Consider the following 57,671-nt stretch of genomic DNA (forward strand, 5'->3'; position numbering starts at 1 on the left):
TCCCCTGGGTCCGTGGGAGTTTCTTCCCCTGGGTCCGTGGGAGTTTCTTCCCCTGGGTCCGTGGGAGTTTCTTCCCCTGGGTCCGTGGGAGTTTCTTCCCCCGGGTCCGTGGGAGTTTCATTGGGACTGGGAGTGACAATCGTAATATTGCCTTGGGTGTAGCGAGATGGGGGGACGGGGACAGAGAAGTTGGGCGAAATGGTTGTAGAACCTGTGGTAATCGCACCAGCGGTCCCATTGACGGTGGCATCCCCGATAACAAACGGGGTGGTAGTGCCTCCGTTGTGTTGGATGCGAATATCTCCGCCGCGATCGCCACTTTCTACTGATGAAATACTGGTATTGACACCGTTCGGATTATTAAAAGTATCCAAGACTCGTAGGAAATTCCCGGCGGTGATGTTGATGTCACCCCCTTGAGAATTGAGGGTTCCAGTAGCTGTGATATTAGTGTTAGCGGTGAGGCGAATTTCTCCCCCAGCAGTGGCGATCGCATCCACAAACAATTCTCCTGCTGAGTTTAAAATCACGGGTCCTCCGGCAGTGGAGACCCTTCCTACCGTAATATTAGCGGGCGAACTCTGGGGTCTGGTAACCACAAAGGTGTTGCCGAGGGTTGCCGGGATATCCGTGGGATTCACTAGCGACGCGACTCCCGATCGCAAAATTAAGGTTGCCTCATTCAGGAGGAGTTCCGCATCGGGGTCGTTCAGGTTTCCCAAAGTGATATCGGGACCGGTGATGGTAATATCTCCAGCGGCGATCGCGCCACCTGCTTCAACTTTGAGAGATACCCCCCTATAAGACCCCAAAATTACATCCCCAATAGCGCTAATAATGGGGTCATATTCACTCACGAAGTAACCCCCACCCCCGACTCCATTCTCCAGGGAGAAATTTCCCCCAGCGGAAAAGTTAGAATCCCCGGAAATATTACCGGGACTCACTAATCTGAGATTTCCCCCCGCTTGAAATGCCGGTTGAATTCCGGTTAAGGCAAGGATATCAATGCGCTGATCGCCGAGAATGGCTAAATTGCCTCCGGCGATCGCCTGAAACCCCGTTTCCCCTTCGCGAACCCGCACTGTATCACCACCTCGCAGGGTTAAATCTCCCGTCGTCCGCAGTTGACCCCCCACAATCGTCAGGGTTTCATGGGCCGAAAAAATGGCATTTGCGCCGTTAATCGTCGTTCGGTTCTCCGGGACTGTCGCAGACAGGGGGCGATCGCTCATCATCAGATCCCCTGGTTCCACCGGCAGACCCGAACCCGTCAAAATCACCGTTCCCCCCTCGGTGACTGTAATCCCCGTCGCATGACCCACCCCAGTTTGAGTCAGTAATTCCGGTAAAGAAAGGGGATTCACCGATAAGGGAAGACTGCTGGAATTCCCCAGAGTCAAATCCTGGGGATTCACCTCAATACTCAGTAAATATCCCTCTTGAGCAATCCGCACCAAACTTTCTCCCGGGACGGCAGCAAGGGTAATCGTTCCTCCGGGCGCGCTGAGGGTTCCGGTATTGATTACGGTTCCCCCAATCAAGCTTAAATTCTGCTGGGAATTCACCGTCAGAGGGGCCGCATTAATAATGCTTCCCAGTTCTTGAGTGCTAAAAGAAAAAGCCAGCGGCTTGCCAATCAACTGGCTATAATTATTGAATCCTTCCCCATCAAACCACCCCGAAGCAAACTCAATGCGGGTCGCCGTAGTCGCAGTAAAAGCACCGGGAACATTCAAGGCAGCATCGGGCCCAAAAACCAGTCCAGCGGGGTTGATCAAGAATAAATTAGACTGCCCCCCAGTGACTTGAATTAAGCCATTAATATAAGAGGCATCCCCTCCGGTTACTCGCCCCAGAATATTGCGAATTTCCGGATTAGAGAGAAAGTTAGCGGTTTGACCAGCATTTAACCCAAATTTTTCAAACCGATGAAAAAGATTAGCGCCATCGGAGGAGAGAGTTCCCCCCTGAATGTGAAACACTTCTCCCTCGGGATGGACCACTGTCCCCGTTCCATTCTCAGCGGGAAGAATCGGTTGGGGGGGCTGAGAAAAGGCGACAATTGGAGTAACCAGGGGGAGGAATATCCCCCAGGATAGGGATAAGAAAAAGCTGGTTTTATAAACCTGGAATTTCATAATAAATTGGATATAAATAAATGGGTTACAGTGGAATAATGGCGTGTAATCCAGCGGTGATTCTCTGACCGGGGGATTAGGAATGTTGATTATATAGGAAGTTCAAGTGTTCGAGTAGAGGTGGCTGACCTATGGGTTCCGATGTGGCGATCGCCCCGGACTGAAAACACTCAAGTCTGGACTCCCCGGACTGAAAATACTGGTTAACCCAGTTACCGGACCTCGGTCCTTTTTAAAGCTGTAGGTTTAGCGCCCTATAGTCAGCAGCATCGCGATCGCTGTCCCTAGTCTCAAAAAAATCGACCCCTTCCCGGAAAAAATCCCCTCGCCCGTTGGCGATCGCCCCTTCCCCTCAAATTAGGATGACCACCCCTGGACCTCAATCCCTTGAGTCCCGATTGAACTCTATGACTTAGCGTTTTCTAGTATAGTCCATGCCTCGGAAAATGACCTCACCTAAAGGATAGAGTTTAACCCGGGGAAATTTTGATGATTTTCGGGTTCGGATGAATCCATAGGAATAGGCAAATTTAACCGATTTGGAGTATGAGTCGGGAAGGGTAGAGAAGACCTCACTAAGGATCCTGGCGATCGCCCCACCCAGAACCCTTCACCCCAGATTGAGGCCCCTCAACTCGGGCTGCGACGTTTTAACTTTCCTTTAGGGTTGAGAATCCCGAATTTTTATATTCAAACTCACCCCCATTGAAGCAGGGATTTTCCATCACCTTTACCCCCCGCCTACCGCATCCTTAATAAAATTAGCGAAACCAACTATTTTCAGTATTGTTATTCCTTCAAATACCTGTAAGTTTATTAAATTAAAAATAGTAAGTTTAAACAAATTACTAAACCAATGAAAAATGTAAAAACATTGTTTTATGGCCACAAATACAAAAAAGTAATATCCTCAAATTACGGGTTTTTATAGATACAATACAGGCAAGTTATACATAGTTATAAAAAGACCGTAGGTCTATTTTTTTAACATCAACTCCAATAAATTAGTGAAAAATTTCCCATTAAAAATAAAAAATGAACCCTGGCTCAGACAGAATCCCGGGAAGCGAAATTATTGGGTGGGCTATGATAAGTTACATTAAACCCTTCTACCGCAACGCGATAAGTTGATTGCGCTCGCACGCTGATGGAACAAATAACAAACTTAATTCCCGAAGGTCCAATTGTAGAATTTACCCTTCTGCTCTTGGTTATCTTGACTGTCCCTCCGATCTTTGAGAAGCTGCGACTGCCCGGATTAATCGGGTTGTTAGTCGCCGGAGTGGTTTTAGGTCCCGATGGGGCTAAACTGCTCAATCCCAGTACGGACACCATCAAACTGCTTTCGGACATTGGCAAAATCTACCTCATGTTCGTCGCAGGTTTAGAAATTGATATCCAACAGTTCCGCCGGACTAAAAATCGCTCCCTCGGATTTGGGTTGGCAACCTTCCTTGTCCCGATGATTGTAGGTACAATTATCGGACGAAGTTTCGGATTTGATTGGAATCCTTCCATTTTAATTGGTTCCCTCCTCGCCTCTCATACGCTCCTAGGCTATCCCATCGTCAACCGATTGGGAGTTGTCGGAAATGAGGCCATTATAGTGACCATTGGGGCCACAATCTTTACTGATATTGGCGCGTTGTTAGTGTTGGCAATTTGTGTGTCCTTCAATGCTGGAGAATTCACTGCATTTTCGTTAATCCTCCAGTTAGTATTACTGGGACTGTACTCCGCTGGCGTATTATTTGGAGTTGAGTGGGCAGGGAAAGAATATTTTCGCCGCACGGGAGATGAGGAAGGAAATCAGTTTTTATTCGTCCTGCTTGCCCTGTTTCTGGCCGCTGTCGGCGCTCAATTGATTAATGTGGAGCAAATTGTGGGAGCTTTTCTCGCCGGACTTGCGGTCAATGATGTGGTGGGAAACGGTCCGGTTAAGGAAAAAGTAGAATTTGTGGGCAGTGTTTTATTTATCCCATTCTTCTTTGTGGGAATGGGTTTATTGCTGGATATCAATGGATTTATCGAAACCCTAACCACCTCCCTTGGACTCACCTTGGCGATCGTTTTTGGCTTAATCGGAAGCAAATTTCTAGCCGCCTGGGTTGCCAAATTGTTGTATGGCTATCAGTGGATTGAAACCTTAACTATGTGGTCACTTTCTGTGCCACAAGTGGCGGCAACCTTGGCGGCAGCCCTTGTGGGGGTTCAACAGGGAGTGATTACGGCAGAAGTCTTCAACACCGTGATTGTGTTGATGGTGGTGACGTCAATTATCGGACCTTTGATGACGGCACGATTTGCCAGCAAACTGCCGGTACCCCAGGAGCAACTAGACCTAGATAATATGTCGATCTGGTGGGAACCCAAGGAAGTGGAGAACCCGATAAATCCTCCCTTAGCGAAATCGGATGATTTGTTTACCATAGTGGTGCCAATTTCTAATCCCCTGACCCAACGATATTTAATTCAAATGGCGGCGCTTTTAGCCCGTCATGAGTCTGGGCAAATTATCCCCTTATCCGTGGCGAGGGCTCATGTTCACATGGATGAACCCCAACTCGATCTCGCCCTCAAAGAGAGTCGGCAATCGCTCGATCGCTCGGTCCAAATGTTAGAGGAATTTCACGTTAAAGCAAAACCAGAACTGCGCATTGATGATGATATCTCCCATGCCATCAGCCGAACCGCCAGGGAATGGGAATCTAACTTAATCGTAATGGGATGGAGTCCAAAGATGGGCTTGCGATCGCGATTATTTGGTAACCTAATTAATGACGTCTTTTGGGCCTCCCACTGTCCGGTTGCCGTCATGCGCCTCATCGATGAACCCCTTAATATTCATCGTTTATTAGTGCCGGTCAAAAATTTATCCCCCCAGACCTTGCGGACTGTCCGATTTGCTCAGCTATTTGCCGATGCGAATTCAGGGGAAATCACCTTATTGCACGTTTGTGCTCGCCGGACTCCGGTCGAACAAATTCATCAATTTGAAGCCGATTTAGCCAGACTGGTCAAGCGGGATAACTCCCCCATAAAAATTGCTATTACCACCATTCCCGATGATGATGTGGTCAAGGTAATTATGAAGGCAGCGCAGTCCGTGGATCTGGTGATCCTGCGATCAATTCGGCGTCGGACTGCCGGGGGTTTAGCCATTAGCAATGTCACGACTAAAGTCATTGAAGAGTTGAAATGTTCCCTAATTTTGTTTGGTGAACCGCACTCTTAATAGCCGTTTTAAGCGTTAATCCTGAATAGGAGGAGAGTTGAAACCTCTCCTTTGTGGGGATTGCCCTAAACTACCTGCTGACTGTGCAATTGGTGCAAATGGGACGGTGCCACTGCCCCATGTTCGGTAATAATGGCGGTAATTAATTCGGCGGGAGTGACATCAAAGGCGGGATTGTAAAATTCCACGCCGAGGGGATAAATTCGGGTTGAGCCGATCTGATAAAGTTCTTCGGCATCCCGAATTTCGATGGGAATGGCGCTGCCTTCAATTAAGGTAAAATCAATCGTAGATAAGGGTGCGGCCACGAAAAAAGGAATCAGATGAGCTTTAGCAACAATTGCTAAATTATAAGTGCCGATTTTGTTGGCCGTATCCCCATTTGCCGCAATGCGATCGGCACCTACCACTACTGCATCAATTAATCCTTGTTTCATGCAGTGTGCTGCCATATTATCGGCGATCGCCGTGACGGGAATTCCTTCTTGGACACATTCCCAAGTTGTCAGTTTCGCCCCTTGCAAACGCGGACGGGTTTCATCGGCATAGACTCGTTCTAAGCGATCGCATTTCCACGCCGATCGCACCACCCCCAATGCAGTGCCATATCCTGCGGTTGCTAACGCTCCCGCATTACAATGGGTGAGAATTCGCAGCTTTTGCGGTGTACTCGGCAGGACCTCCAAACCGCGATCGCCGATCGCCTGACAGGTTTTTAAATCTTCTGCTTGAATCCCCTGCGCTGTTTCTAGCAAGACTTTCTTGAGATAACTCACCGGTCCTAACGTCTGCCTTGCCACGGTTTGCATTCGGGCGATTGCCCAAAACAAATTAACCGCCGTGGGACGAGTCTGCCGTAACGTTTCTGCCACGGTTTCTAACTGAGTCAAAAACTCCCCCCGTTCCTCCGTTTGGATTTCCCGGGCCCCTAAATACATTCCATAAGCTGCCGCCACTCCAATTGCGGGAGCACCGCGCACAATCATGGTTTGAATGGCCCTTGCCATATCGTCATAGCGCCGAATTTCTACCACGGCATACTCCATCGGTAGACGAGTTTGGTCAATGAGCGCTACATGGTCTTCTTTCCACACAACGGGATAAACAGGAGGATTTCCAGACATAATCAATCCGGTAAAAACTAGGTGAATCTGCTCTAACTTATTCTACTAGATAGGCCCAATTTTTGCCGAATTTCTTGCCAAAATCCAGTCAGTTTGCGCAGGAGGATGCGCCGGAGTCCTTTCGTAATCTTTTCAAAGCGATAGTAGAATAAAAGGTCTATCACCTCCGAAAGTTCCAGGGTTCCTAAATAGGCCAACCCTTTATCAATCCTGCGATCGCTGTATTGCAGATAAACTCTTTTCGCCACTGCCTCGGAAAAATCCCAGGACCGTTTAAATTTCTGGTGGAGGTGGCGTTGATACCCTGAAAAATCTCCCTGGCGATCGGCCAGATAGTCCTGGATATAGTCGCTCGCAATCTGTGCCGACTCCATTCCATGCCGAATCCCTTCTCCCCCCAAAAAATTCACCGCTGAAACTGCATCCCCAATGGCGATTAAATTTTCCCGGTAGTAAATATCCCGCAGTTCGCTACTGTAGTGCAGAATTGAACCGTGGGTTTCTAATCGCTGGTACTCATCAATCTGAAGATACTCTTTAATCAGTAACTCCATAGACTGTTTAATCGCCGGATATCGGTCCTCCAAAATTTGATGTTGACCCTGATAACGAGCTGCCCCTACTTTGAGAATATTGGGTTCCATTGGAAAAATCCAGGAATACCCTTGAGGCATCCAGTGATGGCCCAGGAAAAAAATCAGAGACTCGGCACAAGATTTATAAGTAGAGTCCTCCACTTTAATTAAATACTCGATGCCCGCCCCGGTAAAAAAAGTAGGACGATTTTGAGGGTGAGGATACATCAGCGATCGCGCCGCACCTGTGGCATCAACTAAGACCCGGGTCCGAACAGAGACTGCATCTTGTTTCCCCTTGGGTTTAAGCATCACCACCGTTTCACCCTTCTGGGAAGAGTGACTTAGGTATCGATGACCCAACCAAACCTCACCCCCATTTCTTGTCACTTCCTCCGCTAAAAATTCTCGAAGTTTAGCAAAATTCAACACCGCACCTAAAGGAGTAGAAGACTCCCAGCGTTTGTGAACATGGGTGCTGACAATCCGCAGATTCTGCCAAAAACTCCCCACAATGGATTCGGGTAACTCAAATTTAGCCAAGGTTTCCATCGGAGTTGCCGCGCTTGAAAAATTATTTGCTGCAAAGGTTTCATGTTGTTCCACCAATAAAACTTGAATGCCAGAACGGGCCAATTGCCTCGCACAATGACCTCCCGCTGGACCTGCACCCACAATAACGACATCAAAACTTTTCATTGAACCATCCAATTTAGTCCCGCAATACAACAATTATCATTCAAACAAAGAGAACGCAGAGAAATTATGTTTTCTCTGCGTTCTCTATTCCTGAGTTCTCTGGATAATTTTCAAGGGAGAATTGCTCAGGCTGTTAATTAATGAGCAACAGAAACAGGCGATTTAAACGTTTGTAAAACGCGATCGGCCATTTGAGAGGGAGTTAAACCCAACTCGGCGAAAGATTGCTCCGGTGTGGCATGATCCACCAACTGATCGGGCACACCCAAACGCAACATCGACACCGGGATATTATGATCTATGCAGGCTTCCGCCACAGCAGAACCAAAACCACCCATCAGGCATCCTTCTTCCATCGTCACTACTTTACCAATGCGTTGCGCCAGAGGCAAAATTAACTCGGTATCCAAGGGTTTGACAAATCGAGCATTCACCACCGTTGCAGCAATGCCATGTTCGTTGAGAATTTCCGCCGTTTGTAAGGCGGGATAGACCATTGAACCATAGCCGAGGATTAACAAATCATCACCGCTGCGGAGGATTTCCCCTTTGCCAATTTCCAGGGGTTCCCATCCTTCTTCCATCAAGGGGACACCGTACCCATTCCCTCGGGGATAGCGCATGGCGATCGCCCCATCGGTGTAGTCAATTCCGGTGACTAACATCCGTTGCAGTTCCGCCTCATCCTTCGGCGCCATCAGCACCAAATTGGGAACGCAACGCAGATAGGAGATATCATATAACCCTTGGTGAGTCGGCCCATCTGCCCCTACAATTCCTGCCCGATCCAGACAGAAAAACACGGGTAATTTTTGAATGCAGATATCGTGAATAATTTGGTCATAAGCCCGTTGCAGGAAGGTCGAATAAATCGCGCAAACCGGGCGAATTCCCTCACAAGCTAAACCTGCTGCCAGAGTGGCGGCGTGTTGTTCAGCAATTCCCACATCAATGTACTGATTAGGAAGTTTAGCTTGGAGTTTATCTAAACCCGTTCCTGTTGCCATTGCTGCGGTAATTCCCACAATATTGGGGTTTTCTTCCGCCAGTTTAATCAGAGTGTCGGCAAAAACTTTGGAATAGCTGGGGGGTTTGGGTTTATTGGAGGGGATGGCTTTTCCAGTTGCCAGATTAAAGGGATTTTGGGCATGGTAACCCACTTGGTCTTTTTCGGCGATCGCATAGCCTTTCCCTTTCACCGTGGCTACATGAACCAACACCGGACCCTGCATTTGATGCGCTTGATTAAACGTGGTGATCAGTTCTTCCAGATTATGCCCATCGATGGGGCCGATATAGGTAAAGCCCAACTCCTCAAAGACTGCCCCGACTTTAGGAACCGCCAACCGCTTCATCCCTTCCTTGATGCGTTGCATTTCTGGGGTGAAGGTTTCCCCGACAAAGGGGAGATGTTTGAACTGTTCCTCTAAATTGTCTTTGAGGAACTGAACTGGGGGACTCAGGCGCATTTTATTGAGATAACGAGGAATTGCCCCCACATTGGGAGAAATGGACATTTCGTTATCATTGAGGACCACCATCAAATTAGTGTGAGGCAAATGACCGGCATGGTTAATCGCTTCCAATGCCATGCCGCCGGTGAGTGCACCATCGCCAATCACCGCAACTACTTTGAATTTTTCGCCTTTCATGTCCCGGGCTAAGGCCATGCCTAAGCCCGCCGAAATGCTCGTCGAGGCGTGACCCGCGCCAAAATGGTCAAATTTGCTTTCACTGCGCTTGAGGTATCCGGCAACGCCATCTTTTTGGCGCAGGGTGTGGAAATTGTTGTACCGTCCGGTAATCAGTTTATGGGGGTAGGCTTGGTGACCCACATCCCAGATGACTTTATCGTGATCGAGGTCGAGGGTTTGGTAGAGGGCCAGGGTCAGTTCGACCACGCCCAAACCAGGGCCGAGGTGACCGCCAGATGCGGCGATCGTTTCCAGATGCTTTTCCCGAATTTGGCGAGCAATTTGCTCAAGTTGATGGATGGATAAACCGTGCAACTGGTTTGGGTGAGACAGTTCACTCAGATGCATATTTTTTATTGAATTCTGCGATCGTGCTTACAAAGGAAGTTACATAGGCTCAACTGGGGAGTAGAGGGTGGGTTTGCCGTCCCCCTCACCAGTGACGACCTATGGCGTATGCCCCATCGCTGCTTGGACTGCAAAGGGGATTAGCTTCAATAACTGCTACTTAAGGGATTAATAAGTCCCACTTAATTTACCATGAGAGGATAGGATTCGGATATTCCCCTCTTACTCTAGTCCAGGTGCCCCCCTTCGGACCAACGGGTTTTTAGAAAATCATTGGCGGCGGGCTCGGGATTGGGGGGAAAACCCTGGTCCCACCCCTTCAAGGGTACGGCTATCCGGACTTGGAGTGGCAGTTAGAGGTCTGGGTATTTTTTCAGCGATCGCATCTCACCAGGAGTCGGCTGTTTTGGGAATCAAGGTTAAATATCAAGCCGCCTTTGTGACGTTGGCGGCTGCTAATTTTGAAGAAATTGTGGAATTTTATGCTCAACTGTTGGCGATCGCCCCAAATCCCTATCGTCCAGGGGTCTATGCTGAGTTTGCTGCGCCAGGGTTGAGATTAGGGATTTTTAAGCCAAAATCCAGTCATGAATCGGAGTTTTTGCCCCAGGGTTCGGGGAGTTTGAGTTTATGTTTTGAAGTGACAAATTTGGAGGAGGCGATCGCCCATCTGGGTCAGTTAGGGTATCCACCCCCTGCAGCAATTACCACTGCCTCTCACGGGCGAGAAATTTACGCTTATGACCCATTAGGCAATCGCTTGATTTTTCATCAATCGCTTGAGCAGGTCCCTAAAAATTAGACCTCAGCCGGGGTAAATTATAAATACCCTAATAAATCAGCAAAACTAAAAAAGCTGACTGCTAATAACAAAATTGCCGTCAATTGGGGCAGCCTAAAGGTCGGAGAAGGGGCGATCGCACCGCGTACTAAACAGGAACAGGACGATCCGACCGCATAACTCAAACTCAGGACCAAATAAGGCCAGTCCAGAGTCACCCCCCAAAAGCCCAGTAAAACAATGGCTGCCGAAAGCATCACCAGTTCGAGAAACAGGGGAGGATTGTGGTGAATATAATTAATCAGGGTATCCCCCCAAAATTGCCAACGTCCCATTGAGATTAAAAATTTAAGACCTTGTTTTTTATCTTAATCTAAGATTAACCGGCAATTAACCCAGGGACCCGCCCCCTGGGGATAGAGGATGTCAGCCCCATGTCTATTCCCAAAGGAATACTCCCCCCTGAACCCGTGACTTTGGTGAGGAAGCGGGCAATTATTGGCCGGATAAGTAGGCGATCGCCTCAGACATTTCCACCTGGGGAAACGCCTCGTAAAACCGGCTGACACTCATAAAGGGATCGGGAGTTGCCAACACCACCAGGCGATCGCACCACCGATTCATCTCTTCCACCAACTCCGCAGGGGCCACAGGCACACAGATCCAAATTTGGGCTAGATTTCGCTGTCGTAACGCCTGTACCGCCACCGCCATTGTCATCCCCGTAGCAATCCCATCATCCACAACCAGGGCCAAAGCTCCCGTCGGATCCACTTGGGGACAAGCTGATGCCATCTGACTCAAGTGCCCTTGAGCTTTCGCTTGAGCCTCCTGTTGAGCGATTTGTCGCACGCGATGCCGTAACAAACGTTGTCTCCCCCAAAGAACCTCTCCATCCGCCGTTACCGCACCCAGAGCCAATTCTGGGTTCTCTGGACGCGTAATCTTTTTAGCCACAATAATATCCAAAGGACAACCCAACCGCTGCGCCAGAGGGGCGGCGATCGGCAATCCCCCACGCGGCAAGGCATACACAATCGGTTTAATCCGCCTCAAGTCTGGATCGATTTCAGCCAGTTGTCGAATCACCGCATCAGCCAGTTGTTCTCCCGCATCAGCGCGATCGCGAAATAATGGGGCAGGTATCATCGTACCCTCCAGCCACATAGCACTTCAGTTGCCTCTATGATGGCTGATTTTTTCTTAACCTGATGCGTAATGGGCCACTTTATTCCCTTTTCTGTTAGCCTAAAATTAGCCCAAACCGGCTTAAACTTGGGTTTAAATCATTTCAACCCCTGATATAATTTACCTCTCTACCTTCAATCTCTAAACCTCTAATACCCCGGAAGAATTTTCAAATTAACCAAGGATTTTAAGCCTTTTGGAACCCGTAGACCCTTTAAAAATAACCAAAATAAGGATACAAAATGACCGACAAAAACCAGCTTAATCTATTTGATATCACCCCTTTTGATGAACCCCCCAACCCCCCATCCTTTAATCCCAAACTGATTCCAACCCGGGCCGATATTCCCATTCCTCCAGGTACTTATACCAGCGTTGATGAACTGTCCATTCCCTGTAACCAATGCCACCGCTGCGGATTAGGCGCGAACCGTACCCATGCTGTTATTGGCCGAGGAAATCCCCAGGCACCGATTATGATTATTGGAGAAGCCCCGGGTCAAACCGAAGATGAAACTGGATTACCCTTTGTCGGCAAAAGCGGAGAGTTATTAGAAAAAATCCTCGCCTCCGTCAAACTGTCCACGGAAAAAGACGTTTACATCTGCAATGTCAATAAATGCCGTCCCCCCGGAAATCGCACCCCCACTCCCGACGAAATGGAAGCCTGTAAACCGTATCTTTTAGAACAAATTCGGCTAGTCAATCCCTCCATTATTTTATTAACCGGAGCAACAGCAGTGAAAGGCTTACTCAAGGAAAAACGAGGAATTACTAAAATTCGGGGTCAATGGTTTGAATGGGAAGGAAAACTCTGTATGCCCATCTTTCATCCCGCCTATCTCCTGCGCAATCCGTCCCGAGAAAAAGGTTCACCTAAATGGTTGATGTGGCAGGATATCCAAACGGTGAGTGCCAAATTAGAAGAACTTGGACTGAAATAGTCCGGGGACTAAAAAACCTAACCCCTGTACCGGCAATCTCGTAACCATAAACGGACCGCTTGAGCCATTTCGCTATCACTACTATCTCGCGGAGGAGTGGGGATTGCCCCTTCTGGATAGGCGGTGCGAGAAAACATTTGATTCACGCGCCACCCTTCATCAGTTTGGGATAAAAATAACCAATGATATTGCTGATATTCGACAGATTGAGTGGCGGTATAATGACGTTCTAAAGTGGTAAAAAAGACTTGGGCGATCGCCGGGTCAGATCCTGAGATTTCTAAATCTCCAGGCAACCGAGAAACTGGAGGATGATTCACCCCTGGTCCTTGAGGCAACGGTTGAAATTCTGGACGACCCGCGAGAATCACGAACCGAGGCACATAATCTTGGCTACTTCGTTGAATCGTGCGATTGACATAACCGGGTAAATCAGGCAGCAATTGACTCATTAATAAGTCTAAATCTGCCGGACAAACCCCTCGAACCCTAGGTGTAGAGGGAGAAACTTGGGCGATCGCCTCCGGTATCCCTGCCCTAACCCCCACTGGGAAGAGAGATCCCACCCAAAAGCACAGCAGAATCCTGGCAATTCTCTGAAGAGACCCCCCCAACCCCCCCTTGGTAAGGGGGGGCTTCTTAGAAATCCAAGTTTCCGGTCCCCTCCCCTTGGCAAGGGGAGGGTTAGGGTGGGGTCCCTCTTGGTCCTGGAGAAGAACCCCCCCCAACCCCCCCTTGGTAAGGGGGGGCTTCTTAGAAATCCGGGTTTCCGGTCCCCTCCCCTTAGCAAGGTCCGGGTTAGGGTGGGGTCCCTCTTGGTCCTGGAGAAGAGACCCCCCCAACCCCCCCTTGGTAAGGGGGGGCTTTTGAGAAATCCGGGTTTCCGGTCCCCTCCCCTTAGCAAGGTCCGGGTTAGGGTGGGGTCCCTCTTGGGCGATCGGAAGAACCCCCCCCAACCCCCCCTTGGTAAGGGGGGGCTTTTGAGAAATCCGGGTTTCCGGTCCCCTCCCCTTAGCAAGGGGAGGGTTAGGGTGGGGTCCCTCTTGGTCCCAATCCTGCATCATCCCTCTATCTCTTCACAAATCCGCTGAAATGCTGCCCCCGGGTCCTCCGAGGCGGTGATGGGTCGCCCGATGACCAAATAATCAGCCCCAGCTTTAATCGCCTCCCCAGGAGTCATAGCGCGGCGTTGATCTCCCGCTTCTGACCAAGCTGGACGAACTCCGGGACAGACTAACAGAAACTCCGAACCACAAACCGATCGCAATTGGGCCGCTTCATGAGGAGAACAAACCGCCCCAGGCAAGCCACTTTCTTTGGCGAGTAAAGCCATCTGTAAGGCATATTCGGGCAACTCGACGGGAATTTTGAGGTCAAAGGCTAAATCCCGGGAATTGAGACTGGTTAAGAGGGTAATGGCGATGAGTTTAGGCGCTTGCTCTCCAGCGGTTTCTACTAATGCGGTTTGAGCATCTTTGAGCGCCCTACGCCCACAGGTGGCGTGAATAGTCAGCAAATCGACCTGATACTGGGCAGCAGACCGACAGGCCCCGGCCACGGTGTTGGGGATATCGTGAAATTTCAGGTCAAGAAAAATCCGTTTTTGACGAGTTTTAAGTTCAGAGAGAATGCTGGGACCGGAACTGACAAAGAGTTCTAGTCCCACTTTCCAGAACGAGACCTCGGGTAGGGCATCAATTAGGGTGAGGGCCTCGGCCTGAGTAGGGACATCCAGAGGAACGATAATGCGATCGCAAACAGACATAATTACAGGGAAGAGGGGGATAAAGGTTAGGACTGGACTAGGCGCACAAATTTCTTTTTACCGACTTGTAAAACCTTATGATTCAGGTCGGCAATGGATTCAAAGGAGAGATTTTCATCAGCAATGCGATCGCCATCCAAACGCACTGCCCCCCCTTTAATCTGGCGACGTGCATCCGAACTACTGGCGCATAACCCAGTCAGATTGAGGATATAAAACAGTTTGGCAGGAAATTCCACCCCTGCTAAGGAGAATTCTGGGACCGCTTCCGCTTGGGTCGCATCCCCTTGCACCAGGGTTTCTGCTGCACGTCGTGCCTCCCTTGCCGCCTCTTCCCCATGTTGATGCGCCACTACGGTGGTTGCTAGTAATTTTTGGCGATCGCGCGGGTTTTCCGGTAACTCCTCCAATGCTAAGGGCGTTAACAGTTCAAAATATTCCTCAATCAGGGAGTCGGGAATCTTCTCCAACTTGGAATACATGGATAAAGGGTCTTCCGCTAAACCCACATAATTATTCAGGGATTTAGACATCTTCTGGGTGCCATCGGTCCCCAGCAAAATCGGCATGAGGAGGCCAAACTGAGGCACTTGTCCGAAATAGCGCTGTAAATCCCTTCCTACGGCGATATTAAACTTTTGGTCGGTACCGCCGAGTTCCACATCGGACTGAACCGCTACCGAATCATACCCTTGCATCAGGGGATAGAGAAACTCATGGAGGTAGATGGGGTTGCCTTTCTCATAGCGATCGGCAAATCCCTCTTTCGCCAACATTTGTCCCACCGTCATCGTGGTTAAGAGTTCCTGAATTTGGGCTAAATTCAGCTTGGACAACCACTCGGAGTTGTAGCGAATCTCTAGACGTCCGGGGGTATCAAAATCTAAAATAGAACGAACTTGGTCGAGATAGGTTTGGGCATTGCGTTCGACATCTTCGGGCGTGAGTTGGCGACGGACTTCTGATTTGCCCGTGGGGTCACCTATCTGGGCAGTAAAGTCCCCAATAATCAAAACTGCCGTATGACCCGCATCTTGAAACGCGCGCATTTTTCGCACGGGAATGCTGTGACCCAGATGGATATCGGCACCTGTAGGGTCGATGCCTAACTTAACCCGTAAGGGGCCCTCTGCACGGTGCAGACGGGCAACCAAGGACTCATTGGGGTCCTGGGATTCGGGTTGATTTGGAAAAATTTCGCTGACACCACGGTGCAGCCAAGCTAAACTTTGATTCAAGGGTTTTAATCGAATTGTGCCAGGTTGTACAAATGCGTCAGTGGGTTGGAGACTTACAAGTTTACCTAAAAAAGCAGGTAAGCCTTGTGCTGCGAGATCTTCAACCGAACTGGGCCAGGGGTTAGCGGGTAAACCATAACCCTGCACCCATCATAAATAACTTTGGTCCCTTATCCTGGGGTGCTTGACGTAATTATGGGTTTACGCTTTGAAGACTACTATGAATTGCCAAACTTAGTGAGTTAGGGTGGGTTAGACTGGGGAGAAAAAACAGTCCAGTCCCACCCAGCGAGCCGAGATTGCGATCGCGCCGTCCGGATTATTGGATGAGGAACTTGTCGATCTGACTTAGGGAAGCAAGCGGTGGGCGTTGCGGCAGGATTGGACTAGGGATGATAAACTGCATCGATGAGATAGCTGACACCATTTGTTCTGCGATCGCGCTAAAATTGCTCCCAAATGACTTGACCTCACCTGTATCCCCAGTTGCCCGGTCCGCCTTTCATCCTATAGAGCTTTGATTAGAGAGGAAGTAAAATCGCCGTGTCTACTAACACGATTAGACAAAATCCCCCTGGAGACTCCGCACCAATTTTCAGTTTTTTTCAGGGCGTCAGCAAAGTCACCGCAGGAACTCTGCTCGGAATGACCATGTTGCTCAGTTCAGTCGTGGCTGGTGGACTGGTCGGCTTGGCCTTGAGCTTCCGCAACCTTCCGGACGTCCGAGTTTTACGCACTTATGTTCCCACAGAAACGACTTACATTTACGATATTAAGGGGACACTTTTAACCCGGATTCATGATGAAGCCAACCGGGAAGTCGTTCCTTTAGATAATATTTCCCCCAACTTAAAACGAGCAGTTCTAGCCATTGAAGACAGCCACTTTTACTTCCACCACGGAATTAACCCCGGTGGGGTGATGCGGGCCTTGGTCGCCAACCTAGAGCAGGGGGAGACCGTCGAAGGTGGCTCGACCCTGACGATGCAGTTGGTTAAAAACCTCTTTTTGTCCCCAAATCGCTCCTTTAGCCGCAAATCGGCTGAGGCGGTTCTGGCGATTCGCATGGAGCAAATTCTCGAAAAAAACGAGATTTTAGAACTTTATCTGAATCAGGTGTATTGGGGACATAACTTATACGGGATTGAAACCGCTGCCCAAAGCTATTTTAATAAGCCCTCCTCGGAGTTGACCCTAGCCGAGTCGGCGATGCTGGCAGGGATCATCCAGGCCCCGGAAGAATACAGCCCCTTTGTGAACTATCCCCTGGCTAAAGAACGGCAGGCGTTGGTACTGGGCCGAATGCGGGACCTGAAGTGGATTACGGCAGAAGAGGAAGCAGAAGCGCGTAAGCAACCGCTATTGATCGGACGAGTGACCTCGTTCGGTCAAAGTAATCTGCCCTATGTCACGGATGCGGTGATTCAAGAGTTGACTCGCCGTTTCGGTCGGGATGCAGTCCTCAAGGGGGGGATGCGGGTTCAAACCACGATTGATATGAATTTCCAACGGATGGCCGAACAAACGGTCCGGCGTTGGCATGAGCAGCTATATTATCAAGGACTTTTCTATAGTCGCACCAATGGTCAAGTCGCTCTAGTGGCTGTGGATCCGCGCACGCACTTCGTTAAAGCAATGGTGGGGGGTGTGGATTTTCAAAACAGTCAATATAACCGAGCGATTCAGGCACGACGGCAAACGGGTTCGGCGTTTAAGCCGTTTGTTTATTATGCGGCCTTTGCTTCGGGTATGTATGGCCCGGACTCGATTGTTCAGGATAGCCCGGTGAGCTATCGGGACGGGGATGGGTATTACTCACCCCAAAACTATGGCGGCGGTTTTTCTGGGGCGGTGTCGATTCGCAAGGCATTGGAAGTCTCCTTGAACATTCCGGCGATTAAACTGGGCCAAGCGGTGGGTTTAAATAAAGTGATTGAAATTTGTCGATCGCTGGGTATTACGAGTCCGATGGAACCTGTGATTTCTATGCCGTTAGGGGCGATCGATATGACGCCGATGGAAATGGCTGGTGCTTTTGCTACTTTTGCCAGCAACGGTTGGCATTCGGATCCGACTTTTATTGTCCAAGTGACGGACAGTACAGGAAATATCTTGCTGGACAATACCCCGAAACCCAAATTGGTTCTCGATCCTTGGTCAGTTGCTTCCCTAACGAATGTCCTGCAAGGGGTGATTAGCCAGGGAACGGCAACAAGTGCCCGCATAGGCCGTCCAGCGGCTGGGAAGACGGGAACGACTTCTTCTCAACGGGATATCTGGTTTGTGGGTTATGTGCCTCAGTTGTCTGCGGCGGTATGGGTGGGCAATGATGATAACCGACCTTTGGCGTCGGGGGCTACGGGTGGCGGTTTTGTTGCCCCCATTTGGCGAGATTTCATGCATCAGGCGATGCAAGGGACGCCGGTGGAAGATTTCCCCTCTCCAGGGGAATTTGACCCCCCGCAGTAATTGGGTTGGGTGGGGGAGATGGGGGAGATGGGGAGGATGGGGATGATGTTCAACGTCACGACAGCAAGTCGTTTCCATCACCCCTATCACCCCGACTTCCCCCATTTCCATTTTTAAAAACGGGATAGGGGTTAAAACCCGGGTTTTTTTACAAAATCTGTAGCAATCCGCAGAAAAGAAAGGGCCAGAAACGGAGTTTTTGGCCTAACCAATCCAGTGGGACGCTCATGTCCCGTTTGCCTAGTTGCAAAAGTGTCCCTGGGCAATCTGTATATGGACTCTATTGACGGGATGGGGAGCTTTTAAGTCTCTTGTTCTAATTGCTTTTTCATGCGTTCTAGGGTTTGGTGCATCTGTTGAAACATCTGCTGCGGTGTCATGCCAAATTGACCCAGTTGGGTCTTAAGCTGTTCAACGGTCATTTGAGCCATGAAGTCTTCGGAGAGTTCAAAGCGTTTCATAAAGATGCTGTACCGATCCATCATGGCTTCCATGCGATCGATATAGAGCTTTTTCCCTTCTCTGTCAAATTTTCCGTAATTGCTGCCAAGTTGGATCAAAGCTCGATAATCTTCAAAGAGCTCTTTGGCTTCTTGCTGAACGATTTCAGAATCAAAAAAACCCATTGTTTTCCCAGTTTCTCTTATACTCGTTTCCCCGTTCGGTGGGAATTCCCACCCTTATCTTCTTATTTTAGTGCAGTGGTGGAAAATGGTTTTAGTCCAAAATAGATTTCTCCGGGGTTTTTGAGGGAAATGGGCTGTTAATTGTCGAGGAAACCGATCCGATTAACTGGCCAAAATCGCGCGACTGCTCGTCCAATGATGTTGCTTTTCGGTAAAAAACCCCAAACATGGGAATCATTACTGTTATTACGGTTATCTCCCATGACAAATACGGTGTCGTTGGGGACTTGTTGGGGACCCCACTCATAGTCGGGGGGTTCGGCGATGTACTCTTCTTGTAGGGGTTCGTCATTGAGGTAGAGTTGGCCGTTGTGAATGCGGACCAACTGACCTTCGGTGGCTATGACTCGTTTGATAAAGGCTTGGTTTTTGCTGTAACCGTACTGTTGAAGGGCTGCTGGCGGGTCGAAGACGATGATATCTCCGGTGGTGGGCGATCGCCAGTGATAGGACAGTTTTTCAACGACGATGCGATCGCCGACTTCTAGGGTCGGAACCATTGAGACGGAGGGAATAAATCTCGGTTCGGCGACGAAAGCTCGAATCCCGAGGGCTAAAATCAAGGCGATCGCCAAGATTTGTACGTTGTCTCGCCACTGCTTCCACCCGTTTGATTCAATGGGGGCTGTTGTTTTTAATTCCGTTTTCTCAGAGGTCATCTCCAGTTCCCTTCTCCCATGAGGCCAGATCTGCCCGCTTTGCTTCTGGCATCGCTTCCAGATCCGCAGGCATCTCGATGTTTGCTTGTGTCTTTTTATCTTACAACGTCCCTGTCCCACATCTGGTCTGGGACTTAACCGTGACAGGTTCTGGATTCGCGGAGGGTTTGATTCCTCCCTCCGACTCTTGATTAAGGGGTACAGGGATTTAGAAAATTAAGGACAGGGCCCAACCCAGGCTTAACCCTAGGGTAGCCACTACAAATAAAATTAAAAAATCTTGCCAGGGACGGAAGGGGCCAGTTTGCAGGTCAAGTCGGGCGATCGCTGCCGAGACTAATAAGGCTAATCCGTAAGCGGAAATATCCAACCACGAGAGAAACACCACTAGGAAAAAAGCGCCCAACAAAACTGTAAAAAACGTCCGATAATCGGATTTCAACCAACGCACGGAAATGGTGCGGATAATTGACCAAGGGGCAGCTAAAGCTTCGGCCATCAGAAATATAAAAACGATGGATAAAACCCACACCCACCAAGGCGATTCAGCGGTGGCTAAGGTCCAGCCAAAGTTACAATAAGTCCCCGCAAGGAGGAGCAGAGACAGCCGGGGAAGTGCTTTGATAAAAAACATGGGATATCCTCTGGCACTTGTTAAAAACCCCCGCTTTGAGGGTTGAATATTCGCGGGACTCTAAAGATTTGTAGAAATCGCTTGGACGGGACAGGTGGGAATACATTGTTCACAAACGACACAACGCGATCGCGTGAAATTCAGTTGAAAGCTCTCCCGGTTGAGGTGCAGTGCTTCCGTAGGACAGACTCCGGTACAGAGTCCGCAGTGGACGCAGCTTTCTTCATCAATTAAGATTTCCCGAGAGGCTAGGGAAATGGTAATATCATGCGATCGCATCCAATCCATTGCCGCATCCAGTTGATCAATATCCCCGGATAATTCCACCACTAGGGTCCCTACTTGGTTGGGTGCAACCTGTGCACGAATAATATTAGCAGCTACGTTAAAATCTTTCGCCAATCGATAAGTAATTGGCATTTGTACTGAGCGTTTAGGAAAGGTTAGGGTAACTCGTTTTTTCACGGTTTACTTTGAATGAGTTGCTTTGGATGAGCAAAGGGGTAAAACTCTGGGGGGATTTCCTAACGAATTTTTAGGGAGATTCCCGAGTCTTATTGTAGCGCGGATTATCAAACAAATGGGGTTCGCGCCCACTCCAGCAGCCTGACCCTAAGCCAGAATCGCACCGGCGTCGCTTCATCTCTCTGAATCGGCGATCGTTCGCTAAACTAGAAACAACTTGTAACAACTGGTAATAAAAGAGGCGATGACTGCGAATTTACCTGAAAAACCCACGGCTCCCTTCCTAAATCAACTCAGAAATCTGATTATTGTCCTGACGGCTACGGTTCTAGCGGTGGGCATTTTCCTGGGATTGCGGACTGAATCGAGTACGGTTTCCTTAACGGACCTGGAAACGGATTCAATCCCTTATGAGGTGGCACTGGAGAATGGCAAACCGACTCTAATGGAATTTTATGCAAATTGGTGTACGAGTTGTATGGCAATGGCACCGTTCATGAGAGAACTGGAAACTGAGTATGCAGAAAGGGTTAATTTTGTAATGTTGAATGTGGACAATACCAAGTGGTTACCCGAGTTGACTAAATATCGGGTGGATGGCATTCCTCATTTTGTGTTTTTAGGCGGGGAGGGAGAGGCGATCGCAGAGGCGATCGGCGAAATTCCTCGGGCAGTTATGGCCGAAAATATCGAGGCATTAATTGCGGGAAACCCGTTACCCTACGCCAAGGCTAAAGGTCAAAATTCAGCGTTAAATAGTTCCGCACTCCCCAAAACTTCCAGTAAAACAGACCCGCGCAGTCATAGCGCTCAAGTGGTAAATTAACCGGGTCTGACTTGGAGAAAAAATAGACCTCTTGCAAAATTTAGGATTGCTCCCACTTTTACCATGATTAACGTCAATCTGCTTAAGATATCCTAAGCAAGAGGTCTAATTATTTTATTCCTTTAGAGAGGCTATATCATCAATTACAGGGGAGTAATTGTCGGAGAATTAAGCTTTACTTTTCTACCCATTCGCGGACTAATTGAGCAAGGCGATCGCTACTATCGGGAACGGCTAAGGCACCGGCTGCCTCTGCCATTTTCTGCAAGGATTCTGGTGACTTGAGCCAGTCTAAAACTTGCTGTTCCAACTGTTGAGCTGTTAGCTCTTCTTGGCGGTACAAGACGGCGGCGCCAGCATCGGCAAAAACCGCTGCATTGTAGGCTTGATGATCTTCTGCGGCGAAGGGGTAAGGTATCAAAATAGAAGGCGTTTTAGTCACCGCTAATTCAGTTAAAGTCCCCGCACCCGCCCGACTAATTACGAGGGTAGCGCGATGCAATAATCCCGCCATATTTGGATAAAATGGCATAGAAATGTAATGCGGGTTCTGAAAACTATCGACTTCTGGGTCATTGTCTCCAGTTTGATGGAAGATCCAGGCACCGGCATCAATCCAAGATTTAGCGCATTGACGCACCAGTTTGTTGACAGCAACTGCGCCTTGGGAACCTCCGGCGATCGCAATCAAAGGGACGTTTTCTGGAATGGGTAAATCTAATTCCGGGGTGGTGAGGAAGGGCGATCGCACGGGAGTTCCGACAACAGCAGTTTTTGCCTTGGGTAAATATTGCGCTGCCTTCTCAAACCCGATCGCCACCACACTACAAAAGGGACTAAAGGTGCGGGTAACTTTCCCCGGCAGGGCGTTAGACTCATGGAGGATGGCCGGTAATCCCAAAGAACGGGCTGCTAAAATGGCTGGGGCGGCAATATAACCCCCGGTGGTAAAGACGCCGTGAAATTGTCCGGTTTTGAGCAAGCGGCGCACTTGAAACACGGAACGGACGAGTCCCAGGGCGATTTTGAGGGTGCCGAGCCCCAGACGCTGTTGAAATCCTTCCACAGGAATGGTGTGCAACCGATAGCGATCGCCAATCAGCTGCGTTTCCATGCGGTTGGGGACCCCCAACCATTCAATCTGATAGTCTTTGAGTTGTTCTGCGGTGGCGAGTGCAGGGAACAAATGCCCACCTGTTCCACTCGCAGCAATCAGTAGTCGAATCGGTTTATTTGCCAAGTCGGTAGCCTCTGTTTGCAGTTTCCTGGGGATAGTTTTCGGTTGGATGCAACAATCGCGATCGCATCTAAACTATAAATTTAAACGGGTTGAACTCTCTTGAGCGAGAGCCTGTGCACTCTAATTCAGCGCCTCCCTGCGGAAATCCCCGGTTCTGTGCGGAAGACTATTGCTAGGATCTTTATCTGTCGTGTCGTGTTGAAGCCCTCCCCAATGACTAATCCCTTGAGCTTACTGCAATCCCGTTCCCGCCTTTGGCGGCAACCCACCGCGACCCCCAGTCGTGAACGTTCGGCGATCGCTGCTTTGATGGTGGGTTTCACCCTGTGGTGTGCTGGAGGGGCCACACCAACCCGGGTTGCTGCAGCGACGGCTCAAACTGCACCCCCAGAACTTAACCGCATTCTCCAGGATATTGATGCTGCAGCCAATCGGCAAGATATTCAAGGGGTGATGCAGTTTTATAGTCCTACTTTTGTCAATTCCGATGGATTAGATTATCAGAGTTTAAGGGAAGGATTAACCCAACTTTGGCAGCGTTATCCAAATCTGAGCTATCGCACGGAAATCGAGTCTTGGGAACGGGATGGGAATGGATTTAAGGTGGAAACGGTTACCGAAATTACTGGGGTTGAGACTCAAAATGAGCGCAATTTGAGCTTAACGGCAACAGTGCGATCGCAGCAGCATTATAGTAATCAGCAAATAGTTCGTCAAAATATTCTAGCCGAACGCAATCAAATCACTACCGGCGAAAATCCCCCCACCCTACAAATTAATTTACCCGAAGAAGTCCGCCCCGGCGAGCGTTATCACTTCGATGCGATCGTTGTTGAACCCCTGCGAAATGATTTAATCCTCGGCTATGCACTGGAAGAACCCGTTCGCACTACCCAATATTTAATCCCTTCAGAGTTGAAATTAGAACCCCTCTCCGCTGGAGGTCTCTTTAAAGTGGGTCAAGCCCCCTCCACCGAAGATAATCGCTGGATTTCAGCCATTATTGTACGCAAAGATGGCATCACAATGGTCACCCATCGTCTCCGGATTGTCGCCCCTTCCCCTTGAGCTTGATTCTATCTTCAGATACCTGCTCTCTTAAAACTAAAACAATTCTCCACCGGAGCGGGTACATCTTGCTCCCCCGGATTAATGTCATGGCCTGATTGCTGTAAGAGACCTACAAAAAATAAAATATCCAAAACCCGCACCCTCAAGGGTCTGGCTCCAGGGACAAAGCCTGCCTACGCAGGCTAAAAGAGTCTTGTTAGTTCCTTAACCATCGGATGCAATAGCAATTTATTTGTTGGAATACCCTAAGGGAACTATATAAAAAAGTATTCCGCTGCTCTTAAAAAAAGTAGCGGAATGCTTTTTTCTTTCCAAATTCATTTGACTTCTACCTTACTGATGGAACTCTAATTCATTAAGCTTAAATATCTTTAAATATTAACTAATTGAAAATAATATCCTATCTGTGTTTAGGGTTGGCCGTGAAATTAGGTGAGTTTCGTTTTAAGGATTGACCCGGCCCAAATACCATGTATTTAGTGCCTGGATATACCCAAAATAGGAAAACGGTATTTTTAGAAATTAACCAGGCTAATTCTTCCTGGGGAATAATAAAGTTCGCCAAGAGGGTGGTGGCGAGGGAATGTAAAATTAATGCTCCCCCAGATACGATGATATAACGCCCTAGAGATTCGGCTAAACCGTGCTGCTTGCTATGACGAAATACCCAAAGTCGGCAAATGGTAAAATGGAGCAGTGCTCCGGCTAGAGAACCGAGGGCTGTTGCCGTGGAAATTTGCAGATTTACTCCTCGGTTGAATAAAGTAAAGACTCCAAAATCAAGGGCGGTTGCCAGCCAAGAGGCAACACTCATTTTGCTAATATCTCGAATGTGTTCTCTGAGCGCTCTCATTGCACACTTAGGTCTTTGATTGCATAAATACCATACTCTTGAATCAGCAAACCGGTTAAACATTTTTACCAGTCAAGAAAAAAGAGACATCAAGTTTGCAACCCTCTGGGAGGGGTGCGGGATCAGCATACAGCATCCTCGGACCGATGAGTACAATTAACCATGAGGAGCGAGGAGTGGGGACTCTGCTGCGGATAGGTCTAACCTACTTATTTATTGTATTCTGGTAGATAAAATGGGGTGGTAGTGTGTCAGTTGATCAACTGGCTACGGGTTGGGCTTAAGCTGAACTCTGCCATGATTCACCCTAACCCATTGTGGGTTGGAACTCGATGATCTGTAAAGCCGGGAGATTTTATGTCTTTAACATGGCCTTGAGTGAATATCCCCATGATAGCGCTAGGGGAAAATTGAAGGAGGGAGGCGGGAGAATGGGGATTAAGGTGGAAATCTTCAACCCTGGGTTATTTTGAGGAATTCTGGTCAGAATACAGCAGGGATTGGGGGAGAATTGAGGGGGGTTATCCAGGTTTGAAGCGGCGGAAAATTTTTCCGGTAGGAGCGGTTGGGAGAAATTTAAGGAAGCGATCGCTTTGTACTCGTTAAGAGCGCGAACTTAAAATTTTTAGGGCAATACATATCGCCGTAGTATTGGGATGGATTATAGCAGGTTTTGTAATAATTTCTATAAACTTTAGATAAAATTTACAGAATTAAGGCGAAAGTTAATCCGATATTTAAGAATTTTGAGCTAAATTGTGATCGGGCAAAAGATTAGGGATTGGCAAATTGGAGATTGAGAAACTACTGTGATGGATTGGAGCGATCGCCAGAACCACACACCGGGGTATCCTGCTCTAGTGAGTAACTACACCTAATCAACCCCCCTTCAGAAAATCTTGGGGAAACCGTTCCATAGATTTTGCTGAGGATTCTCCTCTCGGGAGGGCGATCGCGGCAATCCCCTGATTTAAGACTCACCGAAAACCGGGTCAAATCCTGCTAGATCAATCGGTACGACTCTCTCTTGAGGGAGGGGTTAACCTCCAACCGAGAAACCTAAATTAACAAGACTTAACATTCTGAAGGAAGGAATGGATCCTAATTTGCCCAATGATCCCTTAAATTAGGAAAGGCAGTGATAAGATCGAAAAACATCGCTATTCCGACCGGATTACCGGAGAGAAATAGCCTCTACCATCTTCACGAGATGTGCTCATGGTTCAATCCTTTACAACGACACCATCACCGACTGATAGCAGTCAAAAAGTTTCTAAAGTCGAAGGCATCAAAGAACGCAGCAATTATTTGCGCGAACCTCTTGCCACCGAGCTTTTAGAAGATACGACTCATTTTACCCATGATGCCTATCAGATTCTGAAATTTCACGGTTCATATCAGCAATATAACCGGGAAAATCGGGTCAAAGGGCAGGAAAAAGACTACCAAATGATGCTTCGTACCCGCTCGCCGGGGGGATTCATTCCACCTCAGCTGTATCTGACCTTAGAACGGCTGTCGGAAGAATATGGCAATCACACCCTGCGAGTCACCACCCGTCAAGGTTTCCAAATGCATGGAATCTTGAAGAAAAACTTGAAGAGAGCCATCCAGGAAATTGTCCACAACATGGGTTCTACCCTGGGCGCTTGCGGGGATATTAACCGCAACGTCATGGCACCTCCAGCGCCATTTACGAACCGCGTCGATTACGATTACGTTCGTAGATATGCCAACGATATCGCCGATTTGCTGACCCCCCAGAGTGGGGCCTATTACGAGATTTGGCTGGATGGGGAAAAAGCCATCACTGGGGAAGAAAATCCCGAGGTGAAAGAAGCGCGCCTGCGCAATGGCAACGGGACCATCTTCCACGATTCCCCGGATCCGATTTATGGAGCCCAGTTTCTACCGCGCAAATTCAAAATTGCCGTCACGGTCCCTGGGGACAATTCCGTTGATATTTATTCTCAAGACCTGGGCCTCATCGTGATGCTCGATGATGCGGGCCAACTGGAAGGATTTAACATCCTTGCTGGGGGTGGATTGGGGCGCACCCATAACAAAGAGGAAACCTTCCCTCGCCTAGCCGATCCCATCGGGTTTGTTAGAAAAGACGACATTTACGATGCCGTCAAGGCGATTGTGGCGACCCAGCGCGATTATGGCAATCGCGTGGAACGCCGTCTTTCGCGGATGAAATACCTGCTGGAGGACTGGGGCGTCGAAAAATTCCGCGAAACCGTGGAAGGCTATTTAGGGAAACAATTTGAACCCTTCAGACCCTTACCGGAGTTTAAATACCAGGACTTCCTCGGGTGGCACGATCAGGGGGATGGCAAGCTGTTCTACGGTATTTCCGTGGAAAATGGTCGGATTCACGATCGCGGTTCGTTGCAGCTTAAGACGGCTTTGCGGCGGATTGTGGAGGCATTTAACCTGCCGATGCTACTGACCCCACATCAAAATGTGCTACTGTACGATATTGCTCCGGCACAACAACGGGAAATCGAGCAAATTCTGCAAGAATGCGGGATTAAACGGGAAACCGAGATCGATCCGTTGGTTCGCTATTCAATGGCTTGCCCTGCTTTACCGACTTGCGGTTTAGCGATCGCTGAAGCCGAACGCGGGATCCCCGGTGTCCTCGCTCGCATTCGCGCCCTGTTAAATAAAGTCGGCTTACCCGAAGAACACTTTGTGGTTCGGATGACGGGTTGTCCCAATGGTTGTGCACGCCCCTACTTGGCGGAACTCGGCTTTGTAGGGAAATCACCGGATTCTTATCAAATCTGGCTAGGTGGAGATCCCAATCAAACTAGGTTGGCTCAAACTTATATTGAGAGTTTGGCGATCGAAAATTTGGAAGCTACCCTAGAACCCTTGTTTGTGTATTTCAAACAAGAACAGCTTCATCGGGTTGAACCTGAGAGCTTTGGTGATTTTTGTCATCGGGTCGGGTTTGAAGCCCTACGTCGCTTTGCTGCTACATATTCTGCTACTCCCAACGCTTCAATTCAAGAAATGGTTAATCAATTCTCTTCTCCAGTTAATTCGGAAACGGTCACGACTTCGGCTGCTGAACCCATTGCTGCCGCTACCAGTTCCGAATCGTCGGTGTCGGTAACTTCCGGAAGCGCTTCTCCCACGGGTGCGACTCCTGCTGCGGATTCCGGTGTCCCTCCCACTCCTCCGACTCCCCCCAGTGGCGGTGGCGGTGGCGATGATGACAGTGAAGGGGAAGAGGGCGGTTCTTCTCGTCCTCCCCGTCGCCGGATTAATGTCAGCAATGAGATTTATCTCCAGCTTAAGACGGAAGCAGAGCGTCAGGGTAAGCCGATGAGTCAATTGGCTGGAGATGCGATCGATGCTTTCTTGAAAAGCTTGACCGAACAAGCCTAAACTTCTCCCTAATTGTCTCGGTTCAATCCACCTATAGAGCAAGAAAAATCTGTCAGGAGTTCGATAAATTAAGGAATAATCATAACGAGCGTGATGGCTTTGGTGATAACGACTCCGGTTCCTAATGGAAATTCCTGGCAGGTTTTAACGGTGAGCTTTAAGTTTAAGCGACTGGGACTCTTAGGATATTTGCGAACTATCCGGTTCTTTAAAACCTGGTGGAACAGTAATAGCGGCCAATGGAAATGGCTGGCGGAAAAACCGATCTCAATGGAAGGTTTAAATCGGCAAGTGTGGCGCTCCTCGGTTCCTTCCCAAAGCTTTTATATTTTGCTGGGGTTGTCCGCCATTATTGCAACCCTGGGACTGCTTGCTAATAGTGCCGCTACGATTATTGGAGCGATGATTATCGCTCCTTTAATGGGTCCGATTCTGGGCATCGCTTATGGCATGGTGATGGGGAACCGCCGCTTGTTAAAGCGCTCGGCTTTAACCCTGCTCAGTGGAGTATTTTTAACGATTTTTACCTCGTTTATCATCTGTAACCTGATTGGCTTACGAGGGGTTCAAGGGGAAATCATGGCCCGATCGCAGCCGACGTTACTAGACCTCGGGGTAGCCTTAGCCGCCGGTACAGCAGGCGCTTTTGCTAAATCTCGCCGTCATATTGCCGATGCCTTACCCGGAGTGGCGATCGCAGTGGCCTTAGTTCCGCCCTTAAGCGTTATCGGAATCGGTATTTCTTTCGCTTCTCCTGAAATTTGGATCGGCAGTTCTTTACTATTTTTAACAAACTTAATCGGAATTATTTTGAGTGGTGGTCTAGTTTTTATTGCCCAAGAATATGGCTCACTCAAAAGGGCAAAAGAAGGCTTTATCCTCTCTCTATTTGCATTAACTATGTTAGGGGTTCCTTTAGGATTTTCCCTTAACCGATTAGTCTTACGAGACAATGTTCGCCGCAGTATTACGGTCTTAATTAGTCAAGAAACGCTAACCTTTTCTAAAACCGATGTCCGGAGAATACAGGTTGACCCGCAAGGAGAGGTACTGATTGTCAACCTCGAAGTTGCTGCACCAGCAAATACCATTTCAGAAAACCAAGTTAGGCTCGTTCGAGATTTTTTAGAAGAAAGACTGGAAAAACCTATTTCATTGAATGTTCAGGTTATTCCTCTGACACAATTTACGGCTCCCTCTGAGGCGATAGACCCCAATTTAGAACCCGAGGAAGGAGAAAATTTTATCCATCAAGAACCCTATAATTAAATTTAAAATAAGGTTGTTTTGTGAACGCAGCTAAAACCGGGAATTTTCAACAGTTAGGGCAACTGCAACGAGTGGCGATCGCCGAAGCACAATTCCTACCCGGGGAGATTCTCCTTGATCGCCCTCAACAGCATTATCTCAGTCGCGTCTTGCGCTTAAAAGAAGGCGATCGCTTTATTGCTATGGATGGACAAGGACAATGGTGGCTGGCTCAATTATCACCCAATCCTGAATTTGCCACAGTTTTAGAGTCAATCCCCGTGCAGACTGAATTGCCAGTTCCCGTCAGGTTAATCTTGGCACTCCCTAAAAATGGCTGGGATGAAGTGGTGAGGCAAACCACCGAGCTAGGTGTAACTACCCTCGTCCCAGTTTTGAGCGATCGCACGGTCCTCAACCCCAGTCCGAACAAGCTCGATCGCTGGCGTCGTATTGCGCGAGAAGCCGCAGAACAATCAGAACGCCAAATCATACCAACCATTTTGGATCTAGTCACCTTTCGGGACTATCTTGCTCTGCCGGAAAAACCCCCAAACCGCTATATTTGCGTCACTCGCACCGAAGCGCCCCATTTATTAGCTCAGGTTTTAGCCAGTCAACAGTCTCCAGCCGGATTACAACTAGGTCCCCTGGAAATCGCAGTCGGACCCGAGGGGGGATGGACCCCAGCGGAAGAGGAACAGGCGATCGCCTCTGGTTTCCAACCCGTTTCTCTCGGCAGTCGCATCCTCAGAGCGGTGACAGCACCAGCAGTTGCCTTATCCCTGGTTGCCGCAGCTTTAGAAATTAACCCGAACCCAAATCAGAGCATTTTACCCTAAAAAGCAGAAAGAGACGCGATTTTCGCGTCTCTTTCTAGCACTTCTACCGGCTCGAAGTTCGCATATTCCGCGCCATATCCAGATAAGAAGTCATATTCGCACCGGGACGACGACGGGGGGTAACCAGCACTGAGGTAGCTTCCCGTTTGGCAGCCGGAGTAGCCTCTTTAGGGGCTGGTTTAGCCGGTTCTGCCTTGGCGATCGCCACCGCAGGCGCAGGTGCGGGCGCTGCTGGCTTTGGTTCCGCCTTTTTCTGAGTTGCCTTAGATTTGCTCACCTTTGCCGGTTCAGACTTCTGTGTAGCAGCGGGTTCTAGCTTCTGGGCTTGAGCCGCTGGGGGTTTGGCAGCCGGAGCCGAGCCTTTCGATTCTTCTAGTTCCAGATAGTATCCAGATTTTTTGGCTCCAAATAAGCCACCCAAGAAGCTGAAAATGCCGCCAAATAATTTTTTGATAAAACCGAACATGGTCCTTACTCCTAATATGTTTACTCTCAATGGGCAAGGGTTCAAGCCTTAACAGCTTATTGCCGCCTCGGTCAACCGATCCGGACAAGCCGATTCGGTTCAAGGCCCCCAAAAACTGATAACTGTTTGGTTTAATTATGAAGTTCTGATAAGCCCACTCCCCCTTTTTCGAGGAAAATCTTAATAAAAATTTACAGATTCGGCTGAAATGTCCGGTTTTCCTGAGCACTGCTTTACAGAACTACAAACATTTTCAGAATTAAATTGTAAGTTGGCGATGAGAGATGGAGTCATTGGTCATTGGTCATTGGTCATTGGTCATTGGTTGATGGGGAGACTGCTATCTTCTCCATGCTGGTTCCTTTACAATAACCAATAACCAATAAACGCTGAAAGTTATGAATCAAAACAATCCGAAAAATCCTGTGATGTTAGTTCATGGTATTTGGGACACCCGTGATATTTTTAGTAAAATTTCTCCTGTTTTAACCGAACTTGGATGGTCGGTTTATAGCTTAGATTTAATTCCAAATAATAGTTCCATCGGATTAGACCGTTTAGCGGAACAACTGAGCGATTTTATTGAGCAAACATTAGGAGGCGATCGCCCCTTTGATTTAATCGGATTCAGTATGGGGGGAATTGTTAGCCGGTACTATCTCCAGCGACTCGGTGGCATTGAGCGGGTGCAGCGATTTATTTCTATATCTGCACCGAATCAAGGCACGATGACAGCTTACGCATTGCCCTTACCGGGATGTTTGCAAATGCGTCCGAATAGCCCATTTTTGGAAGATTTGAATCGGGATGCAGCGGAGATGCTAGGGCGGGTGAATTTCACCTCAATTTGGACTCCTTATGATAGCATGATTATCCCGGCAAAAAGCTCCCAAATGCCCGTAGGAAAAGAGGTAAAATTGCCGGTTTGGGTTCATCGATGGATGGTGAGCGATCGCCGCTGTTTACAGGTGATAGCTGAAACCCTATCGGAACCGCTGCGTGTTAACCCAGAAGTCCGGTAAGTAAGCGGCATATTTTTCTCGATACCGCCAGCTTTACATTGAGCGGGGCTGCCCCAGGTTACCAATCATTTAGGCTGGCTATATATTGGCCTTGCTCAGGATGTCTGGAAGCGATTTTTCGTTAAGAATTATAACAAGTTGGGGTCAGGTTTACCAAACCTAGGTATGATTATCCTAGAGCATTAGTATAGGCGTCAATAGATGGGAGCAAAAGTCGGTTTTCTGTCCCTTAATTCTTCCATAATAGCCCAATTTTTGTCAAAAAATACGGTTTATATTTCTGCTCGTGAACGGGGTGTGTCGGAGATAAAGACCGGATAAAATCAATAGATCTCTTAAGGGGAATAGAGCCTTGGTTCTGGGGAGCAAGTAGCTTGGCATTGGCTCAAAAACCCGGGCTGTTTTCCTGGGACTAAACTAGAGGTCTTATCCTTTCATCATACCAAAAATATCCCTGTTTTGATAAACAGGATAATCAGTCGAGGCGGCGCTATGATCAGGACAACAATAGTTTTAGCAACGTTGGTGACCCTAGGCTTTTCAGCAACACCGACTCTGGCTCAATCCTTAAACTGTGCGCGTGTACAGGACCCGGATGGCTGGGTAAATGTGCGAGATTTGTCCAGTGGACAAGTTGTCGGACGATTGAATAACAACACTCATTTTGCCTATAGATCGGTGACTTCCGATGGGTATGCAATTTTGGTTTCTGCTCTTAACCGGGGCGTTCACCAGAGTCGCTTGGAAAGGGTTTCCAATCAATTTTGTACTGTGTTTTGGACGGTGCAAGATGAGGAGGGGTGGTCAAATCTTCGGGCATCTCCGGGAGGAGATATTATTGGCCGGGTTCGCAGTGGCGGGCGAGTTTTAAAAATTGGCGGGGAAGAAGATTGGGCGGAAGTGATCACCTCGGAGGGTACTTTTGGGTATATCCACAGTTCGCGCTTACGGGGGATGAGTACCTGGTAAGCGGATAGAAATTGTAGGAGACGCGAAATGCGTTAAGCAATGGAGAGAATACCCGTTTATAGGGAAGTAAATGGACAGGGCATTGCCTTGTCTTTTTTTGGGCTAATTTTAGAAAGTCAGGGCAATTGATGAATTGCCCTTTTATTGGATTATTATAACTCTTGCAAAATAACGGATAGATCCCCCCAAACCCCCCTTACTAAGGGGGGCTTAAGAGATTTATGCAAGCAGTCTATTATAGACCCTGGGCATTCAATGGGAGAAGGGTTAAGTGCGATCGCCAATTTCGGTGAACTCGGCACTGCCAAAAATGGCATCAGGATGGGCGTAATATTTGAATTCCAGTAAATTATAAAACGGGTCCTCTAAAAAGAAGGTGCGATGTTCTAAGGGAGAACCTGAAAAGCGCCGTTTTGCTTCTTCGCGGAACAGGAGTTGATGGTGTTGGGCGCGTTCTAATAGGGTTTCCCAATCGGCTTCATTTTGGAAAATCAAGCCGAAATGACGAGGATAAATGCTTTTTTGAGGGGTGATGGGGTCTTTGGTGACATGGGCAACCAGTTGATTGCCATAGAGGTTTAAAATAACAGCAGTATGGGATTCGCGTCCGACTTGGCAACCGAGACCTTGAGCATAAAATTCTTTGGTCTTGGGAATGTCGGTGACGGGAAAAGCCAGATGAAAAAAGACATTGTTCATGGGGGATAATTTAAGATGCAGACAGAAGAATTTGTTTTTAATTATGGCGCGTTATTGAATCCTTGGCTGGTGGCAGTGGGATTAAATACGGTTTTGTTAACGATTGTTTATTTTTTACCTAAAAAGTTGCTCACTCCGGCAGGAATTATCCATGCTTGGATTTTGGGGGTGCTGATTTGGGGGGCCTTGGGTTGGTCCGGATATGCGGTGGTGGGGTTTTATTTTATTGTGGGTTCGGCAGTGACGCGCATTGGGATAGCGCAGAAGGAGGCGGAGGGAATTGCGGAGAAGCGATCGGGGGCCAGGGGACCTGAAAATGTCTGGGGTTCGGCATTGACAGCAGCGGTTTGTGCTTTGGGGGTGTTGGGGGTGCAAGGGTTGGATGGGGCGGAAGTGGTGCCGTTGCTGTTGTTGGGGTATGTGGCGAGTTTTAGTACGAAGTTGTCGGATACGACGGCGAGTGAGGTGGGGAAGGTTTACGGCAAGCGCACGTTTTTGATTACGACGTTGCAACCTGTGCCGAAGGGGACCGAGGGGGCGGTTTCTCTGGAGGGGACGATCGCCGGGGTTGTGGCATCAGTGGCAGTTGCTTTGGTGGGGTATGTGGTGGGGTTGATTGATTTGACGGGGGTGGGGTTATGTGTGATAGCGGCGTTTATTGCCACAAATTTAGAGAGTGTGATTGGGGCGACGATTCAGCAACAAGTGAGTTGGATGACGAATGAGGTGGTGAATATTATTAATACAACGATTGGGGCGATCGCCGCAGTCGGACTGGCGATCGCCTTGAGGTGGGTTTTGGGTTAAAGGGAGTATGGAAATGTTGAACAGCTAAGATTCATGATGTTTATACTCGTTGAATGGCAGGCGGCGATCGCCTAAATTGCAGGTCAGTCTTTCCTCCAATTAAGGCGATCGCCGCTTCTCCTGTGGAAAGTTAAGTGAGAAGACTAAAAGTCTCAGCAACCATCGCCTCGGGTTCTATTCCCTTGACAATCGCCAGGATTTCATCTCCCAAGGCGATCGCCGTTCCGCAATTGGAGGAGACGAAATTGAGGAGATTGAAGGTTAATCCCTCGCCTAACACAAACTCGTCTTCTCCCGGGGTAAAATCGGTGATGGTATCGGTCCCGAAACCTGCACGCAAGACAAAGCGATCGCGTCCGGCACCTCCAGTTAGGGTATCATTCCCTAAATCGCCACTGAGGAAATCATCCCCGGCACTGCCATAGAGGAGGTCATCATCCTTGCCGCCATACAAGGTATCATTACCACTGCCACCGATCAAGGTATCCTTACCGGCGTTGCCTTCTAACCAATCATCCCCGAGACCCGCACAGAGAAAGTCGCGATCGCCTACGGAACCCAGGGGTGCATCGTTGCCGATGCCGCCTCGAATGGTATCACTGCCATCCTCGCCGTAAAGGGTGTCATCTCCTAAGTCTCCAAATAAGAGGTCATCTCCAGCGGACCCGCACAGGATATCATTATCTTTGCCGCCATGAATGATATCATTGCTATTACCCCCATGCAGGGTATCATCCCCTTGATTGCCGTTGATGAAGTCATTGCTTTCACCGCCATAAATCAAGTCTCGTCCCCCAAGATCGGGGACATTGGGATCGCTGGGACCGCCGAACAAGCTATCATCTCCTTGATCTCCCTGGAGGATATCGTTCCCTAGGTCCCCGTAAACTAGGTCGTTATCTTTGCCACCGTAAGCGATATCGTCATTTTTGCCACTGTAGATGATATCCTCGCCTTCGTTGCCATTGAGCAGATCATTACCTCGATTACCGAAGATTAAATCGCGATCGCCCGCTGTGCCGATGGGGGTTTCCCTGCCATTTCCGCCCAGAATGGTGTCATTGCCAAGGTCACCAGACAAGATATCGTTATCTAGGTTAGCAAAGATCAGATCGTCGTCTTTGCCGCCGTGAATGATATCATTTGCTCGACCACCATAGAGGGTATCGTTGCCTTCGTTGCCGTTAATGAAATCGTTTTCTTTGCCGCCTTCGATGCGATCGCGCTCAATGGCAGAACCTACAGGGAAATCGCTGCCAACGCCTCCCAGCATATAATCAGCGCCGGTATCCCCATACAGAACATCGGTACCGCCTTTCCCCCAGAGAAAATCATCGGCGGCAAATCCTAATATGCCTTCATGGCGATCGTCTCCCAGGATCTCATCATTTTCCTGGGTTCCCAACAGGAATGTTTCAAGCGGGGGTCTGTCTTGGGGTCCATAAAAGATAATTTCTGGCGGGGGTGGAACCGGACATTTACACCCACTGTTTTGTGAGGGGTCGAGAGGGACGGGATTACAGGTGTTTGTACTGCTGGTATGCGACACACCCTTGAGGGGAGTTGCCGTGGGATTCTCGGAACTTGGGCGATCGCCATTGACAGGAGAATCCGGCGTTAAAGGACCGTTGTCATTACCCCCTTCTGTGCCTGGATTACTTCCGCGATCGGTTCCCGTATCGGGATTAGTTCCCCCACCTGTACCACCGTCACCTGTACCACCGTCACCTGTATTCCCACCACCGTTAGGCGGTTGAATGATTAAATCAAAAGTATCGCTAATGCTTGCACCGAATTTATCGGTAGCGGTGACTTTAATCGGGAGAGTGCCGAGATCGGTTCCTCCTGGAGTGCCAGTGAAGGTGCCATCCTCATTAAAGGTTAACCACTTGGGAAGCGGGTCTCCATTAGAGAGGGTAGCGGTATAGGTTAAGCGGTCATTGTAGACAGCAATATCGGCATCATCGAACGTATTTTCCGGGATGGGGAAGGTAAAATTGGTTCCCGGAGTGGTCGTTTGATTTTCCAGGGGATTGGCGAGGGTGGGAGGAACGTTATTGCTTCCGTTACCTGTATTCCCACCACCGTTAGGCGGTTGAATGATTAAATCAAAAGTATCGCTAATGCTTGCACCGAATTTATCGGTAGCGGTGACTTTAATCGGGAGAGTGCCGAGATCGGTTCCTCCTGGAGTGCCAGTGAAGGTGCCATCCTCATTGAAGGTTAACCACTTGGGAAGCGGGTCTCCATTGGAGAGGGTAGCGGTATAGGTTAAGCGGTCATTGTAGACAGCAATATCGGCATCATTGAACGTATTTTCCGGGATGGGGAAGGTAAAATTGGTTCCCGGAGTGGTCGTTTGATTTTCCAGGGGATTGGCGAGGGTGGGGGGAAGGTTATTGCTTCCGCCACCTGTTCCGGTGTCTGGATTGCTTCCACCACCTGTATTCCCACCACCTGTATTACTGCCACCTGTTCCGGTATCTGTATTCCCACCACCTGTATTACTGCCACCTGTTCCGGTGTCTGTATTACTGCCACCACCTGTATTACTACCACCTGTATTACTGCCACCTGTTCCGGTGTCTGGATTGCTTCCACCACCTGAATTCCCACCACCTGTATTACCGCCACCGTTACCGCCGTTAGGCTGTTGAATGATTAAATCAAAAGTATCGCTAATGCTTGCACCGAATTTATCGGTAGCGGTGACTTTAATCAGGAGAGTGCCGAGATCGGTTCCTCCTGGAGTGCCAGTGAAGGTGCCATCCTCATTGAAGGTTAACCACTTGGGAAGCGGGTCTCCATTGGAGAGGGTAGCGGTATAGGTTAAGCGGTCATTGTAGACAGCAATATCGGCATCATTGAACGTATTTTCCGGGATGGGGAAGGTAAAATTGGTTCCCGGAGTGGTCGTTTGATTTTCCAGGGGATTGGCGAGGGTGGGGGGAGCGTTAATGGTTAAATTAACCGTGGAGGGAGTTTTGGCATAGTCAGTCCCGTCGAATCCATTCCATGTGAAACTCACCGGACCATTAAAGTTGTTATTGGGGACAAAGGAAAGTTTTCCGATATCGCCTAGGGGAATTTCTAGGGGATTTGCGATGAGATTTCCATCAAAGAATAGGGTTCCGTTGGTGGGAAGAGAGGTAATTGAAATTTTCTGCAGCGTATTCCCATCACTGTCTGTAAATTGGCTGGTAAAATACTCGGGTTTAAAGACGAATGAAGTATCTTTTGTGCCGGTTTGAGTGATGGGTGCTAGGGTGGGGGGGGTATTGATGTTGACGACAAAGCGCCCGAGTTCCTGGGAGGCGATCGCATTGCCGGTGGTATCAGTAACCTGGTTTTGTTGCAAGGTTACTGTATAAGTACCGTTATCGCCGCTATCCCAAGTATCCCCGGGAGGGGTAATCTTGTAGATGACGTTGATACTGTTGAAATTGCCGCTGCGATTGGGGGTGGTTCTCGCCGTGACGGTGAGACTCTCGTTCTTGGGTCCGGTGACAATAATATCCCGAGGCTCTAAGGTACTCCAATCTATGGCCCGGTTATCGGTAAAGGTGACGGTGAAACTGTAGGGTTCTTCCCCTGCCGTGGTCACATTTTGGGCAATTACGTTTTCAAGGCGGGGTAAAATCTCATCCGTTGGTCCGGGAGACCCGATATCTAACCCGCTATTGTTGCGATCTAAGGTACTCTCGTAAGCTTTGGCGACAACTGGCGTAGGAGCAGTGGGTGCACCGATCGCACTAATTAACCAATTGTTACCAATATCGTTGACTTTTGTCAAGTCCTCTTGGTTATAAGTGAGAGGATTTAAATACAGGGAAGCGCCGACAGAAGGCGTCAACCCGGTGGTGTTATACGCCACCTCATCAATGGCCGTTGTAAACCCCTGCCTATAGCTACTAAGGCTGGGCCATAACCCAATGCGATCGCTAGTGTTGCCCAAGGCGGACCAATTACTGACAGGAATCAGGGGAATATCGCCGGTATCCCACGCTATCTTAAACGACTCAGCAGGCAGGTTGGCATTAAACAAAATTCCGGTTTTCCCCGGTGCGATCGTACCCTCCGCAATATTCGCCGGAGGCAGTGTGGGATCGGCATTGGCCTTGCCAAAGACAAATCCCTTTAAATTTAGGGTTTGATCCGTTGGATTGTAAATCTCCACCCACTCCCAGTCCGGTTCAGCACTGCGGGGATGGTACATAATTTCCGTAATCACCGGGAGAAGCTGTTGCTCATAAGCGCCGATATCGATCGCCGTACCAACCTTGCGCTGGAATCCGGTGCCGCGTTGGTCTGTGGCTAACTTAGTGCTAACAGTAGGCTCACCCAAGTTAATCGCTGGCGACCCTACCATGAGAGCATGGGTTAAGGGAGACCCGGGATCTGCGCCATTCAGTGCTAAAGTTGGATTGATGACAGCGTTAATGTCACTCACACCGAGGGAATTAAAGCTGTAATTTGTACCCCCATTTAACCCAGTAATGCCCGTCATATCGCCGATCAGGTTATACTGAGCCGGGGTAACCGAACCCGAAACATCCGGGTGGACATCACCCGATGGGCTCTGATCTTCGTTTCCGGCAATCAGGGTATGGCTGAGATTGAGGCTTATATTTCTCCCCTGTACCCGGATCCCGCCACCGTTGCCGGTATTAGATCTATCACTATCAGCAACATTAAAGGCGATCGTGCTGTGATTAACGGTTAGATTTCCTGTGTTGTAAATCCCTCCACCATCTTTCCCTGCTTGGTTATGGGAAATCGTACTATTGGAGATCTCCGCAGTGCTACCATTTTGGATGCCGCCACCATTGGCCTCAGGATTGACGTCAAGGGTACTCCCAGCCGAGTTGTTAGAAATGGTACTATCTCGAACAGTCAGAATCTTCTCATTCTTAATGCCTCCACCGTCATCCTCAGCTCGGTTGCCAGTGATGGTACTCTGGTTCAGGGTCAAAGTCCCCTTATTGTAAATCCCACCCCCATCTCTTCTATTGTTTTCCTCACTATTGGGAATATTGGCTAACCCATTTTTAACGGTGAGATTATTCAGAGTAACATTAGCATTGGCCCCGATATGGAAAATCCGGAAACCGGGTGCGTTTGGATCGCGAACGATTTCAGCCCCATTTCCATTAATGGTTAGGGTACCTGTCTGAATCGAGGGTAACCCGTTGGCACCGAGGGTAGAATCATCACTTTTAGTGAGGGTATAGGTATCGCCTGCTAAATTGATGATACTATCTTCATTATCATTATTAGCATCTGTAATTGCAGTAATCAGTTTGGTAACATCTCCCGCCGGGACCATATAGGTTTTTGCGAGTACGGCGTTATAGGCGGCGATCGCCTCGGACTGGAAGGGCACAGGGGCATCAATGTTTCCCGTACTCACTTCTAGGGTCCAGTTGCCGTTTAATTCGGCACTGCCGGTTAAATCATTGGAGGCGGCAATATCTGCACCCGTCAAGTCTGCTAGTTTTTGCAGGAAGGTAACCCCTGTATCCGAGGTCCCCACATTACATCCATAGAGTAAGATATCGGCCCCTTCACTGAGGGACCCGCGCAGGATCTGCCATTGGGGAAGATAGGCATCCAGGGTCTCGGCATCCAGTTGGGTTGTGCCGAGTTGGACCCTGCCGGAACTCCCATGAGAAACCAGATGAATGCTGTCGATGCCGGTCCGACCCGCGATCGCCTCAATGATTTGCTCGATCCCGTCGCGATCGCCATCAAGGCGAATCACCTCGGTGTCAGGGGCCAAGGCATCCAGGAGGGTTTGTTGCTCAGAAACCCCTGAATCGATAAAGACCAGGGTGCGCGACTCCGGGAGAGGATGAGTTGCCGGGATTGGTGGTTCTGGAGTGCTATCCAGGCCATTATACCGTTTGGAAATCTTCGGCAAGAAGTCGAATAGTTGTGATTGTGGGTAGTTCATTGCAAATACATCCCCGGGAGATATAGTGTTGACAATCGAATAGAACACCCAACCCCCGTATTATCACTAGGGCCTGGGTTTAGCCTAAATCAAGGCTTGACGATTTTTTGGGAAGAAAGAAAAAACTAGATCACCCTGGTTATGATCTAGTATAGTCCGTAGATACACGGAGATGGGTTGCACCCCTCAACTCAATACTTGCTCGGTCCTCTCTGAGCAAGCTTCAGGGGTGCAAAGGGTTTTTAATGGCACTGATCTGGGGCTAGGTAAAGGGGTTTACGGGGTCCTGCACAGATTAGGACGGATCCAACCTAAAATAAAACCAATACCCTGGGGGAAACCTCGGAAGCGCGACCCTAGGGGGGAAGGATTGGGGGTTAAACGGGGGTTTATCCGTACCACAATCCGAGCGATCGCCCGATTAGCGGCAATCCCATCTATGACAATCAGGAGACTCTCTCACTCAACGATGAAACCCTATCAACATATCCCCATTCTCGACTGTGGCGAACCCTTGGTGGCGATTCCTGGGAGTCAGTTTGCCCTGGTGTTGCCTCATCCTTACGAACTTTTGGGCGCACCCTACGCAGGGCGATCGCCATTTTATCTGCGTCAAGGGGTACTGACGGGTTTAATCCAAGCACAAACCTACCTCCAGCAGCAATATACCCAATGGCAGATTTTAATTTTTGATGCCTATAGACCTATTGCTGTGCAGCAGTTTATGGTAAACTATGCCTTCATGGAGCAGGTGCGATCGCAAGGATTAGATCCCGGGAATTTAAGTCCCTTTGAGCGCCAAGAAATTTTAGGGCAAGTGTATCAATTTTGGGCCGTCCCCAGTCTGGACCCCGCCACCCCTCCACCTCATGCCACAGGTGCTGCTGTGGATGTCACCTTGGTTGATGAGGCAGGAATTGCGGTGGAAATGGGTTCCCCCATTGATGAAATTTCACCGCGATCGCATCCTGACTATTTTGCTCAAAGCAGCGATCGGGATCACCAGGAGTATCACAAACATCGCCAAATTTTGGCCCAAGCGATGCAACAAGCTGGATTTGCTCAACATCCTAATGAATGGTGGCATTTCTGTAAAGGGGATCAGATGTGGGCCTGGTTAACTCACCAGGGGACTGCCTTTTATGGCAGAGTTGAGTAAAGTCTGTATAATGACCGGGTGTCATACCCAATCCGGGATTGACCAATGGCTCAACCCCGGATGGGGTATGAGTTGAGTCTGGATTCATCCCCTGGGGTTCTGACGGGTTCTACGGTCCAAATATGTCCAAAGGGATGGATGGGGGTAAGGGTATAACGAGGGTCGGATTCAAGGTTTTGATACAATTCCAAGCTGGGACGGAATAAGAAGAGAGAGGATGAGGGTTCTGTCATTTCCAGGCGATCGCTGTCGGTGAGAAGAAGAAATCGCACCTCGGGATTGAGTTTATAACTCAAGGCCATCAGACGACTGAGGCGATCGTTACTCCCGATTACTAGGGGGTTTTCGGCTTGATTGACGAGTTGGGCAACTTCCACATCATAATAACAACTATATTTATTCCACCAGGTTTCCGCTGAGGCACTCACGGCACAAGAAACAATGCCGACCCCCAGCAATGCCACATAGGCAACTTGCCAGAATCGACGCTGGAGATTTCTTCCCCTATCGAGACGGAGGCGATCGGCGAACAGATAAGCAACCGCCAATTGTAGGGCCAAATAGGAGGGGAAAAGATAGCGAGCAATCCCCGACCGCTGCCCCCCGGAAATCACGTCATAGAGCATCAAAAACAAGCCATTAGCGGCAATGGATGTGAGCAGAAACCATCCGACGGATTTTGGGGTTTTGCGAAGGGTCACCCACAAGGCATATCCCACAAACAAAATCATGGGGATGACTGCATATCCCCAGAAATTTTCCCAAGCCAATGGGGGAAAATCTTGGCCGGATTCTACATCAAAAAACCGCTGGGGATAGATACTATGAAGGTCGAAAAATACCGATGTCAAATTCACGACCCACCGCTGCACTAATGCCTGTAGAGGCGTGTCTTTCTCCAACCATCCTCCCAGGCGGCTGTTATGCTTGAAATAAACAACAATCCAAGGAAGTAAGGCTGCAAAACCGAGTCCGGAGGCAATGAGATAGGATTTAAAAGATTTAGTCCATTTCCATTGTTCTTGAAATCCTACATATAATCCATGTCCGAAAAAGACTAATGCTGAAATCAGATGAGAATAGAAACCTAAGACAACGGTTCCGGCATAAATCGCCCAACTGCCTCGGGTATTCAGTCGCAGCGATCGCAACAAGGCTAAACTAGAAACTAAGGTAATCAATGTCCATAAACTATATTGCCTTGCTTCTTGAGCATAGAGCAAATGTAATGGAGAAACTGCCACCAATGACATGGCAATCCAGGCAACAAGCGGCGCAGAAAATAGTTCTAAGCTGAGGTAATAAATGGCGGGAAATGCTAAGAGACCAAACAGAACAGCCACGCTACGAGTCACGGTGATGGAACTGCCAAATATCTGCATCCACAGTCGTGTGAACAGGTAATAGATGGGGCCATGTTCGGCATTTTCAGCTAAAGCCTTGATGGTATCCCCCCACCCTCGTTCTGGGGAGAGACTTTGAAACTGATGCAACTGGGCGATCGTCAGCGTTTCTCCGGTGGGAAGTTGCTCATAAAAGTTAGATTTTTGGTATCCCGCTACGCGCAAAGAAGTGTTAACTTCATCCACCCAGTAGATTTTATGATCTAAATGATAAAATCTAAAAAATGTACCAATTATTAGAACTAATACCACAAATAAGCGTAAACGATTCCAATAAAGTTGGGAAGTTTTCATCCTTAATCCTGAACAGTTAAAATACAATCTGCTGATAATACAGCAAAGTCAGCAGTTTCAAACCCTGAACACTGGGTCATCAAAGGAGTGATTGCGGGTTGAATGCCCGCTTTGAGATTGGCGATCGCCTCCTGGGTGACGGCATAGGCGTTTAACCATCGATTGTAAGATAAATACCCCGGAGTAAATGCCCCTTTTTCAATTAACCACCAGTCCACCCCTTCTGCTTGTAAAAATTCCACTAAATCCGTGAAATTCGGACTATATTGCGCTTGAATCATCCGCTGGAGGCGAGTGCGAAACTGTTCGTAGTAACCCCAATGATAGGGAATGGCATATTCGCGCGCGGCTAAAACCGAACGCTGAGCAAAGGTGGGTATATTATTGGCTTCTTCTGATAAGGAAGCAATCAAAATATCTGAGGGTTGTTGTTGCAAGAAGGCATAAAGCTCAGGTTCTTTTCCCCGTTCATAAGAAGTCCAGGGAAAATTGTTGAGCGCAAGCTGGGGATAAAATAGAAAGACTATAGCTAACAACCCAGAAATGATTCCTGCGGTCATTTTTTTAGGAACGGATTGTCCCCATCTCCATAGGGAGTCAAGTAGGATGGTTAAGGCGATCGCCGCTGTCCATGCCATCACCATTCGTAAGCTATGCTGGGTATAGCGACTGGGCAAATGGAGTTTAAACAGCAAAACATGGGCGGCAAAAAACATTACGAAAGCGGCGATCGTAATATCTCCTAAAACTCTGATGTTTGGTAAAACCAAGGGAACGAGAGGGAAACGTTTGGGAAACTTTAGCAAAAGTGGCAACAAAAAACCTAAAGCCATGAACACGGGAGTTAAAATGGCCGAGAGGGCAATCCCACTGCGCCCCTGAAACCAAAAAGACCAAGGATCATCAATAAAAAATTGGCTTCTCCCCCCCGGTAAAAATTCCGGTAGCCCTCGCGCTTGCAGTGCCGAAATAGTCGGCCCAAATTCTGAGCTAGTCAGGGCATAAACTAATAAAATACCACTGGCAATAGTTAAATTTATTCCTACAAACTTAAAAACTTTTTGGCCAAAATTGACTCTAATTTTACCCGATTTATAAATAAAAATTTGTAACACTAAAATTCCTAAAATAATTAACACATATTGGGGATAAAATAGTCCAAGCAGAGCAATACATATCCCCGTAACTAGACTATTTTTATGCAAAAAATAATATAAAAAGGGTAAAAATAAGGGATAGACGAAGGCTTTCGGCGTAGCAGAAATCAGCCCATCTTGCATCCATAAACTTTGATTGAGCAATACAGAAGCCGTGAACCCGGCGATCGGGACGGGAAATAACTCCATCGTCACTCCAAAACAGAAAGCAGTGGTGATTAAACCCAGGATAGGAGGCAATAGTTTACTTAGCAACAAGGGGGCAATTCCTACCCCTGCCATCACCCGATAAAAGAGTGCATAACCGGCAGGTGCAACGGATTGAAAATAATCCGCAATTAAATCATTAGGGAATAACTCCGGATCCAGAAAGCGTTGCATCCAGAAAACGTGCTGCCGCGCATCATCTTGCACCACCAAATCAGCACTAAACGCTTGCTGGAGTCCCCCTAACCCATAAACTGCCGCAACGGTTAAGCTCAAACTGAACCAAAAAATTACCGCTGATTTAGGGGTATGGGGTGCTGGTGCCATGCAAAAGCGATGCAGGCGGTTAGGAAAGGTAATGGAAACAGAAGTTCGGGAGGACAAGGGTTTAAATCTGGGAGGACGATTAATCTAAAATTCTACCCGATCGCTGGAAATAGTGGAAGCGTCAGCCATCTCTAACGCCCTAAGAATGATAAAATGAAGGGAATCTGCCGACAAGATTAGTCATTTAAACTTCACGGGGTTACCCTAACTATGAATACTACCCTTTAAAATCAAGGGGTTGCCCCTAAAACCCTGTCAACTTTCATCGGATAATGATTCATCATGACTATTAGCACGGAATCGTTTACCCCCCTGCCCGATCACACCCAACTTCCCTGTGAGGATGGCACCTTTGTGAAGAACTTTCAAGAACACCCGCAAAGCATTCTTTTGACTGATTCTATTCGTCCGATTCTGGATGCAAAACATCCCAATCGAGATTACTGCATTGGTCAAGATAGCGGGATTTATTGGCGAATCACTGACCCACCCCAGAAAGGTGCGGAAGCGCCGGATTGGTTCTATGTTCCCAATGTTCCCCCCAGCTTGGACGGACAACCCCGCCGGTCCTATGTGTTATGGCAAGAAATTATTCCCCCCCAGATTGTCATTGAATTTGTTTCGGGAAATGGTTCAGAGGAACGAGATCAAACCCCTTGGGAAGGCAAATTCTGGGTCTATGAAACGGTGATTCGACCGGCCTATTATGCAATTTATGAAGTCCAAAAAGCCAGTGTGGAAGTTTATAAGATAAACGGCGGTCATTATGAGTTAATTCCAGCTAATGAACGGGGTCATTTCCCCATTCCAGAACTGGGGGTGGAACTGGGAATTTGGTCGGGATTGTATGGCAATCTGGACCTTCCTTGGTTACGCTGGTGGGACAGCCAAGGAAATTTGCTGTTATATGGTCACGAACAGGCCGAAGAGGAACGCCAACGAGCTGAACAGGAACATCAACGGGCTCAACAGGAACATCAACGGGCGGAACGCCTTGCTGCACGATTGCGGGAGTTGGGGATCGACCCGGAAGAATGAGCCGATTAAAGGGTTCCTAGACTGTAAAAAACTCAGGGGTTAGGGTGTGAGTTTTTACATCCTAAATTCCCTAACTTAATCATTAATAAATAGGAAAAATATGGCAGCAGTTGATGAGAAAAGTATGGTTCCTACGGTCCTCGTGGGAGTGGGGGGGACGGGACATGAAGTGCTCTCCCGTGTCCGACGTCTGGTGGAGGAAACTTACGGAAGTTTAGCGAATTTTCCCTTAATTAGCTTTTTGGTCATTGATACGGATAAAGAATATAAAGTCAGTAGTTCACTGGCGGCTGGTTCGGGGTTTAAAGACCATGAAAAATACTGGGCCAGTGTCAGTGGGCGGCAGGTACGGGATATGATGTCGAATATGCAGAATTATCCCTGGATTGAACGCTGGTTTCCCAGGGAATTAGAACGCAATATTAGCGCAATTGAAGCGGGTGCGGGACAAATTCGCGGCTGTGGTCGGTTTGCGTTTTTCTGCAACTATCATGGAATTCAGAAAGCCTTTGAACGGTCGTGCGATCGCATTAAAGGTCACGAGAATTATATGCTTGATCGCTACGGCATCAAAGTGGTGACTTCGGGAATTAATGTCTTTGTCATCGGGTCTCTATCCGGGGGAACCGGCAGCGGAATGCTGATTGATATCGGATACTGTATCAATCATTGGCTGAAAGGACAAGGTAGCCCGATGGTCACGGCGATCGCCCCATTACCTGCCGCATTTGCTACCATTAATGTGGGCGATCGGGTCCTCGCTAATGGATATGCCGCTATGATGGAATTGAGCTATTTTTCCGACTATCGCACGGAATATTTAGCCCAATATAGTGCCAGCTTACTCGACGAAGTACGATCCAGTCGTCCCCCCTTTGATTTCACCTACTTAGTCGGGACAAAAAACGGCGACAGTGAATTTACTTTAGACCAAATTCGGGAATTAATTTCTCAAAATATCTTTCTGGATTTAACCTCAGATTTTGCTCCCCATAAGCGCTCCATTCGAGATAATATTAAAGGTGCTTGGGCGCAAGCTGACCCGGGAGGACGAGGGTATCCCAAAAACTTTATGAGTTTTGGTCTCTCCACCATTGAAATTCCCATTGCCCAAATTAGAACATCCTTATCTAATCGTCTTTCTGCCGACTTTGTAAGCTGGTGGTTAAACGAAAATGTTATCTTACCGCCCCAAACCTTTGAGTTAGTTCAAAATGACATTCTTAAACGGATGCGCCTCACTGATATGGAGTTACTCACGGATTTAGGTGCGGCGGGAGATAAATCTTATTTGGCAGAAATTTCCAGTTTTGTCAATAGTATCCGTACTGAAATATCCCGAGATAATCTTCTCCAATGTACCCAACAAGGGGTAATGGGAGTCGCGGGAACGGAAAAGGGCAAAATCCTACAATTTGGGGAGTTTTTGCATAACAAAGTGGAAGAATACCGGGCAAATCACCTGCGAGAACTCAGTCCAGATGAACGATTGCATGGGGATTTCTTGCAAAAAATGTACGATAACCGTAATCGCATTATCCAACAGGGACGCCAAGCCTTAGAAGAGGAATTTTATCGGATTATTGAAGACCGCAATCGGGGACCAAAGTTTGCTGAAATTTTCCTGGTTAATGTGCGGCAAGTCTTCGACAATGCCGGAGAAAAGTTTCGGCGAGAAGCGGAGAAAGTTTGGCAACCTAATGAAGAAAACCGCCGCAAACAGTATGAAGATGCCTTGCAAGATATCACCCATTTTAAAGATAAATTTGGCTTAACCAAACAGGCCAAGATGGAGGAGTATGCAGAAAAGGGATTAGCGGGGTTAGAAGGGAGTTTAATTGCTACCATTCAGCGCAAAACACGGTTTTTGGGGTTGGATGCGATCGCTCGCTTACAGGAGCATTTAGAGGAGTTAGAGCGCCGATTGGCCCGATGGACTCAGAAGATGCGCCAAACGCGCGATACCTTCGCCCATGAAGCGGATTCCCAAGCGGATAGTGCGGATGCGTTAACGATTAATGGGATTAAATTATACGATCGCCAAGAACTGAATCAACTCTATCAAGACTTGATTGAACAATATGCCAGTTCTACGGAAGGAAATAAGAGTCGCTATCAAACGGGACTGGATGGACTCTGTAGTAATTTATCGAGTCAAGTCCTGGCAGATAGTAGTCCTCTTTGGAAACAAAACCGGGCAGCCGGGGAAACCATGCGCCTGTTTGATGTGCAACAATTAGCCGAAGTTCAGGAAGAAGATTTCCAAGGGATTATTGCCGAAAAAAGTCGCAGTATCATTAATTCCGCACCGAATAGCAGCCGGATTAAGCGGGAACTGGCAGCTTGCGATCGCCTGTTCAAAGTCTTTAATAATGATGCTGCAGAAATCCGCAATCAATTGGCGATCGCCTACAGTAAATCCAAACCCGTTATCCTCCTTAATCCCGCTGTCATGACAGGACGAGATGCGGGATTTACTCCTGCCACAAATACCAAAGTGGCTGTCGTTGGAGGGCGAACTCCTACTGACCCGGCTGCTATTAAGCTTCTCCCCTTATTAGAGGAACGAGTCGGCAGTTCCGATGCCGTGACACCCTTAGGAGAAGAAGAACGACATCGGGTCGTCTTTGTGCAAGAAATGGGGGGATTTTCCTTGCGGTGTATTGATGGAATGCAGGAATTGCGCCACTCCTATCAAGACTGGAAAGGACAAACCATTGAAGCCAAACGCGCCCAACTAAAAGGAGAAAGTAAAGACCCCCCGATTCCGGTTCATATCCAAAAAGAACCGCCATTTTGGGATATTTTCCCGGAGAATCCCGCCCTGTATCAATTGGTAGTATTAGGGCGTTCTTTGAATGTTTTACGCATCGAAGAAAATCGCCAAACGAAAGAGAATCTAGTCCGTTATTCTCGCCCAACCTCCATCGGTACTGAAAATGTTGAAATATCTGCCACTTGGGAAGAAGCGGTACAAGTGCTAGAAGTGAACCAATGCCGAGGCGATCGCGAGGAAATTCAGCGTCAAGTTACTGCCAAAATCAACGCTGCTGAAACGGCAACCCAAAAGCGGGAATTGTATGAACATTTTATGGAGTATTTGGGGGAACGCCAAACGGAACTGGAGAAAGAAGGCGGCAAAGATAGCTTGATTTATAAGCGAGAAGCCAAAATCATCCAACAGGCGATTGAAACCCATCAATTGCATCTCGCTGCCGCTGCATCTCCCACCACTCCAGCAAACGCCCCCACCATCGTTGCCACCCCCACCGATGCAGCTTTGCAAACCCATGTTTTCTGCACCAAATGCGGCACTAAAAACCCGGCTAATTCTAAGTTTTGTTTTAAGTGCGGCAATCAATTACTGCCTTTGAGTTAAGGCTTAACAATTGATTCACTTCAAATCATAAAAAAGCCCGCAAATGCGGGCTTTTATTGCAGCTAAGGATTCCATAACGTAAAGGCTGATACCCAATCCGCTTGTTAAAAGTCGTTTTTATCCAATAGCCGGAGGAGGCAGGCTATAGCCCTAACGGGCATTGCTTCGCTAGTGTCCTTGTTTACCCACCATGCATGGGTGTGGGTTTTTATAGGTCTTTGAAAACCGGATTCCGTATGAATTCCAATTTTACATAACTTGCCATTGCTGGCGCAGTAAGGAAACAAAGGTATTGTATCCTTGAGAATTTCCCGGTGAATCAGGAATAAAATATTGGGGAAATTCTTTGTAGCAGCGCCATTGTTCATGGGGTTTCATCCGCAGATACAAGACTCGACCCATTGTACCATCAGGTTTCCATGTCATTTGGCCTCGGTTAGGTAGGGACATAATTTTCTCCATTTCTATTGAAAAATCGAGATTTATGGGGGTCTATTATGGCAAGTTTTAGTAAGTGAGTTGTTACTATCACTACCATTTTCATCCTAAAAATAGAATATTTTTTTCGACTAGGGCAGCAATAGGAATGTTCCCCCTTTTAACCGATCGCCCGTTTCCATCGATCCTTAAGCAAGACAACGGGTGTACAATACCTGTAGACCTATTGTTTTTGGAATGTGATAATGATTCCTACGGCTAAACGGTTTACGATTCAGGAATATCACCGCCTCACAGAATTGGGCTTTTTCCAGGAGGGCGATCGCGTTGAACTGATTCAAGGAGAAATGATTCAGATGGCAGCTAAAGGGACCGCCCATACCACGGTTACGAAACGGTTACTCAGAGCATTAGGGCAACGGCTGGGAGATCGCGCTACTATGCAAATTCAAGATCCTCTATTTCTCCCACCCAATAGTGAACCCGAACCGGATATTGCGCTGGTAAAAAATCGTGCAGATGACTATTTATCGGGACATCCCACCCCAGAGGATGTCATCCTGGTGATTGAAATTGCCGATTCTTCTTTGCGTTACGATCGCGAGGTGAAATTGCCGCTATATGCTAAAGCGGGAATTACTGATTATTGGATTTTTAATTTAGTGAACAATACCCTGGAATGCTACAGCGAACCCTATCAAGATAATCGGGAAACTTGCGGCTATCGTCAGCGTCGGATTGTTTTACCCGATGAAAGGGTTTCTTTGCCAGGGTTTTCCGATTTATTATTGGATTTGGCTGAAATATTTCCCCATCAAAGTTAGTTTAGGTAAGGGGTTTGATAGACTTTGGGGATGATTCCCTAATAAAGACCCCCCAGTCCCCCTGGGGAAGAGAGGGACTTGAGTAAGGGACTTATTTTGATGATTTTACCCAGCTATTTTATGCGGATAGGCGGTGGTAAATTTCCGTTAATCGTTTGAGGCGACTGCGAAGTTCCGGAGATAAATCTTCCGGTTTGTAACGCCAGGACCAATTCCCTTCGGATTTACCTGGCGCATTCATGCGCGCTTCGTTGCCTAATCCTAACACATCTTGAAGTTGAGCAATAGATTGATTAGCAATCGTACTCCATCCTAAGCGAATTAACTCCCAATGAATTTCTTTTTCTGCCGATTGCGGTTTATCTAAATACCGCCAGAGTTTTTCTTTCGCTTCTGCTGGCAAGTTTTGATACCATCCCACGGTGGTATCATTGTCATGAGTTCCTGGATAAACGACAAAATTTTGATTTTTGTAGTTATGAGGCAGAAAATGCAGTTCTGGATGAGCCTCAAAGGCAAATTGTAAAATTTTCATGCCTGGAAAATCGAAATGCTCCCGCAGTGCATCAACTTCTGGGGTAATCAGTCCCAAATCCTCGGCAATGATGGGCAATTTGCCTAATTTTTGACCAATGACTTCAAAAAATTCTATTCCGGGTCCTTTCAACCATTGTCCATTTTTGGCGGTTTTTTCTCCTTTGGGAACAGCCCAAAATGCCTCAAATCCCCGAAAATGGTCAATTCGCAATAAGTCTACGGCGTCAAATGTGGTTCTAAACCGCTCAACCCACCACTCAAATTCAGTCTCTTTTAATTTCTCCCAATTATAAACGGGATTTCCCCAAAGCTGCCCAGTTTCGGGGGCAAAATAATCGGGGGGAACTCCTGCCATTAGGGAGGTTTCTCCGGTATTTTTTTCTACATAAAACAATTCAGAATTAGCCCAAACATCGGCGCTGTCATGGGCCACATAAATTGGAATATCGCCGACAATTTGAACTTTTTTCTGGTTGGCATACTCTTTTAAGGCTTTCCATTGATTGTCAAATTCAAACTGTAAGAATTTATAAAAACTAACGCGATCGCTGAGTTCTTGTCGGACTATTTCTAATGCTTCGGGTTGGTGTTTTCGCACTTCTATGGGTTCCCAGGAGTTCCAACCGGCGCTGTGATGTTTCTCTTTGAGGGCCATGAATAAGGCATAATCCTCAATCCAATAGGCGGTGCGATCGCAAAAGTCTTGGAGTTGCTGATGCTGTTCAGCCGTGGCATGGGTTTGAAAATTCTGATAAGCGGTTTCTAGCCACTTCATCTTAACCGGAATGACTTTCTCAAAATCTACATAATCCTGGGGAAAGTCCGGAGTTTGGGCTAAATCTTCCTCGGAAATCCACCCTTTTTTTTGCAGATGTTCTGGACAAATCAACATCGGATTTCCGGCAAAAGCGGAATAGGACATATAGGGGGAATTGCCATATCCCGTTGGGCTCAAGGGTAAGATTTGCCAGAGTTTTTGTCCGCTTTCCACCAGAAAATCAATAAATTGATAGGCTTCCGGACCAAAGTCTCCGATACCAAATCGACTGGGAAAAGAGGTGGGATGCAGTAAAATACCGCTGCTTCTAGGAAAAGACATGATTATACCAAAATCTAGGTTTAAAGGTGTGTTTTTAGAAGAGGTAAACCCTATAAAAATAGTGCGGTTTATAGAGTTTAGAGAATTAGATTCCGAAAAGGATACTCTATAAACTCTAACGGATTTTGAGGCAGGGGGATCTACCTCGGGGATGATTTCAAATCCGTGGGAATAAAAAACGACTCGGAGGGAAGAGTTTGGATAGGGGGCGATCGCCTGAATCGGGTCCGGAAATTTGAGTCAATTATATCGGTAGATAGAGACGCCTTGGGGGGAAGCTGCGCTAAGATGAATACAAACTGGATTGAGCCGATTTGTCGAGCCTAATCATCGGAGAAATACTCATGCCTTACCCCTGTGCACCTTGGACACTTAAAGGCCGTGCCGTGCAAACTCTCCATCCAATTGATAGCAGTCGAGTGCGATCGCTCGTTCCCTCAGATTTGGCGATCGTGGAGGTCTTCCCGGGAAAAACTTTGGGAGGAGTTTATTGTGCTAAATATGGAGCAGGGTCGAGTTTATTATATAATGAATTAATTGTGGTTTCTGCATTAGTTCGTTCCGGAATGCAGTTCGGAGCATGGATTTCTCATATTTATGTGGATCATCCCGATTCCGTGGCTGGGGGTCGAGAAATTTGGGGACTGCCGAAAGAATTAGCTGACTTTACCTGGGAAAAAGATGAGGACGATCGCGTGATGGTCCGACAAGGCGATCGCCTTTTGTGCAGTCTTCATTTTAGTCTAAAAACCTTCCGATTTCCCATTCCATTTGCCTTCCCCAGCTTTAGCACCCTGGGTTCTAATTTACTGTTGTTTCCCGGTGAATTCACCTCAGCGATCGGTTTAGTTAAAAGTAGATTAGTAGTCCCCCCGGAAAGTCCGTTTGCCCTGTTGAACTTAACCCAACCTTATCTAACCTTTTCTTGTGAAGACTTAAAATTGGTTGCTGGTGCGCCAAAAGTGGTCAAAGAAAGAGCAACTGCCACCCCCTATGCTCCCGCCTAGCTTTCAACGTCACGACTGGCTGTCGTGACGTTGAACATTAGAGAACGACTTAAGTCGGGACCGTGAACAAGAGAATGAAATTTTTATCCCTGTTTTTAGTAACCACCTCAGTCATTTCTTAGCTTTTTATTCCCCCAAATTACTTCGCAATCCACTTTTCAATCATTCCCACGGGTACATGAAGGCTAGGATGGTCGAATACTGCTCGTACTGCCTCCGTCCCTCCAAGTTCCTTCAATTTTTGTAACTGGTTTTTCAGGTTAGAATTGAAATTAATATATTGCTCGATCGCCTGTTCGGCGACTGCTGAAGAAGGATTTCCCTGGGAAAGGGTTTCCAAAAATGCCTGCACTTCAGCATACAAAGCATTCATCGGAGTAACAGCTTCTTGTCCTGTCATCGTCTTCGTCCCGGGAAGCTTTTGTGCGGCGGGTGCTGCTGTGGAGAGAATGTGCGTATCAGGCAACTTAGGAGGAGTAGAGAAAGTAACCTCTTGCAGATCTGTTCTGTCACCAGACCCGAAATTTCGCACAACTCCCGCCACATCTACCCCGGTACTCGCCCGCAACTGTTCCAAAAATGACGCCATTTTCCCGGCAGTATTGCCATTGGTGGTATCGATAGAAGTCAGATTTTGAATTCTCACATCCGGTACCGTAGAAACCATTGTTTTGAGTAGAGGTTCTAGTTTTTGCAACAGGAAAATCTCGCGCGCTGAGGGTCCGGCAGCTTTCCAGGATTCGGCAAGACGTTTTGTCCCCATTGCCTGCGCTTTCCCATCTTCAATGATGGCTGATGCCTTCCCTTTTGCTTCCGCGATCGCCCGCTTACATTGTGCCTCAGCCGGTGCCACCACATCCGCTTGTAATTGTTGTTCCACTTGCTTAATTCGCTCGGTTTGCACCGCCACATCAGCCTGAGTCCGCGCCACTTCTGAGCCAATCTCCGCTTCAGCTTCAGCCACTAAGGCAGCGCGCATTGTCTTCGCATCTTGAATGCGCCGATTTGCTTCAGCGCGAGTCATTTCAACTTGACTGGCAATTCGCTTAATCGAGGTACTTTGATCATTTTCCGCAGTGCGAATCACAGACTGAGCTTTGGCTTTAGCTTCGGCAATTCGAGCATCCCGGACCAGTTCTGCTCGCTGTTTTCGCCCGATGGAATCCAAGTATCGCACATCATCGGAGATATTTTGGATTTGCAGGTTATCTAACACTAAGCCTAACTTTTCTAAATCGTCCTCGGCTTCCTCCAGCAAACTTTTAGCAAAGGCGATTTTATCTTCATTAATCTGTTCCGGAGTTAAGGAAGCCAAAACCCCGCGCAAATTTCCCTCTAGGGTTTCTTGGGCGATTTTTTCGATTTCTTTGCGGGTTTTCCCGAGTAAGCGCTCGATCGCATTATGTATCGTCGGTTCAGTTCCGGCAATTTTAATATTTGCCACCCCTTCTACTTTGAGGGGAATCCCCCCTTTAGAGTAAGCATTAGTCACCCGCAGTTCGATAATCATGTTAGTGAGATCCATGCGGTAGGCGCGTTCTAGCAAGGGGAGACGAATGCTACTCCCCCCTTTCACCAAACGGTATCCCGCTATACGATTATCATCCAGGGGACGCGCACTCCCGGCAAAAATTAGCACTTCACTGGGTTGACAGATGTAATACAGATTGTTGATTACCAGTGCACCTGCGCCACCGGCAGCACCTAAAATCGCTAGTAATCCTAGAATAACTTCCATTTGGGTCTCCTAATTGGTTGTTGGTTGTTGGTCCTTGGTCATTTGTCATTTGTCATTTGTCATTTGTGGTTTGTCATTTGTCGTTTGTTTGGGGGAGGGGAGGGGACCGGAAGTGTATTCTCCCCATCTTCCCCATCTCCCCCATCTTCCCTATCCTCCCCATCTTCCCCATCTCCCCCATCTCCCCCATCTCCCCCATCTTCCCCATCTTCCCCATCTCCCCCATCTTCCCCATCTCCCCCATCTTCCCCATCTCCCTTCTACACTCGCTCTACCGTAGATACTTCCGGTTTATTTCCATTGCTGCGGTTCAGAGTACCGATGACGTCGATACCGAGGGTGCGATCGACGCGATCGAGGAATTGTCCGACGATTTCCGGATAGGCATTAACCAAACTGGCGATCGATTTGCCATCGCCATTGTCAATCACATTGATCCGATCAATCTGGACACGCTGGGTAATATTTGCCACCTCTCGCAGGACCATTTCAATCTGTTGGATTAAGAAGACTTCGGCAGCATCTGCGCCGGTTTGTCGCCAGATTTCCGTAAAGAGGTCATTGACTTCGGCGGCAGCTTTGGCATTTTCCTCGAATACGGCAGCTTCCCCGCGCGATCGCAACTCTTGTGCTTGTCTGGCAGCTTCTGCGGGGAGGACTTCATCGGCTTCTAAACGGAGGCGTTCCAGGTCCGCGCGGATACTTTGTAGCAGTTGTTCGGCACGTGCTCGGGCTTCTTTTGCGGCAGCTTTTGTGCGTTCTTCTTCCGATCGCGCCTGTTGATCGAGTTCAGCTTTGATTTTCCGCAATTCGTTATTTTTTTCCTCGATCGCCATTCGTGCCAGGGTTTTGGCAACTTCGGACTCTTGCTGGGTTTGCGCTTCTACCGCCTCCGCTTCCGCCAATGCGTTGGATTCGGCAATTTCCGCATCCCGGACGATCGCCGCAATTTGGCGGCGTCCGATGGAACTGAGGTAGTCTACATCATCGGAGACACTTTGAATTTTTAACGTATCAATTTCTAATCCCAGCCGTTGCAAATCATCCTGTACATCGTCCGTAATTCGTTCCGCAAATCGCAGGCGATCTTCGTTCAGTTCTTCCGGGGTTAAGGTGGCAACAACACCCCGCAAATTGCCTTCTAGGGTTTCTCGGGCGACGCGAACGATTTCTTGGCGATCGCGGTCTAAAAAGCGTTCGATCGCATTGCCAACAATGTCGGGATTACTGGAAATTTTCACATTGGCGATCGCTTGAATATTCAGCGGCGTTCCCCCTTTGGCATAGGCATTTTTGACCTCGACTGGCACCGGCATAGTAGTCAAATCCATGCGCTTAACCGTTTCCAAAATCGGGATACAAATGGTGCGATGGCGAGTGACTCGATATCCTAATTCTTGACCCTCTTTGGTTTTTCTTTTCAACCCGGATAAAATTAAAATTTCGTTGGGTTTACAGATACAGAGGACTTTATTTAAAATCCATAATAATATCATAAACCCCAAAATTGATAAACCGATTGTCCCTCCCACTGAAATTAATCGATCCGTCATATTATTTTGAGGAGTAGACGGGGACGGATCGATTTGAGCAATTTGCAGGGTAGAGACTTCCTCCTGGGGTTTTCTGGCGATCGCACCCCCAGATTCGGTGAAATTTAGAGTCTTCAATGAGGTGTGAAGAAGCGGTTGCATAGCGTAGGATTCCTTTTCAATTAAATTATTGAGAGAGAAATGTTGGGTTTTTGAATGAACTTCCCCATGATTCAGCCCCGTTTTGGGGCGGCCTCATCGGGAGGGGTTCAAATCGGTGCAGTCTTCCGAGACAACCCAAAGACGATTATTTTTGAGACCGACAATCAAAACTTGGTCTCCTTTTTTTAATGATTTAGACTCATCTGTAAAGGCCATAAATTCTACATAAGCACCTTTAACGTTAACCCGGACCTTGCCTCTACTTTCGCAATTGAAAGGAAGGAGGACCTTGGCCGAAAGACCTACTAAGTCACTAGAACGGGCGAGACTATTGGCATGGCGTTCGGCGAGACTTCTGAGAATACCAACCATTGTACTTCCACAAAAGATACCCATTGCCCCAGCAATTCCAGCAATTTGTCCAGCAGGCATTTCCGGGCGCAACCAATTCAGGACCAGTCCAGTTAATCCAAAAAAGCAACTGCCGAAGGTCCAAAACTTGAGACTAAACAACGGTAACTGGAGGAGTCGCTTCAGCCCACTTTTCCGTTTTAAACCCTCCAGTTTTTGACGGGTTTCAGTAATTTCCAGGTCCGCATCAAAGGCTACCCCGAAATCTCCACCGTCGAGTTCTCCAATCATGGCGAACAGGACGAATATCCCACCAATGCCGAAACAAAAAAGATAAATAGGCATCATTTTAATAGTCTCGTCTGCTTATGAATTATTCAGACATCATTCATTGTCGCAAAAAAAACCCCAAGCGTCCAGTTTTGTTACGAAAATTTGTGATAGGTAGGATTGCCGCTTCTGTAGCAGCAACGGCGATCGCCCCGGAGTGATGGGATCTCCCCCGTGAAAATCAAGATCCCAATTCAGGGACTTAGGGGATTTGGGGACAATCTCCCCTCTGGGGAATTTTGCCCGAACCTAGAGAATTTGGGGGGATGGAGTCTGCATCCGAGGCGATCGTCCCACTTTTTCTGAGATAATAATGTCCCTAACTCTAAATTAAGGAAAACGTGATGCGACTATCACAAATGCTGTTTGTTACCCTCCGTGAAGACCCCGCCGAAGCGGAAATTCCCAGTCATAAACTGCTGTTGCGCGCCGGTTATATCCGTCGGATTGCCAGTGGAGTTTATGCTTATTTGCCTTTAATGTGGCGGGTTCTCAAAAAAGTATCCAATATTGTGCGCGAAGAAATGGACGCCACCGGTGCTCAAGAATGTCTGTTGCCGCAATTGCAACCGGCGGAGTTATGGCAAGAGTCCGGACGGTGGGAGACTTACACCAAGGCAGAAGGGATTATGTTTGCCCTCACCGA

45 protein-coding genes (1 of these 45 only partly in view) are annotated in these 57,671 nt (G+C 48.1%); 19 read left to right on the forward strand and 26 right to left on the reverse strand.

Annotation, left to right across the window (positions count from 1 at the left end; all coding sequences use genetic code 11):
* The coding region (locus NG792_RS04015) for a two-partner secretion domain-containing protein (protein WP_261234628.1) at positions 1 to 2,141 on the reverse strand (2,141 nt) is incomplete at its 3' end.
* A 1,147-nt stretch (positions 2,142 to 3,288) separates the two neighbouring features.
* On the opposite strand from NG792_RS04015, the gene NG792_RS04020 reads away from it, so the two are divergent.
* A complete protein-coding gene (locus NG792_RS04020) occupies positions 3,289 to 5,376 on the forward strand; it encodes a cation:proton antiporter (RefSeq protein WP_261234629.1) in 2,088 nt (695 codons plus the stop codon).
* 65 nt (positions 5,377 to 5,441) lie between these two features.
* Here the strand turns inward: NG792_RS04020 and mtnA are convergent, their stop codons facing one another.
* The 3 genes from mtnA to dxs all read right to left on the reverse strand — a co-directional run bounded on the left by mtnA (position 5,442) and on the right by dxs (position 9,816).
* Entirely contained in the window at positions 5,442 to 6,500 is a 1,059-nt protein-coding gene (gene mtnA / locus NG792_RS04025; protein WP_261234631.1) for an S-methyl-5-thioribose-1-phosphate isomerase, read from the reverse strand.
* A gap of 32 nt (positions 6,501 to 6,532) precedes the next feature.
* Positions 6,533 to 7,774: an NAD(P)/FAD-dependent oxidoreductase gene (locus tag NG792_RS04030; protein ID WP_261234633.1), complete on the reverse strand. Its 1,242-nt coding sequence runs from the start codon at positions 7,772 to 7,774 to the stop codon at positions 6,533 to 6,535.
* A 137-nt stretch (positions 7,775 to 7,911) separates the two neighbouring features.
* The gene (dxs, locus tag NG792_RS04035; RefSeq protein ID WP_261199442.1) at positions 7,912 to 9,816 is read right to left on the reverse strand and encodes a 1-deoxy-D-xylulose-5-phosphate synthase; all 1,905 of its coding nucleotides are present in this window, start codon (positions 9,814 to 9,816) and stop codon (positions 7,912 to 7,914) included.
* A gap of 406 nt (positions 9,817 to 10,222) precedes the next feature.
* Between dxs and NG792_RS04040 the strand changes: the two genes are divergently transcribed.
* Entirely contained in the window at positions 10,223 to 10,618 is a 396-nt protein-coding gene (locus tag NG792_RS04040) for a VOC family protein (protein ID WP_261234697.1), read from the forward strand.
* A 17-nt stretch (positions 10,619 to 10,635) separates the two neighbouring features.
* Here NG792_RS04040 and NG792_RS04045 read toward each other — a convergent pair whose 3' ends face one another.
* Positions 10,636 to 10,932 (reverse strand): hypothetical protein, encoded by a 297-nt coding sequence (locus tag NG792_RS04045; protein ID WP_261199443.1) that lies wholly within the window; start codon positions 10,930 to 10,932, stop codon positions 10,636 to 10,638.
* Positions 10,933 to 11,092: 160 nt separating this feature from the next.
* Positions 11,093 to 11,746 (reverse strand): phosphoribosyltransferase, encoded by a 654-nt coding sequence (locus tag NG792_RS04050; protein WP_261234634.1) that lies wholly within the window; start codon positions 11,744 to 11,746, stop codon positions 11,093 to 11,095.
* Positions 11,747 to 12,027: 281 nt separating this feature from the next.
* On the opposite strand from NG792_RS04050, the gene NG792_RS04055 reads away from it, so the two are divergent.
* Positions 12,028 to 12,729: a uracil-DNA glycosylase gene (locus NG792_RS04055; protein WP_261234635.1), complete on the forward strand. Its 702-nt coding sequence runs from the start codon at positions 12,028 to 12,030 to the stop codon at positions 12,727 to 12,729.
* A 17-nt stretch (positions 12,730 to 12,746) separates the two neighbouring features.
* Here the strand turns inward: NG792_RS04055 and NG792_RS04060 are convergent, their stop codons facing one another.
* The 3 genes from NG792_RS04060 to tyrS all read right to left on the reverse strand — a co-directional run bounded on the left by NG792_RS04060 (position 12,747) and on the right by tyrS (position 15,732).
* Positions 12,747 to 13,277: a hypothetical protein gene (locus NG792_RS04060; protein ID WP_261234636.1), complete on the reverse strand. Its 531-nt coding sequence runs from the start codon at positions 13,275 to 13,277 to the stop codon at positions 12,747 to 12,749.
* 512 nt (positions 13,278 to 13,789) lie between these two features.
* Positions 13,790 to 14,494 (reverse strand): orotidine-5'-phosphate decarboxylase, encoded by a 705-nt coding sequence (pyrF, locus tag NG792_RS04065; RefSeq protein WP_261234637.1) that lies wholly within the window; start codon positions 14,492 to 14,494, stop codon positions 13,790 to 13,792.
* Positions 14,495 to 14,520: 26 nt separating this feature from the next.
* On the reverse strand, positions 14,521 to 15,732 hold the full coding sequence (gene tyrS / locus NG792_RS04070; protein ID WP_261234638.1) for a tyrosine--tRNA ligase: 1,212 nt from the start codon (positions 15,730 to 15,732) through the stop codon (positions 14,521 to 14,523).
* A gap of 543 nt (positions 15,733 to 16,275) precedes the next feature.
* On the opposite strand from tyrS, the gene NG792_RS04075 reads away from it, so the two are divergent.
* A complete protein-coding gene (locus tag NG792_RS04075) occupies positions 16,276 to 18,201 on the forward strand; it encodes a transglycosylase domain-containing protein (protein WP_261199449.1) in 1,926 nt (641 codons plus the stop codon).
* 302 nt (positions 18,202 to 18,503) lie between these two features.
* Here NG792_RS04075 and NG792_RS04080 read toward each other — a convergent pair whose 3' ends face one another.
* From NG792_RS04080 to NG792_RS04095, 4 genes are all read right to left on the reverse strand, one after another.
* Positions 18,504 to 18,827: a DUF1825 family protein gene (locus NG792_RS04080; protein WP_261199450.1), complete on the reverse strand. Its 324-nt coding sequence runs from the start codon at positions 18,825 to 18,827 to the stop codon at positions 18,504 to 18,506.
* 137 nt (positions 18,828 to 18,964) lie between these two features.
* Positions 18,965 to 19,546 (reverse strand): signal peptidase I, encoded by a 582-nt coding sequence (lepB, locus tag NG792_RS04085; RefSeq protein ID WP_261199451.1) that lies wholly within the window; start codon positions 19,544 to 19,546, stop codon positions 18,965 to 18,967.
* A gap of 208 nt (positions 19,547 to 19,754) precedes the next feature.
* Complete coding sequence (locus tag NG792_RS04090) at positions 19,755 to 20,180, reverse strand: hypothetical protein (RefSeq protein WP_261199452.1); 426 nt, start codon at positions 20,178 to 20,180, stop codon at positions 19,755 to 19,757.
* A 60-nt stretch (positions 20,181 to 20,240) separates the two neighbouring features.
* Positions 20,241 to 20,645 (reverse strand): NIL domain-containing protein, encoded by a 405-nt coding sequence (locus NG792_RS04095; RefSeq protein ID WP_261199453.1) that lies wholly within the window; start codon positions 20,643 to 20,645, stop codon positions 20,241 to 20,243.
* A 244-nt stretch (positions 20,646 to 20,889) separates the two neighbouring features.
* Here NG792_RS04095 and NG792_RS04100 point away from each other — a divergent pair, with 244 nt between their 5' ends.
* Entirely contained in the window at positions 20,890 to 21,471 is a 582-nt protein-coding gene (locus NG792_RS04100) for a thioredoxin family protein (RefSeq protein ID WP_261199454.1), read from the forward strand.
* A 175-nt stretch (positions 21,472 to 21,646) separates the two neighbouring features.
* Here NG792_RS04100 and murG read toward each other — a convergent pair whose 3' ends face one another.
* Positions 21,647 to 22,711 (reverse strand): undecaprenyldiphospho-muramoylpentapeptide beta-N-acetylglucosaminyltransferase, encoded by a 1,065-nt coding sequence (gene murG, locus NG792_RS04105; protein ID WP_261199455.1) that lies wholly within the window; start codon positions 22,709 to 22,711, stop codon positions 21,647 to 21,649.
* Between the two features lie 213 nt (positions 22,712 to 22,924).
* Between murG and NG792_RS04110 the strand changes: the two genes are divergently transcribed.
* Complete coding sequence (locus NG792_RS04110) at positions 22,925 to 23,779, forward strand: DUF8623 domain-containing protein (RefSeq protein WP_261199456.1); 855 nt, start codon at positions 22,925 to 22,927, stop codon at positions 23,777 to 23,779.
* Between the two features lie 403 nt (positions 23,780 to 24,182).
* Here the strand turns inward: NG792_RS04110 and NG792_RS04115 are convergent, their stop codons facing one another.
* The gene (locus NG792_RS04115; protein WP_261199457.1) at positions 24,183 to 24,596 is read right to left on the reverse strand and encodes a GtrA family protein; all 414 of its coding nucleotides are present in this window, start codon (positions 24,594 to 24,596) and stop codon (positions 24,183 to 24,185) included.
* 1,257 nt (positions 24,597 to 25,853) lie between these two features.
* On the opposite strand from NG792_RS04115, the gene sir reads away from it, so the two are divergent.
* From sir to NG792_RS04130, 3 genes are all read left to right on the forward strand, one after another.
* Complete coding sequence (sir, locus tag NG792_RS04120) at positions 25,854 to 28,037, forward strand: sulfite reductase, ferredoxin dependent (protein ID WP_261234639.1); 2,184 nt, start codon at positions 25,854 to 25,856, stop codon at positions 28,035 to 28,037.
* Positions 28,038 to 28,130: 93 nt separating this feature from the next.
* On the forward strand, positions 28,131 to 29,306 hold the full coding sequence (locus NG792_RS04125; protein ID WP_261199459.1) for a TIGR00341 family protein: 1,176 nt from the start codon (positions 28,131 to 28,133) through the stop codon (positions 29,304 to 29,306).
* Positions 29,307 to 29,326: 20 nt separating this feature from the next.
* Complete coding sequence (locus tag NG792_RS04130) at positions 29,327 to 30,127, forward strand: 16S rRNA (uracil(1498)-N(3))-methyltransferase (protein ID WP_261234640.1); 801 nt, start codon at positions 29,327 to 29,329, stop codon at positions 30,125 to 30,127.
* Positions 30,128 to 30,170: 43 nt separating this feature from the next.
* On the opposite strand, the gene NG792_RS04135 is transcribed toward NG792_RS04130, so the two are convergent.
* Positions 30,171 to 30,593 (reverse strand): hypothetical protein, encoded by a 423-nt coding sequence (locus NG792_RS04135; protein ID WP_261234641.1) that lies wholly within the window; start codon positions 30,591 to 30,593, stop codon positions 30,171 to 30,173.
* A 398-nt stretch (positions 30,594 to 30,991) separates the two neighbouring features.
* Here NG792_RS04135 and NG792_RS04140 point away from each other — a divergent pair, with 398 nt between their 5' ends.
* Both NG792_RS04140 and NG792_RS04145 read left to right on the forward strand, forming a co-directional pair.
* Complete coding sequence (locus NG792_RS04140; RefSeq protein ID WP_261199462.1) at positions 30,992 to 31,615, forward strand: esterase/lipase family protein; 624 nt, start codon at positions 30,992 to 30,994, stop codon at positions 31,613 to 31,615.
* A 492-nt stretch (positions 31,616 to 32,107) separates the two neighbouring features.
* A complete protein-coding gene (locus tag NG792_RS04145) occupies positions 32,108 to 32,584 on the forward strand; it encodes an SH3 domain-containing protein (RefSeq protein WP_261199463.1) in 477 nt (158 codons plus the stop codon).
* Between the two features lie 267 nt (positions 32,585 to 32,851).
* Here the strand turns inward: NG792_RS04145 and NG792_RS04150 are convergent, their stop codons facing one another.
* Positions 32,852 to 33,283, reverse strand: a complete 432-nt coding sequence (locus NG792_RS04150; protein WP_261234642.1) for a VOC family protein — start codon at positions 33,281 to 33,283, stop codon at positions 32,852 to 32,854.
* A gap of 15 nt (positions 33,284 to 33,298) precedes the next feature.
* On the opposite strand from NG792_RS04150, the gene NG792_RS04155 reads away from it, so the two are divergent.
* Complete coding sequence (locus tag NG792_RS04155; RefSeq protein WP_261234643.1) at positions 33,299 to 34,090, forward strand: TIGR00297 family protein; 792 nt, start codon at positions 33,299 to 33,301, stop codon at positions 34,088 to 34,090.
* A gap of 130 nt (positions 34,091 to 34,220) precedes the next feature.
* On the opposite strand, the gene NG792_RS04160 is transcribed toward NG792_RS04155, so the two are convergent.
* Positions 34,221 to 40,043 carry a DUF4347 domain-containing protein gene (locus NG792_RS04160; protein WP_261234644.1) on the reverse strand — a complete coding sequence of 1,941 codons (5,823 nt, stop codon included), beginning with the start codon at positions 40,041 to 40,043 and terminating at the stop codon, positions 34,221 to 34,223.
* A 469-nt stretch (positions 40,044 to 40,512) separates the two neighbouring features.
* Here NG792_RS04160 and NG792_RS04165 point away from each other — a divergent pair, with 469 nt between their 5' ends.
* Positions 40,513 to 41,202 (forward strand): M15 family metallopeptidase, encoded by a 690-nt coding sequence (locus tag NG792_RS04165; RefSeq protein WP_261199467.1) that lies wholly within the window; start codon positions 40,513 to 40,515, stop codon positions 41,200 to 41,202.
* Positions 41,203 to 41,252: 50 nt separating this feature from the next.
* On the opposite strand, the gene NG792_RS04170 is transcribed toward NG792_RS04165, so the two are convergent.
* Together NG792_RS04170 and NG792_RS04175 are read right to left on the reverse strand one after the other, a co-directional pair.
* Positions 41,253 to 42,899: a glycosyltransferase family 39 protein gene (locus NG792_RS04170; protein WP_261234645.1), complete on the reverse strand. Its 1,647-nt coding sequence runs from the start codon at positions 42,897 to 42,899 to the stop codon at positions 41,253 to 41,255.
* A gap of 2 nt (positions 42,900 to 42,901) precedes the next feature.
* Positions 42,902 to 44,590 (reverse strand): hypothetical protein, encoded by a 1,689-nt coding sequence (locus NG792_RS04175; RefSeq protein WP_261234646.1) that lies wholly within the window; start codon positions 44,588 to 44,590, stop codon positions 42,902 to 42,904.
* A 282-nt stretch (positions 44,591 to 44,872) separates the two neighbouring features.
* Here NG792_RS04175 and NG792_RS04180 point away from each other — a divergent pair, with 282 nt between their 5' ends.
* Positions 44,873 to 45,628 carry a Uma2 family endonuclease gene (locus NG792_RS04180; protein ID WP_261234647.1) on the forward strand — a complete coding sequence of 252 codons (756 nt, stop codon included), beginning with the start codon at positions 44,873 to 44,875 and terminating at the stop codon, positions 45,626 to 45,628.
* A gap of 100 nt (positions 45,629 to 45,728) precedes the next feature.
* Complete coding sequence (locus NG792_RS04185; protein ID WP_261234648.1) at positions 45,729 to 49,007, forward strand: tubulin-like doman-containing protein; 3,279 nt, start codon at positions 45,729 to 45,731, stop codon at positions 49,005 to 49,007.
* 249 nt (positions 49,008 to 49,256) lie between these two features.
* Here the strand turns inward: NG792_RS04185 and NG792_RS04190 are convergent, their stop codons facing one another.
* On the reverse strand, positions 49,257 to 49,457 hold the full coding sequence (locus NG792_RS04190) for a hypothetical protein (protein ID WP_261234649.1): 201 nt from the start codon (positions 49,455 to 49,457) through the stop codon (positions 49,257 to 49,259).
* Between the two features lie 230 nt (positions 49,458 to 49,687).
* Here NG792_RS04190 and NG792_RS04195 point away from each other — a divergent pair, with 230 nt between their 5' ends.
* The gene (locus tag NG792_RS04195; RefSeq protein ID WP_261199521.1) at positions 49,688 to 50,269 is read left to right on the forward strand and encodes a Uma2 family endonuclease; all 582 of its coding nucleotides are present in this window, start codon (positions 49,688 to 49,690) and stop codon (positions 50,267 to 50,269) included.
* A gap of 118 nt (positions 50,270 to 50,387) precedes the next feature.
* Here the strand turns inward: NG792_RS04195 and malQ are convergent, their stop codons facing one another.
* Positions 50,388 to 51,905, reverse strand: coding sequence for a 4-alpha-glucanotransferase (gene malQ / locus NG792_RS04200; protein WP_261234650.1), 1,518 nt, complete (start codon positions 51,903 to 51,905; stop codon positions 50,388 to 50,390).
* Positions 51,906 to 52,249: 344 nt separating this feature from the next.
* On the opposite strand from malQ, the gene NG792_RS04205 reads away from it, so the two are divergent.
* Complete coding sequence (locus tag NG792_RS04205) at positions 52,250 to 52,912, forward strand: acetoacetate decarboxylase family protein (RefSeq protein ID WP_261199474.1); 663 nt, start codon at positions 52,250 to 52,252, stop codon at positions 52,910 to 52,912.
* Positions 52,913 to 53,051: 139 nt separating this feature from the next.
* On the opposite strand, the gene NG792_RS04210 is transcribed toward NG792_RS04205, so the two are convergent.
* The 4 genes from NG792_RS04210 to NG792_RS04225 all read right to left on the reverse strand — a co-directional run bounded on the left by NG792_RS04210 (position 53,052) and on the right by NG792_RS04225 (position 57,043).
* Positions 53,052 to 54,650: a flotillin family protein gene (locus NG792_RS04210; protein ID WP_261234651.1), complete on the reverse strand. Its 1,599-nt coding sequence runs from the start codon at positions 54,648 to 54,650 to the stop codon at positions 53,052 to 53,054.
* 73 nt (positions 54,651 to 54,723) lie between these two features.
* Positions 54,724 to 54,894, reverse strand: coding sequence for a hypothetical protein (locus NG792_RS04215; protein ID WP_261234652.1), 171 nt, complete (start codon positions 54,892 to 54,894; stop codon positions 54,724 to 54,726).
* A 16-nt stretch (positions 54,895 to 54,910) separates the two neighbouring features.
* Entirely contained in the window at positions 54,911 to 56,344 is a 1,434-nt protein-coding gene (locus tag NG792_RS04220) for a flotillin family protein (protein ID WP_261199477.1), read from the reverse strand.
* Between the two features lie 93 nt (positions 56,345 to 56,437).
* Positions 56,438 to 57,043, reverse strand: a complete 606-nt coding sequence (locus NG792_RS04225; RefSeq protein ID WP_261199478.1) for an NfeD family protein — start codon at positions 57,041 to 57,043, stop codon at positions 56,438 to 56,440.
* A 20-nt stretch (positions 57,044 to 57,063) separates the two neighbouring features.
* On the opposite strand from NG792_RS04225, the gene NG792_RS04230 reads away from it, so the two are divergent.
* Both NG792_RS04230 and NG792_RS04235 read left to right on the forward strand, forming a co-directional pair.
* Positions 57,064 to 57,186, forward strand: a complete 123-nt coding sequence (locus tag NG792_RS04230; RefSeq protein ID WP_261199479.1) for a hypothetical protein — start codon at positions 57,064 to 57,066, stop codon at positions 57,184 to 57,186.
* 183 nt (positions 57,187 to 57,369) lie between these two features.
* On the forward strand, positions 57,370 to 57,671 hold the start of the coding sequence (locus tag NG792_RS04235; protein ID WP_261234653.1) for a proline--tRNA ligase. The gene runs 1,516 nt beyond the window's last position; 302 of the gene's 1,818 nt are visible here — the first part of the coding sequence; it begins with the start codon at positions 57,370 to 57,372; the stop codon falls past the right edge of the window.

The sequence above is a fragment of the Laspinema olomoucense D3b genome (assembly GCF_025370785.1).
GTDB lineage: Bacteria > Cyanobacteriota > Cyanobacteriia > Cyanobacteriales > Laspinemataceae > Laspinema > Laspinema olomoucense.

Coding starts and splice junctions, on each gene's coding strand:
- NG792_RS04160 (WP_261234644.1), bottom strand. CDS start 40,043: ATGAACTACCCACAATCACAACTATTCGACTTCTTGCCGAAGATTTCC.
- NG792_RS04090 (WP_261199452.1), bottom strand. CDS start 20,180: ATGTTTTTTATCAAAGCACTTCCCCGGCTGTCTCTGCTCCTCCTTGCG.
- NG792_RS04150 (WP_261234642.1), bottom strand. CDS start 33,283: ATGAACAATGTCTTTTTTCATCTGGCTTTTCCCGTCACCGACATTCCC.
- NG792_RS04030 (WP_261234633.1), bottom strand. CDS start 7,774: ATGAAAAGTTTTGATGTCGTTATTGTGGGTGCAGGTCCAGCGGGAGGT.
- NG792_RS04145 (WP_261199463.1), top strand. CDS start 32,108: ATGATCAGGACAACAATAGTTTTAGCAACGTTGGTGACCCTAGGCTTT.
- dxs (WP_261199442.1), bottom strand. CDS start 9,816: ATGCATCTGAGTGAACTGTCTCACCCAAACCAGTTGCACGGTTTATCC.
- NG792_RS04165 (WP_261199467.1), top strand. CDS start 40,513: ATGAAACCCTATCAACATATCCCCATTCTCGACTGTGGCGAACCCTTG.
- NG792_RS04135 (WP_261234641.1), bottom strand. CDS start 30,593: ATGTTCGGTTTTATCAAAAAATTATTTGGCGGCATTTTCAGCTTCTTG.
- NG792_RS04100 (WP_261199454.1), top strand. CDS start 20,890: ATGACTGCGAATTTACCTGAAAAACCCACGGCTCCCTTCCTAAATCAA.
- NG792_RS04045 (WP_261199443.1), bottom strand. CDS start 10,932: ATGGGACGTTGGCAATTTTGGGGGGATACCCTGATTAATTATATTCAC.
- lepB (WP_261199451.1), bottom strand. CDS start 19,546: ATGACCTCTGAGAAAACGGAATTAAAAACAACAGCCCCCATTGAATCA.
- NG792_RS04205 (WP_261199474.1), top strand. CDS start 52,250: ATGCCTTACCCCTGTGCACCTTGGACACTTAAAGGCCGTGCCGTGCAA.
- pyrF (WP_261234637.1), bottom strand. CDS start 14,494: ATGTCTGTTTGCGATCGCATTATCGTTCCTCTGGATGTCCCTACTCAG.
- NG792_RS04225 (WP_261199478.1), bottom strand. CDS start 57,043: ATGATGCCTATTTATCTTTTTTGTTTCGGCATTGGTGGGATATTCGTC.
- NG792_RS04180 (WP_261234647.1), top strand. CDS start 44,873: ATGACTATTAGCACGGAATCGTTTACCCCCCTGCCCGATCACACCCAA.
- malQ (WP_261234650.1), bottom strand. CDS start 51,905: ATGTCTTTTCCTAGAAGCAGCGGTATTTTACTGCATCCCACCTCTTTT.
- NG792_RS04080 (WP_261199450.1), bottom strand. CDS start 18,827: ATGGGTTTTTTTGATTCTGAAATCGTTCAGCAAGAAGCCAAAGAGCTC.
- NG792_RS04055 (WP_261234635.1), top strand. CDS start 12,028: ATGACCGACAAAAACCAGCTTAATCTATTTGATATCACCCCTTTTGAT.
- NG792_RS04125 (WP_261199459.1), top strand. CDS start 28,131: ATGGCTTTGGTGATAACGACTCCGGTTCCTAATGGAAATTCCTGGCAG.
- NG792_RS04140 (WP_261199462.1), top strand. CDS start 30,992: ATGAATCAAAACAATCCGAAAAATCCTGTGATGTTAGTTCATGGTATT.
- NG792_RS04230 (WP_261199479.1), top strand. CDS start 57,064: ATGAATTATTCAGACATCATTCATTGTCGCAAAAAAAACCCCAAGCGT.
- NG792_RS04020 (WP_261234629.1), top strand. CDS start 3,289: ATGGAACAAATAACAAACTTAATTCCCGAAGGTCCAATTGTAGAATTT.
- NG792_RS04110 (WP_261199456.1), top strand. CDS start 22,925: ATGACTAATCCCTTGAGCTTACTGCAATCCCGTTCCCGCCTTTGGCGG.
- sir (WP_261234639.1), top strand. CDS start 25,854: ATGGTTCAATCCTTTACAACGACACCATCACCGACTGATAGCAGTCAA.
- NG792_RS04050 (WP_261234634.1), bottom strand. CDS start 11,746: ATGATACCTGCCCCATTATTTCGCGATCGCGCTGATGCGGGAGAACAA.
- NG792_RS04175 (WP_261234646.1), bottom strand. CDS start 44,590: ATGGCACCAGCACCCCATACCCCTAAATCAGCGGTAATTTTTTGGTTC.
- NG792_RS04210 (WP_261234651.1), bottom strand. CDS start 54,650: ATGGAAGTTATTCTAGGATTACTAGCGATTTTAGGTGCTGCCGGTGGC.
- NG792_RS04220 (WP_261199477.1), bottom strand. CDS start 56,344: ATGCAACCGCTTCTTCACACCTCATTGAAGACTCTAAATTTCACCGAA.
- NG792_RS04190 (WP_261234649.1), bottom strand. CDS start 49,457: ATGTCCCTACCTAACCGAGGCCAAATGACATGGAAACCTGATGGTACA.
- mtnA (WP_261234631.1), bottom strand. CDS start 6,500: ATGTCTGGAAATCCTCCTGTTTATCCCGTTGTGTGGAAAGAAGACCAT.
- NG792_RS04115 (WP_261199457.1), bottom strand. CDS start 24,596: ATGAGTGTTGCCTCTTGGCTGGCAACCGCCCTTGATTTTGGAGTCTTT.
- NG792_RS04185 (WP_261234648.1), top strand. CDS start 45,729: ATGGCAGCAGTTGATGAGAAAAGTATGGTTCCTACGGTCCTCGTGGGA.
- NG792_RS04215 (WP_261234652.1), bottom strand. CDS start 54,894: ATGGGGGAGATGGGGAAGATGGGGGAGATGGGGAAGATGGGGAAGATG.
- NG792_RS04170 (WP_261234645.1), bottom strand. CDS start 42,899: ATGAAAACTTCCCAACTTTATTGGAATCGTTTACGCTTATTTGTGGTA.
- NG792_RS04155 (WP_261234643.1), top strand. CDS start 33,299: ATGCAGACAGAAGAATTTGTTTTTAATTATGGCGCGTTATTGAATCCT.